This window comes from Paenibacillus liaoningensis (assembly GCF_059609455.1).
On sequence record NZ_JCAALU010000001.1, the window covers coordinates 519,044 to 576,714 of the forward strand.

Sequence of the window (57,671 nt, forward strand, 5' to 3'; positions counted from 1 at the left end):
ATTTTCCGACAACGGATTGGGTGCGAGTTTAGAGCGAGTTCAGAACGGACATAAAATATGATTCATAAGGAGCGTTAATGATGGCTAATGTACAAACGTTTAAGGCAACAGCGCATTTACAGGATGGGGTTAAAGTGAAAGCGACAGCGAGACAGTTCGAATTGACTATTGATGAGCCGAAGAGCCTTGGCGGGACAGATACGGGGATGAATCCTGTGGAAGCACTGCTTGCCTCATTAGGCGCATGCCAGTCTATTGTGGCCCGGGTGTATGCCCCTAAGTTTGATGTGAAGCTTGACGATTTCCAAGTTGAGGTTGAAGGCGATTTGGATCTCGATGGATTTTTCAATAAAAGCGAGGTTCGTCCGGGCTATTCCGACATTCGCTATACGTTCAAGATCAAAACAGATTCGCCCAAGGAAAAGGTAGACGCCTTCGTTCAATTTTTGGAGAGCAAATGCCCAGTGGGAGATACCCTTGCCAACCCGGTTCAGATGAAATTAGAGCAGATTATTATTGAAAATACAGAGACAGCTGCGCTGTAGGCTGTTTACACTATTATTGTAAAAAAATATAAGGCCCGTGGTCTCCTAGGAGATGACGGGCTTTATCTAGGTTGTGTGTGCAAGTCGGAGCCACTCGCTGCTGCTTGCCTACAGCTTATTTCAAACCAAGCTCGGCTGATGACTCAAGGTTTGTGAAACGCAGTATGCGATAGCGGCTGGAAACACTGTGGCTGGCAGTACGGTTGCTGAGAGTACTGTTTCTGGGAGTACGGTTGCTGTGCGTGCTGTTGTTGGAGTACTGTGGCTGAGAGCACGCAGCTCTGGAAGCACTCTCCTTTTTTGAAGGACTCAGATTCCGCTATTCTGGCTTTTGCTCCGATTTCTGGCCGCATGCGGACAGGAAATCCGCTATTGACCTCCTCAACCCGTGAAAATGGCTAATAGCTGCGCATTAGCTGCTCCTGAGTCCGCAGCCTGTGCCATAACCGTGATTCTGCTGAAATAGCGGCTGCTGTGTCCGCCAGACCTGTCTTTGTGCAGGGAGTAAACACCTGAAGCGAAGAGCATGAATCTACCTCATGTCTTTGTTTAAGGTCTAATTGCTGATGAAAAATATGACTTTAATAGTATAATCAATAGTATACGTATATTCATTGAAACAACAAATGGAGCCCTTCAATGCTTTCCTTGCAATTTGAAGAAGATGTGAGTACAATCGCTTTTTTCGTTGTCTATATTACACTTATAATCAATCATACAGCCTGGGGCGCTATTAGGTTTGGTGTTATTGTATTTACTTTAATTATGTCTAATTTATGGAACTGATTTTTGAATGAATGAATGGAAAGGAGCTTAATGATGGACAGCAACCAAACGACGTTTGAAACGATCGACGAATATATCGCCGGCTTCCCGCAAGAAATCCAAGAGCTGCTGCAGGCGATGCGGAAGGTCATTAAAGAGGCAGCGCCGGAAGCGACGGAGAAAATCAGCTACCAGATGCCGACATTTGAGCTGCATGGCAACTTGGTACATTTTGCGGCGTTTAAAAAGCATATCGGATTTTATCCCGCTCCAAGAGGCATTGCAGCCTTCAAAGAGGAATTGTCCGTTTATAAAGGGGCAAAGGGCTCGGTTCAGTTTCCGCTGGACAAGCCGCTGCCTTATGAATTGATCAGCAGAATTGTCGCATTTAGAGTGGCTGAAAATACGAAAAAAGCACAAGAAAAGTTGAACAAGAAAAAATAAAAGGCATAACGCCGATAAGGAGTGAGAAATTAACGAGATGGATATTTCTCAGCAGCTACAGGACATTCATGACATTGAACAATCGCTACAGCTTGCTTTTCCAGCAGCGTATAAGGCATTTATGACAACGGATGAGGTTCAGTCCGCTAATCCTAATACAGAATACAACCTCGTCGATTTTAACGGCTATACCGCTTGGGGCATTCGGTTTATTAAGCTGGATGCTTCCTATCCTGAAAATCTTGAAGCGATAGCCGAGGTTGTCCTTCAGCCGCGCAAATTAATTCCATTCGCATGGAGCATCAGCAGCGGAGACTGGCTTATTTTTGATTATCGCGAGTCGAATGAGAACCCTAGCCTTCTATATATTGATCATGAAATGGCTCTTTGTTTAGAGGATGCGGAATCGGAGGCGCAAAGCGAGAATACAACGGTTGAAGAGATGATGGAAGGTAATCTATCCGTTTTATGCGAAAATTTCGAGATGTTTCATGCAGCTTTAAAGCTCGCGACAGACGAGATAGACGAGACGGACGATGTAGATGCGATAGACTCGATAGATGAGACAGTCGATGAAGATGAGGAGGGGGATCATGTACCCATCCCTGAAAAATAAACTGGAGCAGACTTCTGCAATAAAATGGTTTGCAGGCAGAAGCTTATTTTTTTGATAGGACGGCTTGGGACGGAGAAAACGAGGGCGAGGTCATGCGCGAGGACTACCACGGTGGGGATGTCGAAGTGTATGCGCAATCGTTCGCCCAGTTTCTAGAGAAGCTAATCGACGAGCGTTCATAACCTTTTTGTAACAGCAGCTATTAGTTTTTAAAAAATAAGCGGAGTATAAGTTTCCCTCTTATACTCCGCTTATTTTTCACCGCGAAACGTTAGCTTTACCGCCAGAGGACGGCGACAGCCGTTTACGCTTGTTCAGCGAAGGATTGTCCGTTGGCAGCGAGCGCTTCCCGGATGATCCTTATTGCTTTAGGCCCGACCCCGTGCAGCTTCAGCACCTCCGCCTCGGTGAGTTTTGTGAATTGCTCCAGCTGCACGTATCCGGCAGCGGTGAGCGCGCGTGTTGCTGGCTTTCCGACATTGGGCAAATCGCCCGCCTGGTCTTGATCAGGCTTCTGATTAGATGCATCCACGTTTATCCCTCCTTCTAAATGTAGGCTTTCCTTGATACTTATCATTCGGGAAAGCCTTTATTATTTCCTTCCTTCCGATAGACACTTCGCATGATTTCACATCAACCATTGTGTGTGAGAATTATTATCACTTATAATAGGAGGACAAGAACAATCGATGGGGATCGACATGGGTGCATATTAGCAGCATGAGGAAAGGAAGGATAGGGCACTTTGAATCAGAGTGAGCATATATTGCTGTGGAACCAAGCCTCCATCCGCGTGATGGACGTGCGGCATACGATTATGGAGCGAGGGGAGGAGCTGCGTTCTTATCGACTGCCGGCGAGCGCTTTTTTGTATACGACTCGTGGTCATGCTGAAGTGCGGCTGGATGGCAAGACGGTGCTGGTGGAGCGTTTTCATATGCTGCATGGCGGGAAGGGCATGTGTCTGGACATTGTGCCGGATGATTGGTTGGAATACTACTTGATTTTGTACAAAGCGGTGTTGCCACTGCCGAGCCGTCAGGAACTGGTTCAGTTAATGGAGCAGCATAATCCGTTTCAACTGCAATATAGCTTTGTTTCCCGCCAGCCTATTGCTTTGCTCGATAAAATCCAGCGCATGGAGCGGGAATGGCAGCATCCGAACGTGCTGGATCAACTATATATTAAGACGATGTTCTACCAATTCATTCATGAATTATTTCAGCAGCTATCCATTCAAGATATTCATGTGCAAAAAGCGGACTACGTCTCGCAAGCCATTCGCTACATGCAGGAGCATTACGCGAAGCGTATTGCGCTCGGCGAGCTTGCCGAGCTGCTGGATTGCAGCGTCAGCTATTTGTCCCGCAAGTTCAAGCAGACGATTGGACAAAGCCCAATCGACTATTTAATTGCGCTGCGCATCAGCAAAGCGAAGGAGCTTCTGCTTGGAACGGAGGCGACGCTGCAGGAAATTGCCGAAAGCGTCGGCTTTCCGGATGACAGCTATTTTAATCGCCTATTCAAAAAACATACCGGCATGTCGCTGGGGCAATACAAAGCGAAGGTTCAAAATAATCCTGTATCCGGTTCAAGATATGCCCTTGTCCCGCGAAGGCTCAAACGGTATAGTGAGTATGGTTATGAAAATCATTCTCACTACAAGGAAGAGGGGCCTTTATTTATGTACAGAGAATCAAGAATATCGATGATGGCAGCTGTGCTTATTTGCTTCACACTGCTGCTTAGCGCCTGCGGAGCAGGTACACCAAGCACGAACGCGACGACGAATCCAAGCTCCGCATCGCCAAGCAGCAATGCGGCAGCTGCTTCGCCAGCCGCTACCGATACGGCTACAGCGGACGCTTCCCGCGTCATCAAGCATGCGATGGGCGAAGTGACTTTGACAGGGACGCCGGAGCGCGTCGTCATTTTGACGAATGAAGGAACAGAGGCGCTGCTTGCGGTAGGCATTAAGCCAGTTGGCGCGGTTCAATCATGGGTTGGTGACCCATGGTACGAGCATATTAAAGATGAAATGGTGGATGTGACGGTTGTAGGCGACGAATTGCAGCCGAACATTGAGCTGATTGCCAGCCTGAAGCCGGATTTAATTATTGGCAACAAGGTGCGGCAGGAGAAAATTTATGAGCAGCTGAACCAGATTGCACCAACTGTATTTGCCGAGGATCTGGCTGGCGATTGGAAAATTAACTTCAAGCTGTATATGCAAGCGGTGAATAAACAGGATGAAGGCGACAAAGCGATGGCGGATTTCGATAAGCGCGTCGCGGAGGTAAAAGCGAAAATTGGCGATAAAGCGGCAACAAAAGTATCCGTGGCCCGCTTCTCGGCTTCCCAAGTACGTATTTATCAGAAGCAGACGTTCTCCGGTGTGCTTTTAGATCAGCTAGGCTTTGCTCGTCCAGAATCACAGGATGTGGATTCCTTTATTGAAGTGATGTCCAAAGAAAGCATTCCTAAGATGGACGGAGACGTATTGTTCTACTTTGTAACAGAAGCGGCAGGAAAGACGGATGCGGCTAAAGTAGTGGAAGAATGGATGAATGATCCGCTGTTCAAAAACCTTGATGTTGCGAAAAATAACAAAGTCGTTCAAGTAGATGAGGCGATTTGGAATACAGCCGGAGGCTACAAGGCGGCCAATCTGCTGCTGGATGAAATTGTTAAATATTTCGACATTCAATAAAGAGACTGAAATAAATGTGCAGGCTGACGTCATTTTTATTGGCGTCGGCTTCTTTTATTGAGGAAGGAGAGAAGTGATGTCTAAGTGGATGGAGAGACCAGGCAGCAAGCTTGCTGTTCTAGCAGCAGGAGTCGTTATTTTGCTTATTTGCATGCTTGCGAGCGTATTGTTCGGGCTCCAGCAATTTGGTTTAAAAGATTTGTGGCTCGCCTACAGCCAGTTCGATGGCTCGAATGAGCATCTGATTTTGACCCATACCCGCATGCCCCGAGCGCTTATTGCGGCTGTAGTAGGAGCGAGCCTGGCGGTGGCTGGCGCCATTATGCAGGTGCTGACGCGCAATCCGCTTGCGTCGCCGTCGATTTTCGGCATTAATTCCGGTGCGGTGCTGTTTATCGTCGTCGGGCTGGCTTTGGTCGGCTCGTCGCTGACGATGAGTCATATGATTGGGCTTGCTTTTATCGGGGCGGCAGTCACGGCTGTATTCGTCTATGCGCTCGGCATGCAGGGAAGAGGAGGCTTTGAGCCGATTCGGCTCACCTTGGCAGGAGCTTGTGTAGCGGCATTTGCGAGATCGGTTACCTCTGGCCTTATTTTAATCAATAAGCAGTCGCTCGAATCGGCGTTGTTCTGGATGATCGGCTCCGTGTCAGGGAGGGAGCTGAACCATCTCGTGATGGTGCTGCCGTACATAATCGCCGGGCTGCTGCTCGCGTTCCTGCTCTCGGGCTCCTTGAATGTAATGGCACTCGGAGACGATAATGCGAAGGGACTGGGGCAGCGTCTCATGCTAATCCGCCTTCTATGTACGGCAGCTGTCGTGCTGCTTGCGGGAAGTGCCGTTTCTGCCGCGGGGCCGATTGCTTTCATCGGGCTGGTTATTCCTCATTTATGCCGGGCGCTGGTCGGAAATGATCACCGCTGGCTGCTTCCCTACTGCGCAGTGGCAGGGGCTTTGCTGCTGGTGGCGGCCGATCTGCTGTCCCGATTCGTGCTCCTGCCGAAGGAGGTTCCAGTAGGCGTTGCAACGGCGCTTATTGGCGTGCCGTTCCTGATTCATGTGGCGAGGAGGAAGAAATATGCCTAAGCAGCGCACAGGGAAAAATATTTTAATCCTGCTTACGTTAAGCATCGTGCTCGTTGGTTTAAGTATTTTATGCTTAGCTATGGGGAGCGTCGCTATTCCGGTTAAAGAAGTGCTGCTGTCGCTGCTGGGCCGCAATACGGAGGACAGTGATTTAATTATTATGCAGTTCCGTTTGCCACGTATTATAGCCGCCTTGCTAATTGGCGCAGCGTTAGCGGTAGCAGGCTCCTTGCTGCAAGGCGTCATCCGCAATTCGCTGGCATCGCCGGATTTGCTTGGCGTAACGGGCGGCGCGTCTGTCGCGGTCGTTGGTTTTATGACCTTGTTCACCGGCTACAGCATCCACTTCGTTCCGGTCATTGCGATTTTGGGCGCTTTTGTCGCAGCGACGCTCAATTACGGCTTGGCCTGGAAAAAAGGCGTCTCCACGCTGCGGCTCGTGCTGATCGGCATTGGCATATCGACGGCGATGAGCGCCCTTACGATGTTTCTGCTCATAAGCGGTCCCGCTTATTTGGCGGCGCAGGTGCTGAACTGGATGACGGGCAGCATTTACGGCACGAATTGGTCGTACATTAAAGCGCTATGGCCGTGGGTCGTTGTGTTTATTCCATTGGCGCTGCTTTTTGCCAAGGAATTGAATGTGCAGTCGTTAGGCGAGGACGTCGCGCGCGGCTTGGGAAGCCGGCTTCAGCTAAGCCGCTTGCTGCTGCTGTTCTTTAGTGTGGCCCTTGCCGGAGCGGCCGTCGGCATTGCCGGAACGATTTCTTTTATCGGGCTGCTTGCGCCTCATATGGCTAGAAGGGTAGCAGGCCATTCGTATACAATGATCATCCCGGTGTCTGCGCTATTGGGCGCAATTGTTTTGCTGCTTGCCGATTTAGCAGGGCGAATGCTGTTTATGCCGCTGGATATTCCCGCTGGTGTGTTTACGGCAGGAGTCGGGGCTCCGTTTTTTATGTATTTGCTGTTTAAACGCAAGGCTGGTGTTTAGGATTGTGAATGATAGCTAATCATTTTGCGGGCGCAGAGTCCGCTAATCTAGTAAAGCGTCAAATGCCTCTCTGCTATTACTATAGTGGGCATTTGGCGTTTTTTATATCAGCTTAACCAGCTATTGACAATGCAAGGGTTTATCTGTACCATTTTGATTGACATGAATGTCAATTGAAAAAGAGGAGTTCGTGATGTCGCCACGTACGAAAGAACAAAATGAAGAAATTCGCAAGCAGCGGTCGCGAGAAATTTTGCAGGCTGCCATCGTTGTGTATGCGGAGAAAGGTTACGCCGCCTCCGAAATCGGTGAAATTGCTGAACGGGCTGGCTTGGCGCGCGGTCTGGTGTACCATTATTTTAAAAATAAGCAGAACTTGTTTCAAAAGCTTTACACGCACATGATGGACAGGACGGAGCAGTTTACGAAGTCTCATTTCGGGCAAGCGGGTTCAGCATTTGATTTGTTTGAAGGGTACGCTCGAATCGTGTGCAAGCAAGTTTTGGAAGAGCCTGCTGTTTCGCATTTTTATATGCGGATTAGTATGGATGTGTCATATATATTTCCCGCCGAATCCTTTTCCCCGTTCGAATGGGTGAAAAGCTTCATGCAGCCTATGGAGCAGGCCATTGTGAGGGGCATTAGTGAACAAACCATTCGCTCTGGCAATGCCAGCCTTCTGGCCATGCAGTTTTGGGGTGCGATATCACAGGGAATGAGCTATTTAGAAAAGCGGCAGCAGGAGCTCGTAACGCAAGGGGCTGCACAGTCGGAAGTGCTAAAGCAGCTAGAAATGGTGCTTGAGCAAGTTATTGAATCGGCCTTGGCGGTTATTAAACCAAGCTGATTTTTTTTGCTTTTTTCATTGACACTGATGATAGTCTAAAAAGGAGTGGTAATTAGATGGCGTTAGCCGTAATGAGCAAACAGGATTTTGATACCTTGAATGATGAAAGGCTGGGCTGGGCTTGCAGCAAGCACATTCTTCTGCAAATTCGCGGCAAAGATAGACAGGCGAAAACCGAGGCGATGGCCGGGCTCAATGAGAGCCAGCGGGCGTTATGCATGTTCCGAGTGTTTTACGATCATGCCAAAAACTCGGTCAGCGAATATTATGGATGGGTTTCTCAACTGCTTGCCGAACCAGGCTATTGGTCAGGTGTGACCAGCGGGCTGCAATTTTTTGGCGACAGCTCTATGCTGCGCTTGCTTGAGGAGACGAAGGAGATTTTCGAGGAGAGAAGAGTGAGGCTCGGCTTGCAGTGGAGCGATGCGGTTTTGAAAGATTTGGAGCATGATCATGACCTTATGGCAGCGGCCAGCCGATTATTTTCACATTTAAATGAAATTGCACCGCTGAGCCTGAAGCTCATCCGTACGTACATTCGGTCGAACCCGCAGCAGTTTGTACAATGGGAGAACGGTGAGCTTTAGGCAGCACGGTGGTGATGGGAAACGGTCAGCAGCTTGTATGGAAAAATAGCGATGTTTAGGGCAGAAGCTTGCGCCAGTACGCCCAAGCCTTCATATAATCGTCCCAATCATGCGGATGAACGCGTGAGCAGCTTGCGCTTCCCACCAACGGAAAAACTTGATAGGATAATTATAAAGCTCTGATGGTGAGGGCGGCTAGCTTCAGACGGCAGGAGATGAGCGGATATGATTACTTTGCAATGTACGAAAAAGCTTGAAAGCGAGCTTGGGATGATGGATTTTGTGGAAGTGCCGACGGCGGGAGATCGGCTATTTGGCTGGCATGCCCATCTATTTTTGCTGAATCGCCGGAAATGCGTGTTGATTATGAATAATGAGACCAGATATAATTTTGTGCTGAATGGCTTGAAAAAGCAGGATTTCAAACGGTTCCATGAGCTTGTAATCGAGAGCATCGCTGAAAATTTGCTTGCTGATAAGGCGGACAAGCAGGTGATAGAAAGCTATATGCAAAGTGCTGATTCGGTCAGCTTTACGAAAACGAGTGACCGCAGCATCATTAGTCAAATCAATGACATGATCCTGATCATCAAGCATATGCACCAGTATCAAATGGATGAAACGGGAGAAATACCTGCCCAGTGGTTCAACAAATTGAACCGCAGAATTAACAAAGTGCCTATGTTGAAATTGCCCCTGCTTTATTCGGGTGAAACGATGCTGGCGGTGTTGGATAGTCGGAAGCTGTAGGTTGTTAGTTAGCAGCGGAATCTATAAAGCTCTGATGGTAAGGATCACTAAGACTAATAGGTGAAAAAGATGGGATGAATCCCCTTTTTAGACAAGAAAGGTACAGACCCTCTGCTGTTGAGGAAACTGTACCTTTCTTGTCTGTGTAATCAACACTCAAGTCTATTAGGTGGTTGAAACGAGTGGTTTTTCTTTATGCTCCTCTACCCACAAAGGATAATATTCATTCTCCCACTTCGTTCCGTCATAGTATTCAACTTCTTTTACGCATGCGATAAATGTTATTGCATCTCTATCTTTGGAAAATCCACCCGTTAGCTGCCAACCTGTATTTGCCCCGAAGGTTTTTCCAGGCTGCACATTCTCCTCAGCATTCCCTTCCTTTAGGAAGTCGGGAGAAAGCCAGCCTGTTTTAACGGGATAATTATTTTTATCAAATCCCATCCATCCTACAACATATTTTTTAACGACTTTATTTGTGTTATTTTTGACAACGATGGACACATAGGCATCATCTATCCAGTCAGTTATGATTCCGGTGCTCACGACAGTCACCTCTTGCTTCGCTTCTAATTCAATCATTTTTCTTTTAAGCTCAGCTGCGACCTTTTCTGCATGTTGTTTTTTGTATACTTGTTGTTTAGCTACTAATTCAGACTGATTAGGTATAATCGCTAATGCCCCGGCCAGAACAGCATTGGCTTTATCAAATTGCTGATCAGCTGCGAGCTTTTCTGCCTCGGTTAAAATAGTAACGATATAGTCGGCCGAAGTATCTTTAATTAATTGTTGAGCTTGTGAATAGATCGCTTCATCGGCTTCAGTTACTTTGTTTAATTCGACTATAGCTTCTTTTACACTTTTATTTTTCAAGTACTCGTTTCCCATTTTGAAGGCAGTTCGTGAGTCGTTTATTTTATCTATTTCACTTTGGGCTGAATTGGCTTCTGATTTCAAAATAGTCGTTTTCTTTATGACTTCAAGCTGTTCCGTTGCTGCATCATAGTCTGTTTTTTTATTTGCAAAATCTGTTTGTATCACTTCAATGCTGGATTTGATGTAGTTCTCTATCTCAGATTCTTTTTTGATATCGCCTTTAATTCTTTCCTTATAAATAAGATTAGCCTCTTCATAGTTGGAATCTTCAATTGCATTTTTAAAGGAGGCTACAGGTCGATTATTTAGAAAAATGAACGTCGATCCTAAAATAATTAAAACACCTACTACACCGCCTATTATCATTTTATTCTTTTTACTGAGCAGCTTGCTCGGAGTAGATTGGGATATCTTTGCTCCACAGTGGTTACAAAACAGGCTATCATTTGAAAGAGCATTATTACATTTTTTGCAAAACATTGATATCCCCCTAAATGATCTTCTCTTTTTAATAAACTATGTTTACATATTGGCTTGTTTTTAAAATTATATTTTCATTATTAATAGGTCGAAAGTTTCAGGTAAATGATACCATCTCAAAACAAATAAAACAATCATATATTGCATTTTGTTGAATTGTGTCTTATCGTGTGAAATAGTAGGATAAAAGTCGGTGGATGATGAAATGAAATATTACAAGATAATAGGAGATGTAAGGATGAGGAAGAAGATTTTTTTCATATGTTTAACTGTATTGATTTGTTTAAGTTTAACTGCGGGATGTGAGACTAAAGCGGATAAGCAGCTAAATCAACTTTATGGACAGGCAAATGATTTTTTAGATAAAGGAGATTTGAACGGCGCGATAAATATATTTAATCAAATGTTAGCGATAGAACAAAATACGATGATTAGTCAAAAATTAGAAGACACGGTAGCTGAGCAATTAGCAGTGGATAAAACGAAACAATTATTTAGTGAATTCACAAGAATTAAGAATAACATTGATAATACATCTAGTTCAGATGAGATAATGGATCTAATTAATCCTGCTAGCTCGGTGATATTGGACTTTGAAAAGCTTGATACAAGCAAAGATTCAGAAATAGCTAAGTTCGTCATGCAATTCAAGGAGAACCCGATGTTAGAGCTTTTTAAAACGGATTATTTGAGCGGGAAAACGATACAAACGGGGCAATATGATAATCGTATTCTGATTAATAGCAAACAGCTTCGAGTTAGAGTGATAATGGGCAAATTATTAGAAACAGAGCTCCCTCAAAAATATAAGTTTTAAATGGAAGTTTTTCTTTAAATGAATGGGATAAGGAAAGGGAGGCTATTAGAGATGAGAAAGAGCGAAGGCAGAATATTATTGACATGGGTATTGGGCGTTATTTTACTTTTCAACATAATTGGAATTCAGACGGTGCAAGCCGCGCAGGTTGTTCAACATCCATGGGAAGTTGTGGTTCCTGAAAAAATTAAGAAAACAGTCGATGCCGGGCTTAAAGAGTTGTACAAGAAGGATTATAATAAGCTTACGAAAGCTCAGATCAAAACCTTTAATCAACTAATGGCGCTGGATCGGAAAATGCTATATAACGCCATAGCCCTGTCTGCGATTAAAGAGCCAGATAAGGCAAGTGATTTTTTCTCTCGTTATTTGAAAAAAGAGATACCCGCTTTTATTGACTCGACAGGTGCAAGTAAAGGGATAAATAGCTCGTTAAAGCATGAGGCTGCTTATACAATCACTTATGAGGCGATGACAGCTGACCAAGTTGCTTTTCTAGGGGAAGAGCTGAAAATGAACAAAAATACATTTGTTAAGTTGACTATTCTTGACATACTGACTAAGAAGCAATTTAAATCTGCTCTCCCCTATTTTTTATACAGTGTATTAAATGAAAAAACACAAAGTGTAAGATTTACCGCGATTAGCAGTTCGTTTGATCTTGGAGATGTATACGTAGATTTGCTGCCCGATATTGTAGCGGTTTATCCTAAAATAGTTGGAATTAATACAATTCGTGTTTATCTGAATAATGTAGCGACACCATATGGCTCATCCGAGGAATATATGAAGGGCTATCTTAAAAGAATAGACATCTGGTTTCAATATTTGATTTTCCATTTGGACGAACCAGCCGCTGCAAAGTATTGGAAGGGCCTGAATAACATGGGCACTTTCGGGAGCTATGAAAAACTGAAAATCAAGTATAAGGATAACCCTGAAGTATCTAAGCAAATCGATAAGGTCTATGGTAAAACGTCTTCAATCGATAATTCTAGTTCATCTCATCAAGGAGATACAGCGACAGAATATACGGATACGAAGGAGCACTGGGCGGCAGACACGATTGCTTGGGCTAGCGAGCGGGGAATTGCCAGCGGTTTCTCTGACGGGACCTTTAAGCCAGACAAGCTTGTGACAGAAGCTGATTTTCTGTCAATGATTTTTAAACTGTATCCATCCATTACAGTCGCATTGGAAAAGGATAAAGTCAACAACACTTATAATGGCGGTGTATGGAGTGATCGATATTACAGCTATGCGGCGGCTTACAATTTGGGATATAAGGAAAGCATTAAAAATATTGCTTTACGAGATCGGCTCATTACACGCTCCCAAATTGCACAAATTATTGCAGGTCTGAGCGGCAAAAACTATGCAAATGATGCAGATGCTATTCAATATGTATTGAATATGCAATATTCGAAAGGTAAAACAGCAGCCACCGTTTCGGGGTATGCAGGGGAAGAACAAATTTCCCGGGCCGAAGCGTTGCAATTTCTTAGAGATTTAACGACAGAGGGTTTTGCGACCTTCAAGGCTCGTCCAAGCACGTTAACGGAAATGTCGGCTAATGAAAGGAAGGGAGCCTATCCTGATAAAACGGTAAAAGCTAAATATAAGCAGGATGGAACGATCGTCGTGACGGGGGTATTCGCAGAAGCAGCGGGCAAAACGATAAAAGTACAGGTGGACAGTGCAAAGCCAAATGTGAAAAAGCTCGCCGCTTATACGGTCACTTTAGATAACGCGGGCAATTTCCAATTACAGACAGAGGGGCTCCAGCAGGTAGAAGCCGTTTCGATATTTATGTATGCCAAAGAAGGCTATACGTATTCGATTTCAGTCGCATTTAATAGTGCTTTTGTGAATGAGTATAAGTAAATATGGTTTACTAGTAAGCAGCAGCCTACTAGCTTTATACAGAAGGCCACTCTTTAAGGGGTGGCCCTTTTTGTATAAAAGGATATAAAATTATCTATTTTTAACAAAATTTACATGGTAATGAAGGAATATGTTGGATGTTGTCGAATGTGTGTTCTATGACTATTCACCCTGTCTTGGGTGATGAATAGGTATTTAAATCTAGTTCAGGAGGCGCTTTGGTGTATATTGCACATATTCGAGAGAAAGACGGCAAAATTCAAACGGTCAAAGAGCATCTGATCGAAGTAAAGGAAGGCTGCGAGCAGCTTGGAGGCAAGATTGGAGCTAGCCATTTGGCGGGACTAGCTGGTTGGCTTCATGACCTAGGTAAAAATACGACTGCTTTTAAAAATTATATCCAGCTTGCAGTAGCAGCGGCGAATGGTGAGGATACGAGGGCGCCGAAAAGAGGCTCTGTCGATCATTCGACCGCAGGCGGCAGACTGGTCTATCGCAGGTACCACAAGAAAAGCACGAAAAATACGGACAAGATGGCGGCAGAATGGATCGCCAACTGCATTATTTCCCATCATCAAGGGCTGCGGGATTTTATTGATCCGGGCAAAACATCGCCATTCCTAAAAAGAGTGGATGAAAAGAAGGAAGCAGACATTGAGCAGGGTTATGAGCAAGCCAATGCGGTGTTCTTTGAACAGCATACCGAGGCTGAGCTGGATGCGTATTTTGCCAAGGCAGCAGCCGAGCTTGAACAGCTTATAGCAGTTATGCAGCAATATAAACTGCCGAGAATCACCTGTTCACTGCTGATCAAGTACATTTTTAGCTGCTTAATTGATGCGGACCGGAACAATTCACGGCAGTTTGAAGAGGAGGAAGCAGCGGAAGCAGCTGAGGATCATGCTCCATTTTTCAAGAGAAGCTACGAGGCTTTAATGAAAAAGCTGGACGAAATGAACGAAGCGGAGGACGCCGACCATCCGATTAACCGCCTGAGACGGGAAATGTCGCTGCAATGTGAAGCTTTTGCGCTTCGTCCGTCAGGTATTTACACGCTGTCCATTCCTACAGGGGGCGGGAAGACGCTGGCGAGCTTGCGTTACGCGCTAAAGCATGCGATAGAGACAGAAAAGCAGCGCATTATCTATATCGTGCCGTATACAACGATTATTGAACAGAATGCGCAGGAGATCCGGGACATTTTGCAGGAAAACGATATGATTTTGGAGCATCATTCGAATGTCATTGAGGAGTTTGATCCGCCTGAAAAAGTGGAGGAAGCCGAAGCCTATGAGGTGCGGCGCAAGAAAATTAAGCTGGCGAAAGATACGTGGGATCGCCCGATTATTTTTACAACGATGGTCCAGTTTCTGAATACGTTTTATGCGAAGGGAACGCGGAATGTTCGGAGGCTGCATCAGCTTTCGAATGCGGTCATTATTTTTGATGAGGTGCAGTCTGTACCAATTAAATGTATATCGTTGTTTAATGCGGCGCTGAATTTTCTGCATGCCTTTGGGCGCTCCAGCCTGCTGCTTTGCACGGCGACTCAGCCTGCTCTGGAGGGAGTGAAGCATCGCCTGCATTTGAAGGAAGATGCTGAAATGATCAAAAATCTGGACGAAGTAGGTCGGAGCTTTAAGCGTGTGGAGGTTGTGGATCGAACGACTCCGAGCGGCTGGAAAGCAGAAGAACTGGCGGATTTTGTGCTGGATAGAATGGGTGAGGTCGACAGCACGCTAGTGATATTGAATACGAAGTCGGCTGTACGCAAGCTGTTCGCTGAGCTGAAAAGACGTAAGAGGTCAGGTGACTGTGATGCAAGGCTGTTTCATCTCAGCACAAATATGTGTGCGGCCCATCGCAAGGATGCGCTTAAAGAGCTGAGGAAAGCACTCGCTTCGAAAGGAGTGGAACGGGTCATTTGCGTAAGCACGCAGCTTATTGAAGCAGGCGTCGACATCAGCTTTGAATGTGTTGTTCGCTCCCTTGCTGGTCTTGACTCCATTGCGCAAGCAGCAGGCAGATGCAATCGGCATGGGAAGGACGCCATTCAGAATGTTTATATTATTAAGTCAGCGGATGAGGTTCTGACGCATTTGAAGGAAATTAGTATTGGGGCGGGAGAAACACAGCGGATATTAAATGAAATGAAGGCTGAGCCAGAGCGTTACGGAGGGGAGCTGCTTTCGAAGGCGGCGATGCAGGCTTATTTTAGCTACTACTATGCCTTGATAGAAGATGACATGCAGTACCATGTACAGAAGCTCGATCAAAATATTTTTGAATTGCTGGAACAAAACAAAAATTATGCTACCGGTTACAAAGGGAAGCACGGGAAGCTTCCTGAATTAATCAGCTTTTCGGCGTTGGCTACGGCGGAGCAATATTTTGAAGTGATTAGCAATACGGCGAGAACAGTGCTTGTTCCTTATAACGAAGAAGCCAGAGAGTTGATTCTTGACTTGAACGGCGATCTGAGGGCAGGTGAGCTTGGCGAGTTGCTGCGTAAGCTTCAGCCGTATGTCGTCAATATTTACGAGAGGGAGTTCAGGGAGCTTGAGAAAAATGGTGATATTCAGCCCCTATTGCATGGAGAGGTGCTGGCTTTAAGTGAAACGGCTTATTCTAAGCAGTTTGGTGTGGAGATAGATGGTTATGGAGAAATGTCGCTAGCGATTTTTTAGTAAAAAGAGAAAAACCCACCTATAGTATGGGCGGGCTCTCATATAAACCTATATTATTTTCAATCCACGCTTTTCAGCGACAAACCGAGTTTATCACATGTGGCTAACTCAGGCAATTTTATAATTAAAGAATTAGGCTCATATAGAACAAACAAATGATGAGCATGGAGCTGCCTAGTGATGCTAATAGATATTAACTCCGTTATTAATCGCAAAACGTTGGAAAACAGATGTTTGCCAATGTGTGCTGTGATTTTCTATAGGATTGATTAAAAAAGCAATGAACAGATATCAGGTAGTACTTTGGAAGCTAGGGCTCGTCAGAGTCCTTGGTTTCCTTAACATTGGTTCCTCACATTTCATCAAACCGTGGGAGCGTTATCTGCAGGGTAGCCATTGATGAGAAGCACGAATATTAACTGAGCTTTGGGAGTGATTTTTAAAATACTTGCATTTTCTTGGAATGTATATTATTTTGAAGGTGTAAGTTTCTATATTATAAACCTATATTAGAAGATTTGATGGAGTGAGGGGAGATCGAAACTGAAATTTGGGCTTTTCGCGAGAAACTAAAGATAGTGTTAGAAACCGCCTTTATTATGAAGACTAGTTATTTGGTTATTGTTTTGCTACTGGGCATAGCGTAGGTGTTATTAAGGCGTGGAGGGGTGATTACAATCAGGCTAATGGTGGACTGATTAAAGAGAATACGAAACTTCGGAGAGCGCTATCTCAGGCAATCTAAACAACCAATTGCAAGAATATAGTTCTGTCATTCTTAGAGGGCAGCTTGGAGACGATTAATTTTCAGAAACCCTTACTAAACAATGGATATACAACGCGGTGTGAGAGGCTTGTACCAGATAGTTATAATCAAGCCCTTCACAAAGCGGTGAATTTCACCATACATGTAATCGACACTTGTTTTATAACTAGCGGAAAGGAGGACAACCATGCGTAATCAAATCGAGTTTGAGGTATTTGGTAGCTACGCGCTGTTTACAGACCCGTTGACCAAAATCGGGGGAGAGAAGTTCAGCTATCAGGTGCCGACTTATCAAGCGCTGAAAGGGATTGTCGAATCTGTTTACTGGAAACCGACGTTGATCTGGTATATCGATGAGGTTCGTATCATGAACGTCATTCAGACGGAGTCCAAGGGCATGCGTCCGATTGAATATAATGGCGGGAATACGCTTGCCTATTATACCTACCTGAAGGATGTGAGCTATAAGGTTCGCGCTCATTTTGAATTTAATCCTTATCGGGAAGACCTTGTCTATGACCGCAATGAGCATAAGCATCACAACATAGCCAAACGCTCGGTTCAGGCAGGGGGGCGCAGGGATATTTTTCTCGGGACGCGTGAATGTCAGGGTTATGTAGAGCCTTGCGCTTTTGAAGAAGGAACAGGCTTCTATGATGACGTGCCGGAAATGGATTTCGGCAATATGGTGCATGGCATCAGCTATCCTGACGAAACGGGCAGGGAGGAACGAGAAACGCGGCTGTGGCGAGCCAAAATGTATAATGGCGTCATATCATTCATTCGGCCAGAAGATTGTACGTTGACCCGCAAGACGGGAGAAGGCGAGGTCAAGGCATTCGGTCCTGAAAATATGGAGTCGGTAGACTCGCTGCATGAACAGCTGTTTGCAGGGGAGGAGAGGACATGAGCTGGCTCGCTAATTTGAGCAGGACGTATGACAATCATGCGGAGTCTATTGGGCAGTTTGAGAAGAAAAGGAATGGGCGCGAATATGCCCTCATTCCGATCTCGCATACGACTCAGAGCGCCCATATTGAGGTGATCCTGAATGGGCAGGGAGAATTTTTGAAAGCCGAAGTCATTGTCAAGGAAGAAGCAAGTACGATTATCCCTTGCACAGAGGCCGCTGCCAGCCGGACAAGCGCACCTGTTCCGTATCCGCTGTTCGATAAGCTGGTGTACGTTGCGGGCGACTATGCAAGTTATGTAGGTGAAGTGAAAGGTACGCCACATGCAGACTATATGGAGCAACTTCGTACTTGGTGTACATCTCCTTATACCCATCGGAAGGTGGAGAGCGTCTATCGGTATTTGGAAAAAGGGACGCTGATAGCAGATTTAGTTGAATATGAAGTGCTGCATGTTAATGCTGGAGGCAAGCTGCTTGACAAGTGGAGCTCGGATATGGAAGAGAGCGGCAAAGAGAAGCCGGATATTTTTAAAGTTATTGCCTCTGAGCAAAGCTCCGCTTTCGTAAGGTTTGCGGTGCAGATTCCGGGAGATACCGAGCCGAGGCTTTGGCGAGATCGTGCGGTTCAGCAAGCTTTTATCCAATTTTATGACCAGCAGCTGGCGGAGACGGACTTATGTTATGTGACGGGAAAGCAGCTCCCTTATGCAGACAAGCATGCTTCACGTATCCGTAATTCGGGGGATAAAACGAAGCTGATTTCAGCCAATGATACGAGCGGTTTCACGTTTCGCGGACGTTTTCGTACAAGCCATGATGCGGCCTCCGTCAGCTATGAGGTTTCGCAAAAGGCACATAATGCATTGAAATGGCTCATTGAGCGGCAGTCCTTTCATCTGGATGGAAGAGTTTTTCTCGTCTGGGGGCCTGAGCGGCTTGAAATGCCAGATCCGCTGGGTGATATATTCAGTTATCTGAATGAGGAAGACGAGGAAGAAGCGGCTGGAGATGCGGCTCACAAGGAATACGCGAATGAAGTGCGGAAGGCGCTGGGCGGCTACCGCTATGATGGTGACTATAAATCCAATGTCCTTATTATGATTCTGGATGCCGCAACGCCAGGGCGGTTGTCTATTGTGTATTACCGAGATTTGAACAAGGAGCTGTTTATGGACAGATTGCTGAAATGGCATGAATCCTGCTTCTGGCGGCATCAGTACAAGAAAAATGCGCAGAACAAGTACGTTGCTTTTACCGGCGCTCCGGCTACGCGCGATATTGCTTTTGCTGCTTATGGACCACGGGCGAGCGATAAGGTTGTCAAAGGACTGCTGGAGCGGATGCTGCCCTGTATCGTAGACGGACGCCCCATTCCAATAGATATTGTGCGCAGCGCCATTAGCCGTGCGTCCAATCCTGTAGGGATGGACATGTGGGAGTGGGAGAAGACGCTGAGCATCGCCTGCGCGTTGGTCAATAAAACGAATGAGGAGAGGAGCTTTCAAGTGAGCCTAAACAAAGAATTGGACGACCGGAGCTACTTGTTTGGAAGATTGCTTGCTATTGCCGATGTATTGGAGCGCAGAGCGCTAGGCAGGGAGGAGAAGCGGGCTACAAATGCGGTGCGGTATATGAATACGTTTGCCCAGCGCCCGGGTCGCACATGGAGTGTCATTCAGTCGAATCTTCAGCCTTATCAGGCACGGATGGGAACGGACGCATGGTATCTCAACAGCTTGCTGGATGAGGTTGGAGCGAAGCTAAAACCGGAGGAGTTTACAGATAGCCCGCTTAGCGGACTGTATTTGCTCGGATTTTATAGCCAGCGTCACGATTTATATACGAGCAAGAAGAACAAGGAAAGCGAAGCCGGGAATGGGCAGGATGGCGAGCAGGCAGATGATTCTGAGCTGGAAAATGATCACGAGACTAACGAATAGGGAGAGATTTAAATGAGCGTACTTGACCATAAAATTGATTTTGCCGTTATTTTATCCGTCCGAAATGCCAATCCGAATGGCGATCCCTTGAATGGCAATCGTCCAAGACAAACATATGAAGGGAATGGCGAGATTTCTGATGTGTGCCTAAAGCGCAAAATACGTAACAGGCTGCAGGACATGGGTGAATCGATTCTCGTACAGTCGGATGAGCGCCGTGACGACGGGCATCGTAGCATTAAAGACCGTGTAGATGCGAATGCGGATATTCAGGAGTATGCCAAGGGTAAAAAACAAAACAATGAGCTTTACGCGCAGGCAGCCTGCAAGGCATGGATTGATGTGCGGAGCTTCGGGCAGGTGTTTGCTTTTAGCGGTACCGATGTTTCTGTTGGTATTCGTGGCCCAGTATCTATTCATACTGCTGTCAGCGTTGAGCCAATCTCTATTTCCAGCATGCAAATTACGAAAAGCGTCAATTCGGTGACGGGCAAGGACCCGAACAAGAAGGGTTCGGACACTATGGGGATGAAGCATAGAGTGGATTTTGGCGTCTACGTCATCTACGGCAGCATCAATACACAATTGGCGGAGAAAACGGGCTTCACTAAGGACGATGCGGAGAAGATTAGACAAGCACTTATTTCTCTTTTTGAAAATGACACCTCATCCGCGCGCCCGGACGGCAGTATGGAAGTTCATAATCTTTTCTGGTGGAAGCACCAGTCCAAGCTTGGACAATACTCCTCAGCGAAGGTACATCGCTCCTTGGAAATTCAACTGAAAGAAGGAGTAGCTGAAGGGAAATCAATTGACGACTACACTTGGACGATTCAGCCTCTTGAAGGCTTGGAGCCCCAAAGATATGTGGGACAATAACGAAGAAGATTTTTTAATGCTTTCTGGCATTCAGCATTTCAACTTTTGCCGGAGGCAATGGGCGCTTATCCATATTGAGCAGCAATGGGAAGAGAATGTACGTACCGTTGAAGGTGCGCATTTGCACCGCAAAGCCGACCAGCCGATGCTGCGGGAGAAGCGTGGGGACAAGCTGATTGTCCGCGCGCTTCCCGTACAATCACGGAGGCTGGGTATTTCCGGCATATGCGATGTAGTTGAGTTCGTTCGAGATAGCTCAGGTGTTCCACTGGCGGGAGAGGAAGGCTTATACCTTCCGTACCCCGTGGAATACAAACGCGGCAAGCCGAAGCGGAATGATTCCGACCGCTCGCAACTAGTAGCCCAGCTCATTTGTCTGGAAGAGATGCTAATGTGCGAGCTGTCAATGGGCTATCTCTATTATGATGAAATCAAGCATCGGGTTGAGGTGCCGGTCACTGAAGGCGACAAAGAGAGGGTCAAGCAAAGTCTGGACGAGATGCGCCACTACTATGAGCGGAACCATACGCCGAAGGCGAAGACGGGGCCGCATTGTCAGAGCTGCTCTTTGAATATCGTTTGTTTGCCGGAAATGCTGGAGCGAAAACCCGTTTCAAGCTTTATCGAAAGCAGGTTATACGAATGAAAAAGCTGCTGAACACGCTGTTTGTGACGATGCCAGATACGTATTTATCACTCGATGGCGAAAATATTGTTATTAAGCGTGACGACGAAATTGCCGGACGCTATCCGCTGCATAATTTAGAGGGAGTCTGTACCTTCGGTTATGCGGGAGTCAGCCCAGCTCTTATGGGGAAATGCGCAGAAAATAACATCGGACTGACCTTTATGACCCGCAATGGGCGTTTTTTGGCACGGATAGTCGGTGAGAATAAAGGAAATGTTGTACTTCGCAAAGAGCAGTATCGCATTTCCGATGATGAGCGCCGAAGCACTATTTTTGCCAGAAATATGATTTTGGGAAAAGTGTATAACAGCAAGTGGGTTGTTGAACGTGCTTTGCGGGACCATGCCCTTCGTTTGGACACCGAGCGGATGAAGCAGGTGAGTGCTTCGCTATCGGAGTCGATGAAGCTTATTCGCAGTGTGGAGCAGCTGGATATTTTGCGCGGGCTAGAGGGAATGGCTGCTGTGCAATACAACTCAGTGTTTGACCAGTTGATATTGCAGCAAAAAGAGCAGTTTTTCTTCCATGGGCGAAATAAGCGTCCACCGTTGGATAATGTGAATGCATTGCTTTCGTTCACCTACTCGCTGCTTGCGAAAGATGTGACAGCTGCGCTGGAGTCCGTAGGACTGGATGCTTACGTCGGCTTTCTGCATCGGGATCGTCCGGGGCGGGCTTCGCTTGCGCTGGATATGATGGAGGAGCTGCGGAGCGTATATGCTGACCGAATGGTGTTGTACCTGATCAACAAGAAGGTCGTTAACGGCAGCGGCTTCGTGAAAAAAGAAAATGGCGCCGTCATCATGGACGATGACACGAGGAAAACGGTGCTCAAGGCGTGGCAGGAACGCAAGCAAGAGAAGATTATGCATCCCTATTTGAACGAAAAGATAGCCTGGGGGCTCGTTCCTTACGCTCAGGCCCTATTGCTTGCGAGGCATATTCGTGGTGATTTGGACGAATATCCGCCATTTTTCTGGAAGTAGGTGATCATATGCTCGTATTAATTACGTATGATGTGAGTACATCAAGCAAGGAAGGGCGTAGAAGGCTCTCCCGAGTGGCAAAAACCTGTCTAAATTACGGTCAAAGGGTGCAAAACTCCGTATTTGAATGCATTGTAGATGCGACTAAGTTTCGCCAACTGAAGTATGAATTGGAGGAGCTAATCGATAAGCAGACGGACAGCCTGCGCTTCTACAATTTGGGTGATAATCACAAAAGCAAGGTTGAGCACATTGGTGCAAAAGAAGCTTATGATATGGAAGCACCGCTTATTCTATAAGTGAAAAAATTTTTGCGGATTCATGGTGCGAATGTGAAGCTCACATAAAAACCCTAGGGGATTCGCACCTCAGAAATTGTAGAAAATTGTCGAATATGAGTCACTTCAAGAAAAGTCAAGGTTTGACTCAGATTTTTTTGGTATTATATTTATTGAAAAATGGGGTGATTGATGCCATGATGGGATCAATCACTTGTATTTTCGCTGTCGCACTCCGTACGGAGTGCGTGGATTGAAACGAGGTGCTCAATCATGGCTCCAGGAGTTATTATTGTCGCACTCCGTACGGAGTGCGTGGATTGAAACGACCATGTTGTAAGTATCGTATAATTGACCACCGTCGCACTCCGTACGGAGTGCGTGGATTGAAACCATTTTGCACAATGACGACATGCAAATAAAGCTCGCGTCGCACTCCGTACGGAGTGCGTGGATTGAAACTCCGATCCAGCGCCGCTTGCCCCGGCAGTAAAAGCCGTCGCACTCCGTACGGAGTGCGTGGATTGAAACTCCATTGCTCCGTCAAAATCCTAATCTGGTTGGCCCGTCGCACTCCGTACGGAGTGCGTGGATTGAAACACCGATCCGTCAGCCGATGAGCATATCCATTAAGGTCGCACTCCGTACGGAGTGCGTGGATTGAAACTGGGAGGGCTATACACCAATGATCGAATGGAAAAAAGTCGCACTCCGTACGGAGTGCGTGGATTGAAACAAATGCAATAAGTGTCAGGATACGGGGACTATTGTCGCACTCCGTACGGAGTGCGTGGATTGAAACATAATACTCAACCTCTTTTACCAGGCTGATTATTGGTCGCACTCCGTACGGAGTGCGTGGATTGAAACTCAACGAAGGCTGTTATGGCCTCTTTTAACGCGTCCGTCGCACTCCGTACGGAGTGCGTGGATTGAAACACCAATTCTTACGATGGCTGGAGCACCCAATATAAGTCGCACTCCGTACGGAGTGCGTGGATTGAAACTTCAAACAAACCTAAGTGAGCAAAAAATTCTGCGGTCGCACTCCGTACGGAGTGCGTGGATTGAAACCTTTGAGGATTTGATCACGCATTGAAAGTTTGCCGTCGCACTCCGTACGGAGTACGTGGATTGAAACAGGCTGCCATCATCAGGCGAGGTTGACCCAGTTACCGTCGCACTCCGTACGGAGTGCGTGGATTGAAACGGAAGAACCAGCCGAGAAATGTATGCCGGGCGTAGGTCGCACTCCGTACGGAGTGCGTGGATTGAAACGACAGCGGTAAAGCGGGCGACAGCGCGGAGCAGGCGCGTCGCACTCCGTATGGAGTGCGTGGATTGAAACGCGAATGGATAATCCGCAGCCAACCGGAGCAGCCGTCGCACTCCATACGGAGTGCGTGGATTGAAACTCCCTAAAGGTTAATCCGCGAACTGACGTTCTATGTCGCACTCTGTATGGAGTGCATGGATTAAAATTTTGAATTAGAGGTAGATGCGACCTTTCAAAAAAAGTCGCACTCCGTATTGTAGAAGAACAGTAAGTGTCACGGACTCAAGGTAAGATTAAAAATCAACTTAAGAGGTCATATGAAATACGCAGGACCTCGAGTAGCACAGCCTAATTTTTAGCAGTAAGACAGCGGAAAATTTCATGATAGCACGGGCCTAACGCTAGAATTTAGCGTTAGGCTTTTTTTGTTTTCAAGCTCCTTTTAGCTGGTGTTTGGAGATAGGCATAAGCAAATTTACTTATAAAAACAGTTAAATCTTTGTTATAAAACACAAAATTACAATAAAATATTGCTGTATTAGTTCCTACTATTTTGAATTGAAATTACTAGAATTGTATTAACTTTCCTGTATCAGGCGCCGATAATGATAGAAATAAAATATAGTAAACATATACAAATTACCATCTGAGAGGGAGAAACAAACGAATGGGTGACCAAGTGCTGAATTATGGAGATATTCGAATGACCTCTTATGAGCTTGTCCGTCTGCATGAACTGGAAGTCGTCAAAAGCGTCAATGACCATGCTTATTTAAGGTTTTCAGGCGTGATTCATGAAGAGAAGAAGGATAGCTATGTCAATCAGACTACGGCCCAGACACCGGTGAAGGTGCTGCTGAAGGACAAGGAAACGGGAAAGGACGAGGTGCTGTTCAGCGGCTTTGTGCTTGATGTGGAGGTTAAGGCGGTTCGCGGCATTTATTACATCGAGGTAAAAGCGGTCTCTTATACGTATTTGCTGGACGTGAAGCGGAATAAACGCTCTTTTCAAAACCCGAAGCTAACTTATAGCGGACTGGTGGACGCCGTCATTTCTCATTATTCCAAAGCGGATTGTATAGATGCAGCCAGCCAAGGCAAAGCGATTCAAACGATTGTGATGCAGTATGAGGAGACAGATTGGCAGTTTCTGAAGCGTATCGCTTCACGGTTTTATACGGTGCTTGTTGCTGCGGCTGAAATGAGCGCGCCATGCTTCTTTCTGGGACTGCCAGAGGGTCAGGACAAGGGCAAGCTTGTGGCCAAGCATTATACCGCGAAAAAACGGGTTTCGGAGTATCAATATGCAGTAGAAAATGATGTGCCCGGCATTGATGATCAGGACTACACCGTGTATGAGGTAGAAAGCGAACGGCTGCTGGTGCCCGGCAACGAGGTGCTTTTCAAAGCCAGAAAGCTTGTTGTAGGGCGTGCAGTATCCTGTATGAAAAATAGTATTCTCACCCACACCTATCAGCTGTTCCCGAGGAAAGGCCTTCGGCAAAAGAAGGAATACAATCAAGCGATCATTGGCGCTTCCATTCAAGCGACGGTCGTCAAAATTAATAAGGATACGGTTCGCGCCAAGCTGGATATGGACGATCAGGAGGACCCGAATACGGATTATTGGTTCCCCTATTCCACGATTTATGCATCCGAGGGCAACACCGGCTGGTACTGCATGCCGGAAGAGAACGACAACATTCGCATTTATTTTCCCAGCAGCAAGGAAGAAGAAGGCTATGCAATCAGCTCGGTCAAACGGGGAGCGACCTCTGATGCCAAGTCATCAAGCGGTTCATCAGGTTCAATAGGTTCAATAGGTTCAGCAGGAGCAAGTGGATCAACAGGGACAGCGGCAGCTTCACGGGCTGTTGCACCAGCTGCCTCCGCTTCTGGCGGGGCCAAGGACGATGGCTCGGATTGGATGTCCAATTCGGATCGCAAAAGCTTTCGCACGAAGTACGGAAAAGAAATTGTGTTGGAGCCGCATCAGATCGTCATTCAGGCAGGCGGCATGTCGATCGTCATCAGCGATGCGCAGGGCATCCAAATTACGAGCGATCAAAACATTAGCATAAATGCAGGCGGCAGCATGATGATGAAGGCTAAAAACATTCAGCTGTCAGCGGGCAAAATCGAGCTGAGCGGCAAAGCGAATACGATTACGCTGGGCGACAGCCTCGTCAAGGTTGACGGCGAAGAAATCAAAATGAATTAGAAGGGCGCATATGGCGATGAATAAACAGCAGGTGATCCAGCATTTTACCGAGCATCATGGCATGCCGGCGTTCGAACAGCAGATTGTGGAGCTGGAGCATTATTTTTTGCAAAATAAAGCAGGGCTGGTGGACGGTTTGATCGCTTCCTTCCGTCAGATGTGCGGACATCTGCACCTTCTCCAGCAGAATGGGCGGAAGGGGCCGATTGCTTTTATTCACTATTCGATGCTTCGCACCTCCGTTTTGGATCAGTCGTTCACTTACAAGATGGAAGGCTACTCGGAAAAATGGTACGGCGACCCCTCACCTTTCTTTCATGCTTATGATACAAGCTGGCTGTATCAAGATATCCCTATTATCCGGCAGGTACTGGACAGGGCGCGCAAAACGTATATGAATCAGATTAGGGCAGGCGAGGTAGAGCGGATGGTGCTTAGGCAGCTTGAGGTGCTTCATCCTTTTGTTGTCGCTATTGCACGTATCGCTATGCCGCTAGCGATTCAGCTGCCTGAATATAAGGCGCTCATAAAGGCGCCTGTGCTGCGTGTGAGAGTTGGCGAATATATGGATTTCAGCGAGGATGTTTATGTGGAGCATCAGGAGCCGCGCGATGAGCGGGATATTCGAAATCGTCTGGAACAAGACCAGGGGCAAGGGCATAGACAGGGGCAAGGGCAAGGCGGCATTCAGCCTTATGACAGCTTGCGGGGGCTGGATTTGAAGGGCGTAAAGTGTAAAGCAGCTGATTTGCGATATGTGGATTTCAGTGATAGCGAGCTGACCGATAGCGGGTTTCAGAGCTGTGCCCTTATTGGCTCGAGATGGCAGGCTTGCTCCGCCGCAGGGGCGGATTTTCGGCACTCCTTACTAACGGATGCCGACTTTCGGCATGCCGATTTGCGCGGAGCCCTCTTCGAGCATTGCAGCGGGCAGCCGTTTAAAGAGGGGCTTCACCGCTTCCCTGGACTGCTTGGCGTACAGTTTGATGGTGCGAATTTGGCAGGGGCGAGCTTTGTTGGCGCAAGGCTGGGGCGGTCGAGCTTTGAAGGCGCCAATCTGGAGTTGGCTGTTTTTTCTGCGAAAGATCAGCAGCTTTTCCCGCTATCTGAGCAGCAAAGGAAGGTCATTCAATGGGTATAAGCGGGTGCAGGCGCAGTTGGAAGGGGGAGCGCAATGAGTGAGTATTTTATTTTAAAGGAAGATCAGCAGCTGGATGGTACCTTTAAGCCGCCTAGATTTGACAATGGCAAGCCTTTTGCACAGCTGCCTGCGATTTCCGTAGTGGATGTGGCGGCTCAAGGAGATGTCGAGGTGCTGGACTGGCTGGAGCGGCCAATCCGCATGGTATCTGACAAGATAAAAACGATTGCCATTAAATATAACGCCCGGATTGCTTTCAAAAGAGTGTATTTCATGAACCGGGAGCAGCAGTTCCAGCCGCTTTATTGGGCTATGCAGGTTCCGCCCATCGACGCGCTATCGGTTCAAAGCAGCTTTCATCCAGATCAGACGATAAAGCGGCTGGTGCTCGCGCGGAGCAAAATAGCAGGCCATCATATGTTTACCCTTGCGGGAGTGAGAGAGCCTTATCTCGTCCTCAGCTTGGCGGCGGCGGAGAGCTTGCTGCGCCGGGAGGCGACGGGGGTTACGCTTAACCGGGTCGAGGTAGATGAGGAGGGGCCGCATGAAGCGTTATATGGATGAACAAATATTGGATACGTGGATCAGGAAGCCTCATGCAGATACAGCGGACCGCGAGCCGCAATGGGTAGTTGAAGGCGAAGGGAGCTTTATCAGAATAGACGGACAACCATATCGCATGCAGGAGCTGTGGCTGCTGGATGGGCGCGTAAGCTTAATGCTGCCTTCCTCGCTATCGGCAATGCAAGAGTCGGGATCACTCAAAGCGCAAGTGGAGGCCAAGCAGCAGCGAAAGCATGAGCAGTGGTCATTTACCGATGAGACGAAGAGCATTGTATGTACGCTCAGTTGGTTAAAGCATGAGCTGCAGCGGCCTTACCTCGAGGGATTTGCACAAGCGATGGTCGTGAAAATCAAGCAAATGCGCCCAGAGCTGCTGCTAACGGGCGGCGGCATGCTTAAGCCGGAGGCACATGAAATCGCCTTCTACGAATGCCTTCTTCCAGAAGGAGAGAAGTCCGTTTATCAGGTTGTAGGGATGACCGTGATTGGCGGGAGAGTGCTGATGAGCAGCTTTCAATTTCCGCTGCGTGAGGTAGAGCTGTGGCAGCAGCTGGCCCATGCAGCTATTTCTACACTTAAGCTGGCGGAATCATTCTAAATTGCTGAGGAAAATGCGAGGAGGGGTAGGACATGTTTTTTACGATGCTGCTGCAAGCGCTGATGAGCGGCATGCTGGAGGGCGAGCATTTTTATGTCGTCAGAGGGGCCGTATTAAAATGCAGCGAAGGTTCTGATCCGGGCGTGCTTAATTTGCCGACCTCCCATGGCGTCTATATTAAAGATCAGCCTGTTCTGCATGTAATGGATGCCGTTCCGATCGACAACATCAGCCATTTTGGCTTTTGCAAAAAAACGGGCGGTGTCTGCGAGCCGCTGACCTGCGGACCATGGACGGATGGCAAGAAGGATGTGCTTATTGACGAGCAGCCTGCACTGCTTAGTCAATCACAATTAATGTGCTCCACAGGAGGCACCATTACGATCGATCAGGATGGGCAGCTGTAGCCATTAAAGGGCGCTGAGGGGGATGATGATGAAGGAAAAGGAAGTGGAGGAAACGGCGGCGGCAGATTACAAGGATCTGCGCTTCGTGTGGCCCTATGGCAAGCTGCGGCTAGAGCAGCTGGAAATCATTCATGCATTTGGGGAGCACGGAAAATTAATCGTAACGGGTACGGTAGCAGAGGAAAAGGAAGATGAAATTATCACCCATGCTTCGGCAAATGATCATATTGGGGTGTACCGGGTACTCAAGGATGGCAGGAAGCAGCCGCTTTTTCTCGGACAGCTGCATCATGTCGAGCTGCATGCCGCAAGGGATGGGGTTCGTGTGCAGCTTGAAGTCTTGTCCCATACCTATGATTTTGATACGCGCAGGAAGAAACGTTCTTTCCAAAGCACAGATTGTACATATAATGGGATTGTATGGTCTATTGTACGCGAGTATGGGCGTGGAGACGTTATTGATACGGCGTTTGGGAAGAAAAAGACGGGCAAATTTATCATGCAATATGAGGAGACGGATTGGGAATTTCTGAGGCGCTTGGCATCTCATGTCGGGGCGGAGCTGGTACCGGATATTGCGGCGCATAAACAGCAGTTCTGGATCGGCATTCCGGATGGCAAGGCTCCAATTGAGCTGGAGAGCCATCCCTATGAGATTAAGCGGGAATTAGCGCCTTATTTGGAATGGGAAATGAATCATGAGTCTGGCGGGCTAGAGCAGCATTATACCTCGTATCGGTTTGAGTGGGGGAAGCTGCTCCAGCTTGGCGATGAGGTGAAGCATAACCATGTCACCTATTTCATTACGAAGCGGCATGGATGTCTGAAGCAGGGGCTGCTTCAGTGGAGCTATGAATGTGCGCTGCCAGAAGGCTTGAAGAAGCGGAAGCTGCATAATCTGGGGATCATTGGAGCTTCTATCAATGGCAGCATCATCGACGTGGAGCGCAATCAGGTCAAGCTTCATCTGGAGATGGATAGCAAGCAGGATGCGGGAGAAGCGCAGTGGTTCCCGTATTCAGCGGAAGGGAATCAGGTGCTGTACATGCTGCCGGAGAAGGGGGCGGCGGTTAAGCTCTATTTTCCAAGCGCAGACGAGGATGAGGCGATTGTGACCCACGCGGTGCGGATGAAAGCGGAAGGGGCGCAGGCGGAGAAAAGCCACAAGACGATGGCCGATCCGGGCGTCAAGTCATTCGGCAATCCGCAGGGCAAGGCCTTCAGCCTGGGGGACAGCGAGTTGCATATGACCGCGCAAGAGGGAGCGCTGTTCATTTCACTGAACAAGTATACGGGTGTGACGCTGAACAGCTCGACGGCTGTACAGATTCAAGCTGCTGGCTCTCTAAGTCTGAGCGGCGGTTCCATTGAAGTAAGCGGTGAAGAAAGTCTATACATTCAGACCGCAACAGAGTCAATCGACTTAGGGGAAGAAGTGAATGTAAAGGGAAGCGAGATTGAGCTAAAGGCAAGTGTGACGCAAACGTATGAGCGAATATTAAGCCCCTTCGAGCAGCAGGTGCAAGAAAAGGGAATCCAGCGAGTGGCGACTGAGCGGATGAAGGAAAACCAAAAGGCGCAGGGGGAAGGTGAAAAAAAAGCGCTGAAGAATGCAGCGTTGGAGCTTTGGGATTTGGTAGTAGATGCAGCGGATATTCTCATTGACTCGGATACCGTATACGAGTGGGTGAGCGGCAAGGAGGCAGCACCGTTAGAGGAACGTAATGATCTAATGAAAGGATATTTACAGGCAGTAAATTACACACTGGAAACGGTAACGCTGCAGAAATCGGGAGAAGAAATCTGGGGCGATCTATCTTCCACTGCCACAAGCTTTGTACAGCCGATAGCGGACATGCCTACTTCTAATCCAATCATGTTTAATCCAGCCTTTAAGTTAGTCCCGACAAGCATGGCGATGAACCCAACCGAATGGCTCTTTCAAACGAAAGAAGAGAGCGAGGAAAGCGGTCAGAAAACGGTGGAAGGCTACATGCGCATTGTGGATACGGCAACTGTTGTTTATGGTGCAGCGGGAGCGACGAAGTCCCTTGCTAAAGGGGTAGGCAAAGGCGCTAAGAACGGGCATGCGGATGGAGGAGATGGCCCGGAGGGGAAGAAGGAGAAAGATGGTGAAGGGAAGCCGCTTCTCACAAATCAAATGGATGAAGCAGCCGCGGCCGCATCGAAGGACGGCAAGCTGAAAACGAACGCGTCAACGCTTGAAAAGCTATTGGATGAGCTGGAAAAGGAAGGTATACTGGTAGAAAAACTGCGTAATGCTGTGCTGGATATGCTGCCTTTCCGCGTAGTTGTGAGGCAAACGCCAGATGGTTCAATGTTCTGGCAGATGATGAACAAGACGGAATATAGACAGATGACGCGGATGGATGGCGATGGTGGCGGTAAGCATGGTTCTGAGGGGACGGGTAAACCGAAATCAGAAACGGAAACTAAACAAAAGGAAAGAGAAGAATACGAAAGGAAGGAAAGAGAGGACCGAGAAAAAGAAGAATCAGATACTGAGGGGACAGGTAAACTAAGCGTTACAGAACCCACACTTCCTCCAGGGGGGGAACCTAAAGGCAAGTATGAAAAGCCGGACCCTAATGATCCTCGGCCGAAAGAACTACAAAATGAAGCAGCAAATCTTTTAGCTAGCAAAGGCTATGACATTGAGATGCTACCTGATACAAAGGGTGGAAACGGTTATGGAATAAAAAAAACATCGAGTCCAGACTTTTTAATAGATGGCAAAGCATTTGATTGCTATTCACCCAAAGCTAATACACCTGTAAGGAATATTTGGGATACTGTAAAAGGAAAAACTGAGAAACAAGCAAGTCGAATTGTTATTAATTTGGATGATTTTTTAGGATCAGTTGATGATGTAGCTAAGCAATTTAAAGAATATAAGATAGACACACTAGAAGAATTACTAATAATTAAAAATGGGAAAGTAATCAGACTTTATCCATAGAATTGGAGGAGGAATATATGTTTTATTTGTTCTTCTTGGTTGGAGATTATGATTTTAATTATCTAAAACAAACAGTTACTGAAATATTGTGTAATGGCGAGATAATAACTGACTCAAATGTAGAACTTGAGGTGATAACTGATGGATTTAACGTAAGTATTACAGAAGGCGGAGATGGTGTGAAATTTCGAAGTGAGGATTATGAATTGAATTTCAAATATAAGATGTGGTTTGATATCTATAGTGATCATTCTAACGGAATAAATGAATTAATGAAATTTATAGGAAGTATTATGATTAGATTGGATGGCGAGTGCTTATTGGAATCGAATGGAGATACCCCTATAATGATAAGAAGAGATAATATGGTTGTTGTTGATGATAAGGGGTTGTCAGGGACTGAAAAGTTCCCATTTCATGAATTGAGATTAGAGTATCAAGAAAGTAGCATTAATTAGCCTTGTATAACACTAATATTCCCCCAATAAGTTTTTTGTACAATAATATGTGAATAGTATAACCTGAACAATTATAAAGCGTTACATGAAACAGGTCATTTATGGTCAGTAATCACCATGATTGACCTGTTTTTTTGTTTTCCTCTAAGGGGACGGGTAAAGTTATAGGAAATAGGGCAGTATTGGACAAAATGTCATCCATGTCTGCCATGTATAAATCTAATTTGGCATATGATTGTTCTGAGATCGCAGAGGATTTAGCTCAAGCTGCCGGAGGTAAGGGGGAAATTTTCACAATAAAACCCTTAGAAAAATTCGGGACTATAAAAGTTGAAGAGTACGGGGAGATGAAAATCTTTATTTATCATACTGTATACTCAGATGGTAAGTATATTTATGATCCCCGTCTTAGCGATAAGCCTATACCAATCAAGGATTATATGGATAATATAAGCAAAGGTAGTGACGGACAGATTTTAGTAATTAAGCAGACATTAAAGTGAGGGCGAAAAAATGACATTGAAAAGTATATATTTAATGGAAAAAGAAGAAGTGGAGTTACAAGATTTAATGGCGTATACTCTCGCTAAATTAGGTTCATTTGAATGGTACAGAACGTCAATGTATACCCCTAGTAATATTTATGATGCTCCTGCAGGTTTTTACTTTAGATTTCACGAAAATAACGAAATGTATGAGTTATTAGGTAATTGTATCGAAACTTATCACGGTAAACTTAATTGGTGCATTCATCCAAGTCATAACACAAGACACAAAAACTATATTATTGAGCCAATTATGATTTACGAAGTAAAATTGAAAAAAGAATATTTGGAAAACTATAATTTAAGAGAAATTCTTAAAGAGAGTTACGAAAGTTTATGTGAACAGGCAATTAATGATATTCCTCTTTTATGTAATCACATTGAAGACTGGTTTCGATTAGAAAAGAAACGACCTTATCTACCGACACTTCCTCAATAGAATTAAATGTTTGTTTTCGATGAAGAATTAGCAGGTGATATCAATTAGTGAGACGGATTGTCAAGCCAAATCCGACAACTCAATAATAAAAGTTTCATGCACGGTTTTCCATCCGAGACAATTTCGAGGACGATCACACTAATTCCTCTTCCGAAGCGTCTTCGAAATCATAGGCTTTGGGATAGAACTCTCGCAGTAGCCCGTTCGCATTTTCATTGGTGCCTCAATTCCAGGATAAATAAGGGGCGGCAAAATATAGGATAGCATTGACTTCATATGCGTATATTATCTCTAATTTTTAAAAAATATCGCTGGGGCTAACTAGTGCCGAATAAACCTATAATTCATCCAATAATAATTATAACCCAAGCAACAAAATGGCATTGCACTGAAGTGCCTGGGAAAATGCAATTAGTGCCTTTTGTTATTCACAATATCACAACTCATAATGGCGGTAGGTCTAATGGTATGTGAGCATATGCGCCGAGATAAGTGAGGAAACGATTATGCAGATGAAAGCAAAGTCAATTATTTATCCATTACCTTCAGATCAGCTATTATCAAAAGAAGAAGGTTTCTGGAGGGTACAATTACCATCAGATTATAAAGAGTTTATTAAAATATATAATGGGGGCAGTCCAGAAAAACGGTCTTTTAGTTGTAATGGTCATAATTATTTAGTCACTAGATTTCTTTGCATTCTGGAGGACCCAACAAAAAATGAATATGGAATATTTGATATTGATGCTACAAAATCTCAGCTTGATGAAAGATTAGTTGACGATGAAGACTTAATAGGAGTTGCATTATTACCAGTTGCTGTACTGTTTTCTGGTGACTTTCTATGTTTGGATTTTCGTGAGTCTAGAAATAGTCCTGATGTTTGTGTGTGGGATCATGAAAATTCTGGAGAATTTGACCTAGTAAGTTACCATGTTGCAGATAGCTTTAAAGAGTTTTTGGCAATGTTAGCCGAATAAAAATGAGTAATGCTCTGACTCCTTACTCATATTCATATAAGCTTATTTACAATTCCAACAATAGCTAACAAACCAAAAACTAAAAAAATCGGTGGACTTTTAAAAAGCTTATTCCAACTTGAATCATGAGTTAGGAATGAGCTTTTTTATTGCTGAAAAATAAAATTCACACTGATTATGAGCAGAAGTACGATTGAAGTAAGAATCACAAAAGCAAGGTGGAGCACATTGGTGCAAAAGAAGCCTATGATATGGAAGAACCGTTTATTCTATAAGCGAAAAATTTTTGCGGATACATGGTGCGAATGTGAAGCTCACATAAAAACCCTAGGGGATTCGCACCTCAAATATTGTAGAAAATTGTCGAATCCGAGTCATTTCAAGAAAAGTCAAGATTTGACCTAGATTTTTTTGGTCTTATATTTATTGAAAAAAGAGGTGATTGATGCCATGATGGGATTAATTACTTGTATTTTCGCTGTCGCACTCCGTATGGAGTGCGTGGATTGAAACATAGCACTGTGTCCACCGATGTTGTAAAATCACCGTCGCACTCCGTATGGAGTGCGTGGATTGAAACATTTCAGCGGCATGTTCAGCCTTCCACTTTTCTGTCGCACTCCGTATGGAGTGCGTGGATTGAAACATCTGCCCACCTCCATACACAATCTCTATGACCTGTCGCACTCCGTATGGAGTGCGTGGATTGAAACTTCCGAGGCTTCTAAAGCAACAGCCGCAGCATCTCGTCGCACTCCGTATGGAGTGCGTGGATTGAAACTAGTGGCTGACATGTCTAAGCTGCTTAAGCAAAAGTCGCACTCCGTATGGAGTGCGTGGATTGAAACAACGCGCAAAAAGCATCGCTCGAAAGTAATTACAAGTCGCACTCCGTATGGAGTGCGTGGATTGAAACGCCTCCATGTCATACTGGTCTAGGTTATACGTCTCGTCGCACTCCGTATGGAGTGCGTGGATTGAAACACAAAAGCCCTGCGATCTATTTCGCGGACTATAAAGTCGCACTCCGTATGGAGTGCGTGGATTGAAACGCTTGGACGGTGGACGGAAATTCCAGCTGGTTACGGTCGCACTCCGTATGGAGTGCGTGGATTGAAACTTTATCAATAATCTCCCGAACCCATGATTCGGACAGGTCGCACTCCGTATGGAGTGCGTGGATTGAAACACAAAATTCGAACTCTATTTCTTACACCGAGAAGGTCGCACTCCGTATGGAGTGCGTGGATTGAAACAGCAGCAGCAACCCAACCTTTATGGACGCGGACTGGTCGCACTCCGTATGGAGTGCGTGGATTGAAACAGTTCCTTGACCAAATCCTTGACGCCGTCTTTTAATGGTCGCACTCCGTATGGAGTGCGTGGATTGAAACCGTTAATTGTCGCTTTCACGGTTACTCTCCCCCAAGTCGCACTGTTGTTAGACTAAAAAGTAGACACGTAGAACCGAGAATCGGATAAAATAGACCTATCCAAATTCGAGGTGAACGAAGTGACAAAGAAACATTATGATCAAGCCTTTAAAAGACAAGTCGTCCAGATGATTCAAGAAGAGGGAAAAACGGCCCCTCAAGTGGCAGAGGAATTAGGGCTGCACGTCAATACCGTGTATCGGTGGGTATCTGAAATCAAACAAGATGGCGGACAAGCCTTTCCTGGCAGTGGTCAATTGAAAGAAGAGGACAAGGCCCTCAAGGCGTTACAAAAGCAAATCCGTGACTTGCAAGAAGAAAATGACATTCTAAAAAAGGCCATGCACTACTTTGCAAAAGACCGGCGCTGATCTATGCCTTCATCCACAATCACCGCTTCCATTGCCGTGTCGCAAAGCTATGTGCTGCTATGGGCGTTTCCAGAAGCGGTTATTACAAATGGACCACACGTAAAGTCAGCAAACGAGAGAAAAGCCGTAAAAAGCTGGTACAGCGTATTCGGCGAATCTTTCTAGATTCTCGTAGGCTTTATGGAAGCCCGAAGGTTACACAAATGCTACATAAACAGGGCAGGAAAATCTCGGAGAAGACTGTCGCTCGAATGATGAAGGAGCAGGGTCTGAAATCCCGAACCATTAAAAAATATAAAGCGACAACGAACTCCAAACACAACCTACCTGTCGCCGAAAATGTACTCAATCGCCAATTCAGACCCGAGGCACCCAATCAAACTTGGGTGACCGACATCACCTACATTGCCACGGATGAAGGATGGCTCTATTTGGCGAGCGTCATGGACTTGTATAGCCGCAAAATTGTGGGCTTTCAAATGAGTGATCGGATGACCAAAGAATTAGTCCTTCAGGCGCTTGATCGGGCGCATCAGCAGCAGCGCCCAACGGGTGAAGTGCTGCATCACTCTGATCGAGGAAGTCAGTATGCTTCTCATGACTACCAAGCCCGTCTAAAAACCTACAATATGAAGGCCAGTATGAGTCGCAAAGGCAACTGCTATGACAATGCTTGTATCGAAGCGTTCCATAGCGTTCTTAAAAAGGAGCTCATTTATTTGGAGCGCTTCAAAACGCGGGAGCAAGCACGTAAACGCATCTTTGAATACATCCTCTGCTTCTACAATGCCAAACGCATTCACTCGACCATCGGGTATCTCACTCCCAATGAATGCGAACGCAGGTACCGAAAGGCAGCTTAAAAATCTCGGTTTCTTGTGTCTACTCTATTGACAGAGATACACACTCCGTATGGAGTGCGTGGATTGAAACGTCTGTTAGCGTGTCTAGCGCCCCATCAATGTCTGTCGCACTCCGTATGGAGTGCGTGGATTGAAACAACGTGACTATGTAGTCGACGATGATGAATTTAAGTCGCACTCCGTATGGAGTGCGTGGATTGAAACATGGTCATTGCTTTGATAATGGCTTATACGTGCGTCGCACTCCGTATGGAGTGCGTGGATTGAAACACCGCCCGTCACGGCCGCACGGTACGGCTCTGGAAGTCGCACTCCGTATGGAGTGCGTGGATTGAAACTCCCCCCTCATCACACATGGCCATTGGCCACTCAGTCGCACTCCGTATGGAGTGCGTGGATTGAAACGATTTATTGAACGCGATGACAAAATCTCTCTATCGTCGCACTCCGTATGGAGTGCGTGGATTGAAACATAGCGAGAAGCTTGTTTTGGAACGTAGCTCATTGTCGCACTCCGTATGGAGTGCGTGGATTGAAACTGTACTTACTGGCTCACCGCAAGCAAGTACCTCTGCGTCGCACTCCGTATGGAGTGCGTGGATTGAAACTTACCTGATGAATGTAAGTGCCAATGAACCATTTGTCGCACTCCGAACGAAATACGTGAATTGATACGCCTCCCGAACGACTACAAATCCGAGTTACTAAGCGCACATTCATTTAAATTGAAAAAAACAGGCTGCTTCCGCGTCGTATCATCCACGCGGAAGCAGCCTATTTATACTAAAAGCCTCTACTTATTCCACCGTCATCGTCTTCTTCAAAAGCTCCTTCATCATCTGAGCAGCCTTCACCTTGACGCTGAGGCAAGGTGAAATTTCCACGGAGTAGCGACCGCGTTGCAGCTCTTCGCGCAGCTCAGTGGCGGTGCGGCATTCCCGCTCCAGCACGTTCCATACGCTGCCGAACTGGAGCGGCTGATGGGAGTCGCTGCCCGCGCAGGCGGGCAAGCCGATTTCAGCCGCAAGCTGGCGAACCTGATCGGCCATGGCGGGGCCATATTGATACAAGTCCTTCGCGTTAATGTCCAACGCGTGAAGCCGCAGAAGCTGCTCAGGCGCATACTGCGTGAGCGGATTGCTCTCCCGCATCGGATGCGCGCCAATCCGCAGCACAGGAGCATTCTCCGTACGATCCATCAGCTCGGAAAAGGGGATAAAGATTACTTTTTCTGCATAAGTCTCCAATTTCTGGCGCAATTCCCGCAGGTACAAGCGATTGCCTATGATTAAAATATGCCCGCGCTCCGCAACATCTACCTCCATGCCCGTAAACACCTTCAGGCCATTCACATCATAATAGTCGTCCTGATAGGCGAAGGCTGCGTCAAGCTGATCCAGCATATCGGTATAATTCAGCGTGTTAAAATGCTCGGTCAACGCTATGGCGTTTAGACCATTTTCAATCGCTTCAGCCGTCATGGCGGCAAAATAGTCGAGCGAAAAATGTGTTTTTTTCGATAGCTTGCCGTGGGTGTGCAAATCAAGATTCATCATATAGCTGAGGTCTCCGTTTCCGTTTCGATAGTCAATTTTATAGTGAAAAATGCTGTCCTGCTACCGCCAGCACAATCATATAGCAGAGGGAGCAGCCGAGAAATACAAAGTCCAATGGGCGAATGCGCAAATAGGTGAGCTTCAGCTTCTTCGCGTCCGGGCTGACTAAGGAATAAGTAAAGCCGCGCACCTCCAGCGCTTCAACCGTTGTGCGGGTGCGCTTCGCCGTATTCAGTATGAGCGGATAAAAGGCACGGACGCTAATCGTCGCCAAGTAGACGAGGGAGCGCCAGCCGAAAATCCCTTTCCGCTGCGGCGAGCGTCCGCGAAGGCGGAAGGAATGAATAATGTTGTGATATTCCTCGATTAGAATCGGCAGCATTCGGTAGCCATACGATACGCCGAAGCTGAACTGCGCCGGCATGCCTAGACTGAGCAGCGCATCGCTCAGCTTCTCGGGGTCCATGCTGGAGAAAACAGCAATGCTGGCGAGTGAAATGAGCAATATTTTCAGCGTGAGTGTCATGAGGGGCCAGAAGCTGGCGAGACTTCCGCCGAAGAGCAGCGAACCGAGCAGAATGTAGCTGATTTCGCTGACGAGCCCAATGCCCATAATGATGAGGACGAGCGGGCTGACCTTGGAGGACAAGGTGAGCGCGACGATTGGCACGAGCAGCCCCAGCAGAATGAATTTGTTATGAATGAACCATGGCGCTATAGCGAAAAAAGAATACCAGATGATGAGAATCCTCGGGTCGAAGCGCGATAAAAAAGTAGATTGGCGGCCGAAGGCGGTGCGCATCAGCTCGATTTTGATTTGCTCGACGCTGAGCTTGTCGATCAAATTTTGTTTAATGGCTTCCACTCGTGATGGCCTCCTCTCTAGGCAGCTGCTCTGATGTGTCCGCAGATGCAGCCCCAGTCAGGCGGCAAAGCAATTCGTCAACGGACAGACACGGCGGCTCCAGGCCGAGCCGATCGCTGAGCAGCGTAATTTGCGGCGGAATGAGTCCGGCCTGCTCCAATACGTGAAGCTCGCGGAACAAGGAACGCGTATCTGTATCCAGCAGCACCTGGCCGTTATGCATCACGATGACGCGATTCGCCCATTCGGCAACAAGCTGCATATCGTGGGTGGCGATCAGCGTCGCTTTGACCTGATCCTCCAGCTCGGCAAGCATGGCGGTCATTTCGCGCCGGCTTGAAGCATCGAGACTTGCCGTCGGCTCATCGAGCAGCATCACCGTAGGACGCATCGCGAGGCCAATCGCAAGGGTAGCTCGCCGCTGCTGCCCGCCGCTTAACAATCTGCCATCGCGATCCTGAAGCTCGGTGAGCCGCAGCCGCTCCAGCACTTCATCGGTAAAGGCTGAATATCCCGCTTTATTTCGGGCTTTCGGGAAAAACTCCACATCCTTGCGCACCGAATCCTCAATAAACATTTCCTCCGGATGCTGATAGATGAAGGAGACGAATTCAGACAGCTGCTCGGGCGAATGGCGCTTCGTTAAGCGGCCGCAAACGGTGAGCTCGCCCTTATTGGGACGGCGGATGCCGGAAATAAGCTTAAGCAGTGTCGATTTGCCCGCTCCATTGTTGCCGACGAGCGCAATTCGCTCGCCCTCGTAAATCGAAAGATTCAGATCGCGAACAACAGGATGCAGCGCACGCGTTATTGTTTTGTAGCCGTAGGATACATGCTCGAAGCGAATCAACTCTTGCGGTGACGCCGCATCCGAAGCCTTTGCCCGCGCTGAGCTTGAATTGTCGGAATGACTAAGAGCTTGCGATTGCTGCTTTGCTATAAACCCAGCCTGCCTAGCAGACGGAAAAGCGGCTTGCAGCTGAATATCTTTTTTGCCAACAGCCACTGCTTCCGCATCATTCTGAAAATAAACCTCCGCATCCGCCAGCGTAATTGGATATAGCGGAGCTGCTGCCGTTGCTGCCGCTGTTTGCCCGCGCCGGGCTTCCCAATTTCGCACCGCCAAGGTGAACTGCGGCGGCAAAATATTCAGCGCTGCCAATTCATCGACGCGGGACAGCGCCTCCTGTACAGGCTTGATCCAGCGGATGGTGCCGCTATCCATCAATACGACTTTATCGCAATAATCGGCAATAAATTCAGTATGATGCTCAATGACGATGATCGTTTTACCGTATTGCTTGTTGAGCATGGCGAGCTTATCATAAATCAGTTTGGCATGATAAGGATCAAGCTGGGCGACGGGCTCGTCCACGATGATCACATCGGGATCAAGAGCGAGCGCGCCTGCCAGCGCAGTCATATGCTTCTGCCCGCCGCTAAGCTGCCAAATCCATTGGTCGCGCAAAGGCTCAAGACCGAGCATAGCGAGCGCCCTTTCCCCGCGCTGGCGATAGTCCGCATAGCCGTAATTAAGCGGTGCAAAGCAGGCTTCATCGTACACAGTCGGACGCACGAGCTGATTTTCAAAATCCTGAAAGACGTAAGTCACCTTCCGCGAAAGGGAGGACACCGTTTCGTTTGCGGCATCCATGCCAGCTACCCGAATCGATCCGCTCAAATCGCCAACATAATAATTAGGAATAAGGCCGTTCAAGCATTTGCAGAGCGTCGATTTGCCGCTCCCATTCGTCCCAGCGATGGCGATAAATTCTCCAGGCTGAATCGTCAGCTTTATATCGTACAAAGCCATTCCCTCAGCACCAGGATATTGAAAGCAAACGTCGTTCATTTCAATAATAGGAGCTGTAGCCGCAGCGGCAGCAGCTCGTGAGGTCATCGTTGCGGCATTATGATGCTGTAGGTTGCTCAAAGCTTCATATCCCCCGGCTTCTGGGCGGTTTTCGCTTTGGAGCGCATCGCATATGCAACGGTTACAAGCAGGACGAGCGCTGCGGCACCGATGCTCACCCACATATAGCCGCTGCCATATTGCTCAATAAATTCCGGCTCCCAGACGGCGAAGTTCATATCTGACTCGGCCAGAAATTCGGCAACGACCGCAAGGAAGAAAAAGCAAATGCCCGTAATAAGCAAGCGCGGCGTCATCAGCTGTCCAAGCGAGAGCGGAACCCGGCTGTCGCGCGGCTTCATGCCGAGCAGCGGCTCGATTTTTCCATAGAGTCTTGGTACGAGAAACAGCGTTGGCAGCAGGGAGAAGAAGATGCCGGTAATGACCATGGCGTTCAGGAAGCTAAGGCCCTCAATGAGCAAAATGCTTTCTGGAAGCCCCGGGACCGCTTCAAATTCTTCAATCCCAAACCATACTTTACCGACATCGACAATCGTGCCGAGCATTTGGTCAATGCCTACTGCAACGAAGGAAGCTAGAGCAAGCTGCTTGCGATTGCGGGGATCGCTGACTAGCAGTCCGGCAACATACATGGCGAGCGAGAACTCAATGAATTTTTCCAGCTCCCCGAGTCCGCCGAATTGCCCGAGCAGCAGCTCTCCGAAAATAATCTCGCCGAAGGAAGCGCCAAGCGCGGCATACAGCGGGTTGAACAAAATACATAAAGTGAGCGGAATGAAGGCAAAATATTCGACCTTGATTTCAATCGGCCCAAGCTTGAGCTCGGGGATAAGCTCGGAGAACATATTGGAAATGCCGTAAAGCGACATAGCCAGTATGAACACCATAAGCTTCTGGGATTGCGTCAATTCGTAACGGCGTTTAAGCGCGGATGTCACGTTTAATTCCTCCTAAGCAAAATGGGATTGAGGCGAAATTCGCTTCGCCTGCCTCAGTGCAGCAGCGAACTCTTTTTCAATATATAGAGGAACTGTTAACGCATCATCAACGAATTATTTCGTTTGTGTAAAATAATTTTCATAAATTAATTTGTGATAAAAAACTTTCATAAAGCTGCAGCGAATGCTATACTGCTGATGAAAGCCTGCTTTTGAGGCACAGGCACAGGATCAGGCACAGGCACAGGGAGGGCACATCATGGTACCGATTAATATCAAAATGGATTTGGACAAAATGTCAAAAAGCCAGCAGGCGATAGCCAATTATGTAGCGGGCGCGCTTGCGCAAATTCCCTATTGCACGGAGGAGGACATTGCGCAGGCGGTTGGGGTCAGTACGGCGACCGTTTCGCGTTTTTGGGCTACGATTGGTTTTGCCAATTTGAAGGCCTTCAAGAAGTATTTGCTGCAAAATGAACATGCTACCCCTGCTCATAAAATGAAGCAGATTTTAAATAAGGTCGATTCGGAAGCGGCCGATGTTGTGGGCGAAATATTAGACATAGCTGCAAATAATGTTGCGGTCACGAAGCAGCGGGTGGAGCGGGCAGCGTTTCATCAGACGGTGGAGGCCATTCATGCTGCGCGTAAAGTTTATATTTTTGGCTCGGGGGCGGCGGTCTGTCTCGTTGCGCTTCTGCAATTCCGCCTGAATCGGATCGGCGTGCAGGTGGTGGCGATGGAGGCTAGCGGCAGCGAGCTGTTTGAAACGTTGTCTCACGCGGGGGAAGAGGATGTCGTGCTGATGTTTGGCTTTGTCAGGCGGTCGCCGGAGCTGACGGTTATTTTGGAGCAGGGCAAGGCGGCGGGTTATCGAACGGTGTTGGTCACGGATTTGCTCGTCTCGGATATGCTGGAGCAGAGTGATATTGTGCTGCAATTGGATCGGGGGGAGCTGGAGGGCTTTCATTCGATGACGGCTCCCGTTGCATTAGTGGATGCTTTGACGGTAGCTGTGACGAAGCGGCAGGGCCAGCAGGCGCTTAATCAGCTGGATCGGCTCCATGCGCTGCGCAAGCGCTATGCTGCGCAGCTTCCGAAGTAGGGGACTACTAGCAAGCCGCGTGTTGGTATAGCTGTCTTTTTCTACGAGGGGTTTTGATCCGTATTCTCTTTATTGTCTTTGTTATTAAAACAGGCTTTCCTGCGGCGATAGACGATGTGGGCTAGATTCAGAATACCCGTCACGATGGCTAAAATAGAGGGGAGTATTTGAAGAAAGGTCGGCAAGGTGGCTCCGTTGCCAACGGGGCCTGTTTTCGGCTGCAAGGCTTCCCAATAGCCAAAAAGTATAGCGGTAAAACCGACAAAAATTAAAAATAGCGACAGCACAAGAACTAATTTTTCGTTTCTCATCGCAATTTCCCCCCGGGTACAAGGATCAGCCTGCAAAAGCGCGCAGCAGCCTTTTATATACTCCTTACTACGAAAACACACCCTAAAATGTTACAATTTACAAAGAAGCTGTCTTTTAGACACTTATGCACGCATGGGTAAATGTGGATTTTTAAGGAAAGGCTGAATCATAATGAATCAAATTGACTATGAGGCTTTTTATAATGAGGTTGGAGCGAGCAATGGCTGGGATTTCAGCAGGCTGAAGTGTATGTCGGAGGAAGCGAAGTGGGACTTGTATCGGGAGGTCGTCAAGCTTAGCCGAAAAACCGATCTTCTGCTCGATATTGGTACAGGCGGCGGGGAAGCTATTTTATCAATTGCGGACTGTGCCCTGCTGCTGGTGGGCATTGATTTATCTACAGGCATGGTCGACACCGCAATGAAAAATATTACGAAGTCCGGGCGCAGCAACGTTCGCGTCCTGCCAATGAATGCGGACAAGCTGGATTTTCCAGACCGCTTCTTTCATATCGTTTCCTGCAGGCATTCAGCCTTTAATGCGCAGGAGGTAGCTCGTGTGCTGGAGAACGGCGGTACATTTCTGACGCAGCAAGTGAGCGAGAACGATAAGCTTAATCTCAAGCAGGCGTTTGGAAGAGGGCAAGCCTATGGGGAGATGCCAGGCTCGCTCAAGGAGCGGTATATATTGGAGCTGACGGAAGCTGGCTTTACGAAGATTGAGGTTATGGAGTGGAACGTCGCGGAGTTTTATGAGACGGCGGCGGATTTGATTTTTCTGCTTAAGCATACGCCGATTATTCCGAATTTTGGGCGGCAGCCGGAAGATTTTGGGCGATTAGAAGCGTTCATTAGGGACAATAAGTCGGAAAGAGGCATCAAGACGAACGCAGAGCGGTTTATGATTAAAGCACAAAAGTAGAAGCAGGGGGCACAAAGGTGAGAGAACAGCAGTTGATCAACAGTCAGAAAAGGCCGATTACGATAAGCAACATCGTTCAGGACTTGCGAAGATTAGGCGTTCGAGAAGGCGATTCCGTACTGGTGCATGCCTCCTTGTCGCGCTTGGGCTGGGTATGCGGCGGGCCGCAGGCTATGGTGCAGGCGCTTATGCAGGCAGTTGGGGATGAAGGCACATTAATTATGCCTGCGCAAAGCGGAGATTGGAGCGATCCCGCCGAATGGGGCAATCCGCCGGTTCCAGAGGAGTGGTATGAGACGATTTATCGGGAGCTTCCGGCTTTCGATCCAGCTTTGTCGCCAACGCGGGGAATGGGGCGAATTGCCGAGCTGTTTCGCACGTTTCCGGCTACGGTGCGTTCAGCGCATCCGCAGGTTTCTTTTTGCGCCAATGGCAAGTATGCGGAGCTTATTACATCTGAGCATATGCTAAGTCCGCAATTTGGCATGGCGTCACCACTTGGGAAGCTGTACGGCTTGGGCGCCAAGGTGCTGATGCTTGGGACGGGGTATGAATCCTGCACAAGCTTTCATCTGGCTGAAGCGATGAGTGAGCGTCTTCCGACGAAACAGCTGGGAACCGCTATTTATGAAGGGGACGAGCGAGTATGGAAATGGTTTACGGATTTCGCCTATGATTCGGCAGATTTTGCACAGATTGGGCAGTGCTACGACTATGAAGGCTCCGTGCAAAAAGGCGCGGTAGGCAGCGCCGAGTGCCGGCTTTTTGATCTGAAAGAGGCAGTTGATTTTGCCAAGCAGTGGCTGATGATCCATCGTGCGATGGAGTGAAAAAAGGTTATGCCGATGCAGGTGCGAATCGGAAGCTCCCATAAAAACCCTAGGGGATTCGCACCTCAAAATTTGTCGAATCATGACGGAAATGAAGGGCTTTGGGAAAAGTCAATACTTTGTTTAGACTTTGTTCGTATGGATGATCTTGAAAATATATACAATTGATGCCATGATGGAATCAATTGTTTGTATTTTCGCTGTCGCACTCCGTATGGAGTGCGTGGATTGAAACAATTTTTACAAACAATATTTTTTCGTGCATATACGTCGCACTCCGTATGGAGTGCGTGGATTGAAACCGATAACGAAAATTCCATAAGCATCACCCCCAATCGTCGCACTCCGTATGGAGTGCGTGGATTGAAACGCCTTTAGTTCGGAACCTATCATTTTGACGACTGCGTCGCACTCCGTATGGAGTGCGTGGATTGAAACCATGCTCATTGGCACGTACGGGCGATTTTTGACGTCGCACTCCGTATGGAGTGCGTGGATTGAAACATCTTCAAGAATAAATCTTAAACCTCTTCGGAGGTGTCGCACTCCGTATGGAGTGCGTGGATTGAAACAGCGACCGATAAAAAATCTCGTATGGCCGCATCGTCGTCGCACTCCGTATGGAGTGCGTGGATTGAAACGGCAGTTATTGAGGCAGCTGAGGCAGCAGGAGAGGTCGCACTCCGTATGGAGTGCGTGGATTGAAACAATTCGTGGAGGGCGTAGTAAGCAAGGGTTGCTTGTCGCACTCCGTATGGAGTGCGTGGATTGAAACGTAGGCCTCAGTACGACAACGCAATCGACGCTTGGAGTCGCACTCCGTATGGAGTGCGTGGATTGAAACAGCAAAGTGATTGAGGACCGGGTTATCTTGGGCGAGTCGCACTCCGTATGGAGTGCGTGGATTGAAACTCGCAGTGGAACACTGTTCTGAAGATGGCCTATAAGGTCGCACTCCGTATGGAGTGCGTGGATTGAAACAACTTGTAACTTGCCGTTATCAATACGCATCCGATCGTCGCACTCCGTATGGAGTGCGTGGATTGAAACAAGGCCAGTTCGAGCGGGGGGATGGGCGGCACGCTGGTCGCACTCCGTATGGAGTGCGTGGATTGAAACTTTCTTGGCGGCGGTCAGACTGCTAAAGAGGTTAGTCGCACTCCGTATGGAGTGCGTGGATTGAAACGACTCCTATACCTGGCTAACTTAATCTGCATGTCAGTCGCACTCCGTATGGAGTGCGTGGATTGAAACCGGCAGGCGGCGGCCCTGACATCGTCGAGGAGCATGTCGCTCTCCGTATGGAGTGCGTGGATTGAAACGTCTTGCGACTCAGGTCAAGCTCTTGCCAAAGAACGGTCGGACTCCGTACGGAGTCCGTGGATTGAAACTTCTTTGCCAAACCCCTATACCTGTTAACGACAGTCGCACTCCGTACGGAGTGCGTGGATTGAAACTGAATCGATGCTGCGGACTTGGGCAGATAGTTCGCGTCGCACTCCGTACGGAGTGCGTGGATTGAAACAGTCTGCCAGTAACGGAAAATCCGTTATCGCGGCGGTCGCACTCCGTATGGAGTGTGTGGATTGAAACGTGCTATATCCCGTATCGCCTTCGTACAATGGCGCGTCGCACTCTGTACGGAGCCGTGGATTGAAACGACACAGCCCAGCCAAGCACCGGGTCGTTTTCGTGTTGCACTCCGTACGGAGTGCGTGGATAGAAACTCTGTAGGAGCTATAGGGGTTATCCCTACAGCCCGTCGCAATCCTTACAGAGTGCGCAATTTTAAACCATAACAATCACAAGTAACCAAGGAGGACCCCTATGAAATTTTGCACAAGAGAATGGTATGAACTCATGCAGATTGCTTCATTTCTTATTTTTCCGGAAACGGAGGAGCAGTGGGAGGAGGAGCTGGCCTACTATCGTTCAGAAGGTGTAGACTACTTGGGGATGCAGCGAGACTCGTTGGAGGAGAAAAAAGAACATCTATTAAAATACCTTCCTGAACCGTTCCATCCTTACATTCACGACGGAACGTTGAATACGATTTACCCGCCTCCTGAATTGAAGGAAATGGCGAAGCAGTGGAAGCAGGACTATGATGATCGTATGCGTAAATTGGCGGAGACCTATAACAGCTATTATAAATCAATTAAAAACGAGCTTCCGCCCAATGCGGTCAAGCTATTCGAAAATACGCTTCACGATGCCAAAGTCATTTCCTACGATCGGCCCGATGAAGCAACGTTCATTCTAAACTTGGACTGTCGCGGCTGTTATCATTATTTTACGGATATAAAAATCACATTTCACGGAGTCAAGCAGCTGGAGCTTCCTGATCTCCCTGAAAATACATGGTGGCTCTATGATGAAATGTATACGATTGACGGGGGTTTCGAGCTTAGAGTCCTATTTGATTCATTGGATGCACTCATTATTGCCGCTGCCGATGTGGAGATTGAAATATTAGGAGAGCCGCAAAGCTGATTTGCAAGAGGATGTATGTATTCCGACACTCTACAAGGATAGTGAGCATATAAGTTCTTTGAGAATGCCGGAATAGCCGGTAACAGAGTAGTAAGTTTTCGAAGCCCCAAGAGACGGATCGGGTTATTTGATGGAGTGCTTCATCGATAAAGGGTTTGCCGCAGAATTGTGGTCACAAATTCGGTTTTTCCGTCACAGTAGCTGTCAATGTCATGGCGATGCTGTTCAGCCAGCTTATCCTTTAACGAACCATATTCCCTCCGGGCTGCTTCATTGGAGCGGAGATAGTCACGAAAAGCAATATGCTCCAGATAACCTTTGCCGTCTTTGGGACATACATAAAGATGATATTTCATAAAGTTGTCTGCAAACGTCCGTTTGAAAGCTTCCCGCCCTTCAATTCCTAAATTGCCTTGATGCTCGAAGCCCTCTTTGGCCAGACGCTCTACAATGGCTTGCAGCACGCTGTAATCTTCCACCACCACATCAAGATCAATGATCGGTTTCGCCGGCAGCCCTTCTACAGACGTGCTTCCTACATGCTCGATGCGCAAAATCAGATCGCCAATATATCCTTCAATCATGCTCTTGATTTGCTGGAATTGCTCCTTCCACATTGGGTCGTAAGGAACAACTTCAACCACTTTTGTTCTTTCCGCCATTAGGAACGAACACCCCTTCACACTGTAATAGTTGCTTTCCAACATTATACACCATCATGTTTAGCGTGCCCTGTTCAACTCAGGAACCGTATAAACATAAAGGAGTAACGAATATGAAAACGATATATCTAGTCCGTCATTGCCAAGCAGAAGGCCAAGAGCCTGACGCACCATTAACAGCAGCTGGAATAGAGCAAGCGCAGCAATTGGCTGCTTTCTTAGCGAAAAAGCGGATAGAAGGCATCATTTCCAGCCCTTTTGAGCGGGCGTACCGCACCATCTCTCCATTAGCTGACGCCACTGGCCTGACTATAAAGCTGGATGAGCGGTTAACCGAGCGAGTTTTATTAGGTCAAAATCATCCAGACTGGCGCGAAATGCTTCGTCAAACCTATGAGGACATGGATTTATGCTACGAGGGTGGGGAATCCAGCCGTACCGCTACAAATCGGGCCGTTCAAGTCGTTACCGAGGTGCTGAATAGCAGCTGGAAAAATACCGTAATCGTCTCACACGGCAACCTCATTTCGCTGCTGCTCAAGCATCTGGATCAGGCAGTCGGATTTGAGGAATGGGAAGCCTTATCCAATCCCGACGTGTACGAGCTTTCCTTCACCGATGCGGCTTCCAGCTTCAAGCGAATTTGGATGCCCTGACAACGCATAGCGTTAAAAGCCAAAAATCCCTTGAGCACATACAAGCGCTCAAGGGATTTTCTCGTTAAAGCGGGTGATAACAGCTTTGCTAAATGCAGCGTGCGGCCGCCCTTATTTTTTCGCGTAAAAGCTTACCGTTCCCGTGCTCTCATCCGCGCTGACAAACAAGCTGCGTCCTTGTACGCGGTGAATGCCTTCCGGCGATTCTCCGGCCGTTGGAATCAAGCCGAGGTAGACAGGGCTGGCAGCATTAGCGATATCGAAAAATAAAATTGCATCCGCGCGTTCCGACGCTACTGCGGCAAGGGCTGTTCCGTCGACTGTCGCGACGGTCAGATTTTCGACCTCGCTGCCTTTGTTCGGGCTGCGGTCATCGGGATACAAGCCGACTTTAGCTGTCGCCTCGTCAATCAGGTTAGCGCTGTCGTATACCCGCTTGCCCTCCAAATCCCATACTGCGATGTTGCGGCCGCCGGCCTTCACGCCGTCTTTAAATTCATTTTTGCCCAAGTCGCCTTCATTGGCGGTCAGCACGTATTTGCCATCTGGCGAAAACGCAATGCCATCCGGCTCATAACGGGCGGTCAAATCCTGCGTAAACCGCACATTCCCATCGTCCTCTAAATCGGCTTTGTGCTGCGTCGTACCGAGCGAGAAAATCCGAAGGAGCTTTTTCGTTTTTAAATCGACAATCGCGATGGCGTTGTTTTCCTGCATCGTAACCGCTGCGGTTGCGCTATCCGAGCTGATTGCCACATATTCCGGCTGCGGATCATGCGGATAAATCGCTCCCTCTACATCGTCCAAAGGAGTAGCAATATCCACAACCTCGCCCTTCAGCGGGTCGCCGCCTGCAAAAGTAACAATCATTATGCTGCCAGGGCGCTTCGCATTTTTAAAATCGATTTCATCCGCAGCTTTATCAATCTCCTCATCCTCAATCGCGATCACGGCATTCAGCCCGTCCGGCGAAAGCGCGATGGAATCAGGGCCGATGCCAAGCTCATATGTTTTTACGGTTTTGTAGGTAGCCAAATCGACTACGGCAAGCAGCCCTTTGTTCGCTTTGTTCACATCATCGCCCGTACGGATGACTGCCAATCCATAGCTGCCGTCCTTGGATACGGTGACGCTGGTCACTTCCGCATCTGCAGAAAGGTCATGGAAGCTGACGGTTTTCAGCACGCTCACTTTGTTAATGTCCGCGATGTCCAGCACAGAAATGCTGCCATTGTCCGCTTCAGTAACGAGCAGGCGCTTGCCGTCTGGCGTAGAAGCGGCGATTTCGGCTTTTTCGCTTGGCATTTGGAAGGAGGAGGCAAGCTCAAAGCCGGTTTTATTTTGCTGCTGAACGAGCTGCGCCTTCAGGCTGTCCAGCGCTTTTTTGGAAACATAGGTTGTGCTTTTCGTTAAAAGAGAAGGGCTTCCAATTTCAGTTGCGGCACCGTTAATCGTTGCGGAAGAAGAGCCGATCGGGAACGATGCTTTTAAACCGCTTACCGTAATTTCAGCGCTGCGGCTAGCGGCGTCCCATGTTACTTCGCCTTGCATATTTTCGATCGCTTGGCGCAGCTTCACATAATCGCCAGCGGGCGCATCAGCAGCGAGAGCGGCAGGGGCGAAAGCGCCCGTCCCGGCAGCGAGCATCGTCGCGACTGACATCATTTGAACAAGTTGCTTAACCGTTTTCATAAGCTTACAAATCCCCTTTATCCTTTTTTTAAGATCGTATGTAGAATCGTTCTAAGTATATAAATAGATTGTTAAAGGCAGATCAAGGGACGGAGCTAGTTTTGTAAAAACAGCGAAAAAGCAGCTTCCAAATAAGGGAAGCAACGATATAATAGAATCCGCCTGTCTGGTTTTCACGGCTGCTGCTGGCAGCGCTAATGGATATTTATGAGGCGTGGCATCAGCAATTAAAGCAGCACAACGAACCCTTTTATTTAAAAATATGGCTGTATGATCCGAGTTTCATATCCTCGCAGGTGGTTACGGCGATTGGCGAGCAGCTGCATTATTATGATCACGCATTTGAGCAAAATACGATGATGCAGGCTAAAGCAGACGAACGTCTCGCTAAGCTTCCTGTGCTGCACAAAATCAAGGACGTGGAGCATTTTGCCTGGCAGCTCCATATAGATGCCGAATTTCATTATGAGTCCGAGCTAGACGATGATCTGGCATCAGGATTTCGAACGGAGCGGGAAGTTAAGCGTATCAAGAGCAGAGCTTATAATGTGGAGAAGCAGCAATGGGCTGGGCAACCAGATACGCTATACAAGCTGAAAGCTGGTGACGTATGGGTAGGAGAAAGGCGGGTATGGACAGGCGATGAATCCGAAGGATAATCAAGAGAAACATCAAGAAGACCAACTAGAAGACCATCAAGAGCAACAGGCGAACGAGGCAATTCTATTAGCTGCCGAGCAGTTCGTCAGGCAGAAGCTGGAGCGAGAGTACACGGGACACGATTGGCAGCATATTCGCCGGGTTACACAGATGGCAAAGGCGATTGCCCGCGAGGAGCAGGCGGATTTGTTCCTGTGTGAGCTGGCTGCGCTGCTGCATGATATCGCGGATGTTAAGCTGAACACTAGCGAAGCCGCAGGCTTGCAGAAAGTTCGAAGCTGGCTGGAGCACAACAACGTCCATCCACAGGACGCCGCACATGTAATGGAAATCATATCGACGATGTCCTTCAAGGGCGGCGGAGGCAAGGCGATGAGCACGCTGGAGGGCGAGATTGTGCAGGACGCCGACCGGCTCGATGCGATTGGCGCCATTGGCATTGCGCGAACGTTTGCTTATGCGGGCGCGAAGGGCCATCTGCTGCATGATCCGAATGTGCGGCCCCGCACGGAAATGACGGAGGCGGAATACCGGAGCGGCGAAGCGACGGCGGTGCACCATTTTTACGAGAAATTGCTTAAGCTGAAGGATTTAATGAACACTTCCTATGGGAAAAAGCTTGCCGAAAAGCGGCATCAGTTCATGCTAGCCTATTTGGAGCAGTTTTATGCCGAATGGGATAGCCAGTGCTAACCATAAGTTGACATTACAAATTCATATATGGTATATAAAAATTAGGATTAGCACTCAGGCGTGAAGAGTGCTAAACTAGACTTAGCCTTACGCAGCCTAATAATGATGATTATTGAAGGGAGATTTATTCGTGGCCAAGAAACAGTTTAAAGCGGAATCGAAGAGATTGCTGGAAATGATGATTAACTCCATCTATACGCAGAAGGAAATCTTTTTGCGCGAGCTGATCTCCAATGCTAGTGATGCAATTGATAAAATCTACTACAAAGCATTATCCGATGATCAATTGGTATTCAATCAGGCGGATTATTATATTAAAGTAACGGCGGATCAAGAGGCGCGCACGCTGACGATTGCCGATACAGGTATCGGAATGACCAAGGAGGACCTGGAGAACAATCTCGGCATTATTGCGAAGAGCGGATCGCTGGCCTTCAAGAACGAAAATGAAGCGAAGGACGGCCATAACATCATCGGCCAATTCGGCGTTGGTTTTTATGCAGCGTTTATGGTGGCGGACGTTGTAACGGTAACGAGCCGTGCCCTCGGCAGCGAGGAAGCGTTCAAATGGAAATCCGAAGGCGCAGACGGCTACACGATTGTGCCGGCTACGAAGGATACCGTCGGAACCGAAATCGTGCTGAAAATCAAAGACAATGCGGAAGAAGTCAGCTACGACGAGTTTTTGGAGCAATATCGCCTGCGTGCAATCATTAAGAAATATTCCGATTTCATTCGCTATCCAATCAAGATGGATGTTGCCGGACAACGTCCGAAAGAAGACAGCGAAGGCGAATTCGAAGAGTATTCTGAAGAGCAGACGATTAACAGCATGGTGCCGATCTGGCGCAAAAATAAAAACGAGTTGACGCAGGAAGACTACGACAACTTCTATATGGAGAAGCGCTATGGCTTCGACAAGCCGCTTAAGCATATCCACATCAGTGCAGACGGCGCGGTTGTATACAACGCGATTCTCTACATTCCAGAGCATACGCCGTTCGATTATTACACGAAGGAATTTGAGAAAGGCCTTGAGCTGTACTCCAATGGCGTACTCATTATGGACAAGTGCTCCGATCTGCTGCCGGATTATTTTGGCTTCGTGAAAGGGATGGTTGACTCCGAGGATTTGTCGCTGAACATTTCCCGCGAGCTGCTCCAGCATGACCGCCAGCTGAGCCTCATTGCCAAAAACATCAAAAACAAAATTAAAAGCCAGCTTGTGAGCCTGCTCAAAGACGAGCGCGACAGCTATGAGAAGTTCTACAAAGCTTTCGGCAGACAGCTGAAATTTGGCGTCTACAACGATTACGGCGCAAACAAGGATACGCTGCAGGACTTGCTGCTGTTCAGCTCCTCCAAGGAGAAAAAGCTCGTATCGCTCGATGAGTACGTAGAGCGCATGCCGGAAGATCAGAAGTACATTTATTATGCTTCGGGCGCATCCATTGATCGCATTGAGAAGCTGCCGCAAACGGAAATGGTATTGGACAAAGGGTACGAAATTTTGTACTTCACGGATGATATCGACGAATTTGCGATTAAAGTGATTTTGAAATACAAGGATAAAGAATTTAAATCCGTTTCGAGCGGCGATCTTGGCATTGAAGCGGATCCGAGCGAGGAAACGACAGAGGCGGAAGCGACTGACAACAAGGATCTGTTTGAGAAAATGCAAACGATTCTCGAAGGCAAAGTATCCGGTGTTCGCGCTTCGAAGCGCTTGAAATCGCACCCGGTATGCCTGTCCTCCGAAGGTGAAGTGTCGATCGAGATGGAGAAAATTCTCCAAGCGATGCCGGACAGCCAAAATGTGAAAGCGGACAAAGTACTCGAAATCAACGTCAACCACGAGATTTTGCAGTCGCTCAAAACCGCTTTCGCCAGCGATGAAAAGAAGCTCGGCCTGTACACGAACCTGCTGTACAACCAAGCGCTGCTCATTGAAGGTTTGCCAATTCAAGACCCGGTTGAATTTACGAACGCAATGTGCAAAATCATGGTGTAACAGCCATAAGCATGCTTAAGAGGGCTTTCCCTAGAGCAGCGTTAAGCTGCTTTAGAGAAGGCCCTCTTTTTTATAGATGCGTTCTGTATATTTGGTGATGGCTTCATCGTAGTCGGGATATGCATACCCAAAGCTTGCTGCCACGGTTTTAGAGTATTTTCTAAACAGCTCATAGCAGGTGAATAGAGACTGCCACATGTTGGGGTAGCTATTTTCAGCATAAGTAGAAAGCAGCGCTTCCCAATCCTCTTCTGAAAGGTAACGGTTAATAAATGTAAAGTTTTTCCCCACGCTAAAGGAATAGCCTTGCTCTTTGCCAATTTGCCAAGCCATCATTCGCAGTAAATTAGGACGGGCAATTTCGCTTAAATGATCAATCGCGAATAGAATTTCTTCCCTCGCCAGGCCTTTTACAACGTAAGTAGAAACCATCCAAAATTCATTGCAGCAATCGTCAAATTCTTTTGCGGTTGGCGGCTTCGTCCAATATTGACGGTCAGTTGGGAGCACTTCATTTTGCACAAGCGACTGTTTATCAAGCAGCACCTCGACTAAACCGTCGCTATTCGTAAAATAATCTTCTATCTCGTCGATTGGAATTAGCGTCAGGTCGAGCTTATGCCCATCTTCAAAAATAATGAGATAGGAAAACCAATTGCCTAATTCGGGCGGGAATAGCTCCATATCCTCAGGCTTCTGCATCATAATCCGTTTTCCGAAGCTGTTCAGCCAATCCTCATTTTCCTTGAAAGCCTCCATATCGGTCACAAAATAGGAAACATCAAAATCCTGAAATAGATCAGGGACGATGTTTTTGTTGGTGCGTGAGCCTTCGAGCGTTGCAAGTACAATTCTCGAATCATTGGCAGCAAAATCGATAAGCAGCTTCATCATTTCCTGTTCGCTTCTCAATGGTAGAATACTCCCATCTAAATTTGTCGTTCCATTTGTTATATAATTTTTAAAAAATAAAACTCTATTTTTATTATAGCTTACAGTTGCTTAGGCTACAGCCCGCCAAAAAAGGAATCACCTGCAATCACAATAGAACCGTTGCCTATTCTCAAGTATTCCGTTATAGTTAAACTAATTTCATACGAAATGCGGGTGCTGGATAAAGTCTGGCTGAGATAGGGAACTTGTTTTCCTGACCGTTAATCTGATCCAGGTAATGCTGGCGTAGAGAACATAACGAAACCTAGCCATTCGTGTATTCTCGAATGGTTTTTTTGTATTTCTCCGCAGAAAAACGCGGTTTTGTCTAGGGCGGTGTTTTGGACGAGCTGCGAGCATTGCTTTCCTTCAGGAAAGGGGAGAAAGTAGATGACAGAAGCGTGGATTGAAGCATTGCAGCAGCAGGTGGATGAGCGCCAGGATGAGCTGTTCGCACTGTTAGCCGAGCTGGTGGCGTATCCAACCGTCAGCCCTCCGGCACGCAATACGCTGGAAGCCCAGCAGTTTTTGGAGAAGCAGCTGCAAGCGAGCGGTTTTGCAACTGAGCTGTGGGAGGTTTACCCGGGCGATCCGAACGTGACAGCGGTAAAACGGGGCACCGATAGCGAGCATTATCGCAGCCTGCTGCTCAATGGGCATATGGATGTTGCCGAGGTGGGCGACAGCGGCGGCTGGAAGCATGATCCGTTCAAGCTGGTGCTGAAGGATGGACGCGCCTATGGGCGTGGAACCGCCGATATGAAAGGCGGGCTTGCGGCATTGCTGTTTGCAAGCAAGCTGCTGACCGAAGCGGGTGTGGAGCTGAAGGGGGATTTGCTGTTCCAAGCCGTTATTGGCGAGGAAGCGGGTGAGGCAGGTACTCGCGCTTGTATGGAGCGCGGCTGCGAAGCGGATTTCGCCATCGTCGCCGATACGAGCGGGCTGGCGATTCAAGGACAGGGCGGCGTTATAACCGGCTGGGTCACCTTGCAAAGCCCGGAGACGTTCCATGATGGCATGCGTTCGCGCATGATCCATGCCGGAGGCGGCGTTCAAGGAGCCAGCACGATTGAGAAAATGGCAAAGCTGATTGCCGGGCTTCAAGATTTGGAGCGCCACTGGGCCGTGAGCAAATCTTATGAAGGTTTTCCTCCCGGCTCCAATACGATTAATCCTGCGGTCATTGAAGGCGGGCGCCATGCCGCTTTTATCGCGGACCGCTGTTCGCTTTGGATTACGGTTCATTTTTACCCGAATGAAGATTATGAAACGATAGCGTCCGAGATTGAAGAGCATTTGCTTGGCGTGGCGCAGGGCGATCCGTGGATGCGCCACAATCCGCCAACCTTCCGCTGGGGAGGGCGCTCGATGATCGAGGAGCGCGGCGAAATTTTCCCTTCGCAGGAGCTGAACCGTCAGTGGTCGGGGCTGAAGGTGCTGGAGCAAAGCCATCAGCAAGTGCTTGGAGTGCTGCCTGCGGTTGGCATGAGTCCAAGCGTAACCGATGCGGGCTGGATCGGCAGGGAAGGCATTCCGACGGTCATTTATGGTCCAGGGCAGCTGGAGCATGCCCATGCGGTAGACGAGAGTATCGACATCAACGAGCTCATTTATTATACAAAAGTAATACTCGGCTTCATCGTCGACTGGTGCAACCGCCCGAAAGCGGAAGCGGAGAGCAGCGTGTAGTGAGTAGCGTGTAGTGAGTAGAGAGTAGTGAGTAATGAGTAGCGTGCAGTGAGTAGAGAGTAGAGAGTAGAGAGTAGAGAGTAGAGAGTAGAGAGTAGTGAGTAGTGAGTAGTGAGTAGTGAGTAGTATGCAGCATTTAGTGTGTAGTGTTCATTATGTAGGTTGTAGTTGTCGAGCGGACAGAGAAGCCGTTAATTTGTGAAAAACAACGATTTTGCCTTGCTCGCGGACTCAGATGCAGTTATTGGCTGCAAAAAGCCTATATAGTCCCCGTTTTTCATGGAATAGCGGATTTCCTGTCCGCGAACAAGAATAAAGTGGCCAAATCGCTGAAATAGCGGATCTCCTGTCCGCGGAGACGTCAAAATCGGCTAAATCGACCAAATCGCGGATATAGCGGAACGTCAGTCCTCGAACATAAGTCGAATTAATGAGAGTAAGGTTAAAGTAGCAGTTTTTATTGTAGTCAATGTATTTGAATAAACGAGATGAGCATATAAGAGAGAGCGAATCACTCTCTGTTAAATAAAAAGCCGGATGAAAAAGGACTTCGCTGCGTGAAAGGTTTGAGCTGGAGAAGCGCAGCGATCGGAGGCCAAGCTTTTACGCAGCGCAGCATCCTTATTCATCCGGCGCCCGGAGGACATGATGAGCAAATTTAGCGATAGATTATATCAGGCAAGCCGCGAAGTATGGCAGAAAAGCCACGAGCATCCGTTTCTCGTGGAAATGCGGGAAGGAACGCTGGATCCGCAGCGCTTCATCTATTATCTCAAGCAGGATTACGTCTATTTAATCGACTATGCAAAGCTGTTCGCCTACGGCAGTATAAAAGCTGGCGATATGGCAACAATGGTCAAATTCGCCGGGCTGTATCATTCCACGCTGCATGTGGAAATGGAGCTGCACCGCCAGTATGCCGACCGTTTTGGCGTGACGCGCGAGCAGCTTGAGGGCACGCAGCCTG

51 protein-coding genes, 1 pseudogene and 4 CRISPR repeat arrays (2 of these 56 running past the window's edge) are annotated in these 57,671 nt (G+C 47.6%); of the genes and pseudogenes, 41 read left to right on the plus strand and 11 right to left on the minus strand.

Annotation, left to right across the window (positions count from 1 at the left end):
- The 4 genes from AC6B99_RS02140 to AC6B99_RS02155 all read left to right on the plus strand — a co-directional run.
- Positions 1-32, plus strand: the 3' portion of a protein-coding gene (locus tag AC6B99_RS02140) for a cysteine peptidase family C39 domain-containing protein (protein ID WP_494880085.1). Its footprint begins 1,000 nt before the window's first position; only the last 32 of its 1,032 coding nucleotides appear in the window; its start codon lies off the left edge, out of view; it ends in the stop codon at positions 30-32.
- Positions 33-80: 48 nt separating this feature from the next.
- Positions 81-545 carry an OsmC family protein gene (locus AC6B99_RS02145; protein WP_494880086.1) on the plus strand — a complete coding sequence of 155 codons (465 nt, stop codon included), beginning with the start codon at positions 81-83 and terminating at the stop codon, positions 543-545.
- Positions 546-1,364: 819 nt separating this feature from the next.
- Positions 1,365-1,754 (plus strand): iron chaperone, encoded by a 390-nt coding sequence (locus AC6B99_RS02150; RefSeq protein WP_056034635.1) that lies wholly within the window; start codon positions 1,365-1,367, stop codon positions 1,752-1,754.
- 37 nt (positions 1,755-1,791) lie between these two features.
- The gene (locus tag AC6B99_RS02155) at positions 1,792-2,370 is read left to right on the plus strand and encodes an SMI1/KNR4 family protein (protein WP_496662634.1); all 579 of its coding nucleotides are present in this window, start codon (positions 1,792-1,794) and stop codon (positions 2,368-2,370) included.
- Between the two features lie 304 nt (positions 2,371-2,674).
- Here the strand turns inward: AC6B99_RS02155 and AC6B99_RS02160 are convergent, their stop codons facing one another.
- Positions 2,675-2,902 (minus strand): helix-hairpin-helix domain-containing protein, encoded by a 228-nt coding sequence (locus tag AC6B99_RS02160; RefSeq protein ID WP_235533136.1) that lies wholly within the window; start codon positions 2,900-2,902, stop codon positions 2,675-2,677.
- A 213-nt stretch (positions 2,903-3,115) separates the two neighbouring features.
- Here AC6B99_RS02160 and AC6B99_RS02165 point away from each other — a divergent pair, with 213 nt between their 5' ends.
- From AC6B99_RS02165 to AC6B99_RS02190, 6 genes are all read left to right on the plus strand, one after another.
- Positions 3,116-5,080, plus strand: coding sequence for an ABC transporter substrate-binding protein (locus tag AC6B99_RS02165; protein WP_496662635.1), 1,965 nt, complete (start codon positions 3,116-3,118; stop codon positions 5,078-5,080).
- A gap of 76 nt (positions 5,081-5,156) precedes the next feature.
- A complete protein-coding gene (locus tag AC6B99_RS02170) occupies positions 5,157-6,167 on the plus strand; it encodes a FecCD family ABC transporter permease (RefSeq protein WP_496662636.1) in 1,011 nt (336 codons plus the stop codon).
- Positions 6,160-7,161 carry a FecCD family ABC transporter permease gene (locus AC6B99_RS02175; protein ID WP_496662637.1) on the plus strand — a complete coding sequence of 334 codons (1,002 nt, stop codon included), beginning with the start codon at positions 6,160-6,162 and terminating at the stop codon, positions 7,159-7,161. The genes AC6B99_RS02170 and AC6B99_RS02175 overlap by 8 nt, the downstream gene beginning before the upstream one ends.
- A 193-nt stretch (positions 7,162-7,354) precedes the next feature.
- Entirely contained in the window at positions 7,355-8,008 is a 654-nt protein-coding gene (locus tag AC6B99_RS02180; RefSeq protein WP_494859118.1) for a TetR family transcriptional regulator, read from the plus strand.
- Between the two features lie 56 nt (positions 8,009-8,064).
- On the plus strand, positions 8,065-8,595 hold the full coding sequence (locus tag AC6B99_RS02185; RefSeq protein WP_496662638.1) for a hypothetical protein: 531 nt from the start codon (positions 8,065-8,067) through the stop codon (positions 8,593-8,595).
- A 225-nt stretch (positions 8,596-8,820) separates the two neighbouring features.
- Positions 8,821-9,345 carry a DUF6933 domain-containing protein gene (locus AC6B99_RS02190; protein ID WP_496662639.1) on the plus strand — a complete coding sequence of 175 codons (525 nt, stop codon included), beginning with the start codon at positions 8,821-8,823 and terminating at the stop codon, positions 9,343-9,345.
- A 165-nt stretch (positions 9,346-9,510) separates the two neighbouring features.
- Here AC6B99_RS02190 and AC6B99_RS02195 read toward each other — a convergent pair whose 3' ends face one another.
- Complete coding sequence (locus AC6B99_RS02195; protein ID WP_496662640.1) at positions 9,511-10,701, minus strand: DUF5780 domain-containing protein; 1,191 nt, start codon at positions 10,699-10,701, stop codon at positions 9,511-9,513.
- A gap of 238 nt (positions 10,702-10,939) precedes the next feature.
- On the opposite strand from AC6B99_RS02195, the gene AC6B99_RS02200 reads away from it, so the two are divergent.
- The 18 genes from AC6B99_RS02200 (at position 10,940) to AC6B99_RS02285 (ending at position 33,168) form a co-directional block, all read left to right on the plus strand.
- Positions 10,940-11,518 (plus strand): hypothetical protein, encoded by a 579-nt coding sequence (locus AC6B99_RS02200; protein ID WP_496662641.1) that lies wholly within the window; start codon positions 10,940-10,942, stop codon positions 11,516-11,518.
- A gap of 51 nt (positions 11,519-11,569) precedes the next feature.
- Positions 11,570-13,402 carry an S-layer homology domain-containing protein gene (locus AC6B99_RS02205; protein WP_496662642.1) on the plus strand — a complete coding sequence of 611 codons (1,833 nt, stop codon included), beginning with the start codon at positions 11,570-11,572 and terminating at the stop codon, positions 13,400-13,402.
- A 221-nt stretch (positions 13,403-13,623) separates the two neighbouring features.
- On the plus strand, positions 13,624-16,089 hold the full coding sequence (cas3, locus tag AC6B99_RS02210) for a CRISPR-associated helicase Cas3' (RefSeq protein ID WP_496662643.1): 2,466 nt from the start codon (positions 13,624-13,626) through the stop codon (positions 16,087-16,089).
- Positions 16,090-17,042: 953 nt separating this feature from the next.
- A complete protein-coding gene (cas5c, locus tag AC6B99_RS02215) occupies positions 17,043-17,765 on the plus strand; it encodes a type I-C CRISPR-associated protein Cas5c (RefSeq protein ID WP_056034657.1) in 723 nt (240 codons plus the stop codon).
- The gene (cas8c, locus tag AC6B99_RS02220; RefSeq protein WP_494859126.1) at positions 17,762-19,708 is read left to right on the plus strand and encodes a type I-C CRISPR-associated protein Cas8c/Csd1; all 1,947 of its coding nucleotides are present in this window, start codon (positions 17,762-17,764) and stop codon (positions 19,706-19,708) included. Before cas5c ends, cas8c begins: the two co-directional genes overlap by 4 nt.
- 12 nt (positions 19,709-19,720) lie before the next feature.
- Complete coding sequence (gene cas7c / locus AC6B99_RS02225) at positions 19,721-20,587, plus strand: type I-C CRISPR-associated protein Cas7/Csd2 (RefSeq protein ID WP_496662644.1); 867 nt, start codon at positions 19,721-19,723, stop codon at positions 20,585-20,587.
- Positions 20,574-21,233: a CRISPR-associated protein Cas4 gene (gene cas4 / locus AC6B99_RS02230; protein ID WP_494880097.1), complete on the plus strand. Its 660-nt coding sequence runs from the start codon at positions 20,574-20,576 to the stop codon at positions 21,231-21,233. Before cas7c ends, cas4 begins: the two co-directional genes overlap by 14 nt.
- Positions 21,230-22,261 carry a type I-C CRISPR-associated endonuclease Cas1c gene (cas1c, locus tag AC6B99_RS02235; protein WP_496662645.1) on the plus strand — a complete coding sequence of 344 codons (1,032 nt, stop codon included), beginning with the start codon at positions 21,230-21,232 and terminating at the stop codon, positions 22,259-22,261. The genes cas4 and cas1c overlap by 4 nt, the downstream gene beginning before the upstream one ends.
- Positions 22,262-22,269: 8 nt before the next feature.
- Positions 22,270-22,560: a CRISPR-associated endonuclease Cas2 gene (gene cas2, locus AC6B99_RS02240; protein WP_056034675.1), complete on the plus strand. Its 291-nt coding sequence runs from the start codon at positions 22,270-22,272 to the stop codon at positions 22,558-22,560.
- Between the two features lie 206 nt (positions 22,561-22,766).
- Positions 22,767-24,021: direct repeats of the CRISPR family, unit length 33 nt; unit sequence GTCGCACTCCGTACGGAGTGCGTGGATTGAAAC.
- A gap of 461 nt (positions 24,022-24,482) precedes the next feature.
- Positions 24,483-26,036, plus strand: a complete 1,554-nt coding sequence (locus AC6B99_RS02245; RefSeq protein WP_494880099.1) for a hypothetical protein — start codon at positions 24,483-24,485, stop codon at positions 26,034-26,036.
- A gap of 10 nt (positions 26,037-26,046) precedes the next feature.
- Positions 26,047-27,177 (plus strand): pentapeptide repeat-containing protein, encoded by a 1,131-nt coding sequence (locus AC6B99_RS02250; RefSeq protein WP_496662646.1) that lies wholly within the window; start codon positions 26,047-26,049, stop codon positions 27,175-27,177.
- A 33-nt stretch (positions 27,178-27,210) separates the two neighbouring features.
- Entirely contained in the window at positions 27,211-27,741 is a 531-nt protein-coding gene (locus AC6B99_RS02255; RefSeq protein ID WP_494880101.1) for an imm11 family protein, read from the plus strand.
- The gene (locus AC6B99_RS02260; RefSeq protein WP_494880102.1) at positions 27,722-28,339 is read left to right on the plus strand and encodes a hypothetical protein; all 618 of its coding nucleotides are present in this window, start codon (positions 27,722-27,724) and stop codon (positions 28,337-28,339) included. Before AC6B99_RS02255 ends, AC6B99_RS02260 begins: the two co-directional genes overlap by 20 nt.
- Before the next feature lie 32 nt (positions 28,340-28,371).
- On the plus strand, positions 28,372-28,746 hold the full coding sequence (locus tag AC6B99_RS02265) for a PAAR-like protein (protein ID WP_494880103.1): 375 nt from the start codon (positions 28,372-28,374) through the stop codon (positions 28,744-28,746).
- Positions 28,747-28,768: 22 nt separating this feature from the next.
- Positions 28,769-31,726 (plus strand): CdiA C-terminal domain-containing protein, encoded by a 2,958-nt coding sequence (locus AC6B99_RS02270; RefSeq protein WP_496662647.1) that lies wholly within the window; start codon positions 28,769-28,771, stop codon positions 31,724-31,726.
- Between the two features lie 17 nt (positions 31,727-31,743).
- Positions 31,744-32,184, plus strand: coding sequence for a hypothetical protein (locus AC6B99_RS02275; protein WP_494880105.1), 441 nt, complete (start codon positions 31,744-31,746; stop codon positions 32,182-32,184).
- A gap of 182 nt (positions 32,185-32,366) precedes the next feature.
- Positions 32,367-32,687, plus strand: a complete 321-nt coding sequence (locus AC6B99_RS02280) for a hypothetical protein (protein ID WP_494880106.1) — start codon at positions 32,367-32,369, stop codon at positions 32,685-32,687.
- Positions 32,688-32,697: 10 nt separating this feature from the next.
- Positions 32,698-33,168, plus strand: coding sequence for a hypothetical protein (locus AC6B99_RS02285; RefSeq protein WP_494880107.1), 471 nt, complete (start codon positions 32,698-32,700; stop codon positions 33,166-33,168).
- A gap of 60 nt (positions 33,169-33,228) precedes the next feature.
- On the opposite strand, the pseudogene AC6B99_RS02290 reads toward AC6B99_RS02285, so the two are convergent.
- Positions 33,229-33,427 (minus strand): annotated as a pseudogene (locus tag AC6B99_RS02290) (IS30 family transposase); the annotation flags it as partial.
- 65 nt (positions 33,428-33,492) lie between these two features.
- On the opposite strand from AC6B99_RS02290, the gene AC6B99_RS02295 reads away from it, so the two are divergent.
- The 3 genes from AC6B99_RS02295 to AC6B99_RS02305 all read left to right on the plus strand — a co-directional run bounded on the left by AC6B99_RS02295 (position 33,493) and on the right by AC6B99_RS02305 (position 36,815).
- Entirely contained in the window at positions 33,493-33,642 is a 150-nt protein-coding gene (locus AC6B99_RS02295) for an HNH endonuclease (RefSeq protein WP_494880108.1), read from the plus strand.
- 32 nt (positions 33,643-33,674) lie between these two features.
- On the plus strand, positions 33,675-34,148 hold the full coding sequence (locus AC6B99_RS02300; protein WP_494880109.1) for an SMI1/KNR4 family protein: 474 nt from the start codon (positions 33,675-33,677) through the stop codon (positions 34,146-34,148).
- A gap of 480 nt (positions 34,149-34,628) precedes the next feature.
- A CRISPR array of direct repeats spans positions 34,629-35,543; the repeat unit is 33 nt; unit sequence GTCGCACTCCGTATGGAGTGCGTGGATTGAAAC.
- A 166-nt stretch (positions 35,544-35,709) separates the two neighbouring features.
- Positions 35,710-36,815, plus strand: a protein-coding gene (locus AC6B99_RS02305) for an IS3 family transposase (RefSeq protein WP_494862330.1) whose coding sequence is annotated in 2 segments (ribosomal slippage) — positions 35,710-35,920 and positions 35,920-36,815 — 1,107 coding nt in all. Because the reading frame shifts where the segments join, the coding sequence is not laid out codon by codon here.
- 37 nt (positions 36,816-36,852) lie between these two features.
- Positions 36,853-37,423: a CRISPR direct-repeat array (repeat unit 33 nt; unit sequence GTCGCACTCCGTATGGAGTGCGTGGATTGAAAC).
- 189 nt (positions 37,424-37,612) lie between these two features.
- On the opposite strand, the gene AC6B99_RS02310 is transcribed toward AC6B99_RS02305, so the two are convergent.
- Genes AC6B99_RS02310 through AC6B99_RS02325 form a run of 4 tightly spaced genes read right to left on the minus strand, consistent with a single transcriptional unit; the run spans position 37,613 to position 41,996 of the window.
- The gene (locus AC6B99_RS02310) at positions 37,613-38,371 is read right to left on the minus strand and encodes a PHP-associated domain-containing protein (RefSeq protein ID WP_496662648.1); all 759 of its coding nucleotides are present in this window, start codon (positions 38,369-38,371) and stop codon (positions 37,613-37,615) included.
- Between the two features lie 37 nt (positions 38,372-38,408).
- A complete protein-coding gene (locus AC6B99_RS02315; protein WP_496662649.1) occupies positions 38,409-39,236 on the minus strand; it encodes an energy-coupling factor transporter transmembrane component T family protein in 828 nt (275 codons plus the stop codon).
- Complete coding sequence (locus tag AC6B99_RS02320) at positions 39,223-41,169, minus strand: ABC transporter ATP-binding protein (RefSeq protein ID WP_496662650.1); 1,947 nt, start codon at positions 41,167-41,169, stop codon at positions 39,223-39,225. The genes AC6B99_RS02315 and AC6B99_RS02320 overlap by 14 nt, the downstream gene beginning before the upstream one ends.
- On the minus strand, positions 41,166-41,996 hold the full coding sequence (locus AC6B99_RS02325; RefSeq protein ID WP_496662694.1) for a DUF8171 family membrane protein: 831 nt from the start codon (positions 41,994-41,996) through the stop codon (positions 41,166-41,168). The genes AC6B99_RS02320 and AC6B99_RS02325 overlap by 4 nt, the downstream gene beginning before the upstream one ends.
- Before the next feature lie 310 nt (positions 41,997-42,306).
- Here AC6B99_RS02325 and AC6B99_RS02330 point away from each other — a divergent pair, with 310 nt between their 5' ends.
- Positions 42,307-43,152 carry a MurR/RpiR family transcriptional regulator gene (locus AC6B99_RS02330; protein WP_496662651.1) on the plus strand — a complete coding sequence of 282 codons (846 nt, stop codon included), beginning with the start codon at positions 42,307-42,309 and terminating at the stop codon, positions 43,150-43,152.
- 41 nt (positions 43,153-43,193) lie between these two features.
- Here the strand turns inward: AC6B99_RS02330 and AC6B99_RS02335 are convergent, their stop codons facing one another.
- A complete protein-coding gene (locus AC6B99_RS02335; protein WP_496662652.1) occupies positions 43,194-43,463 on the minus strand; it encodes a hypothetical protein in 270 nt (89 codons plus the stop codon).
- Positions 43,464-43,635: 172 nt separating this feature from the next.
- Here AC6B99_RS02335 and AC6B99_RS02340 point away from each other — a divergent pair, with 172 nt between their 5' ends.
- The 3 genes from AC6B99_RS02340 to AC6B99_RS02350 all read left to right on the plus strand — a co-directional run bounded on the left by AC6B99_RS02340 (position 43,636) and on the right by AC6B99_RS02350 (position 47,708).
- Positions 43,636-44,385 carry a class I SAM-dependent methyltransferase gene (locus AC6B99_RS02340; protein ID WP_496662653.1) on the plus strand — a complete coding sequence of 250 codons (750 nt, stop codon included), beginning with the start codon at positions 43,636-43,638 and terminating at the stop codon, positions 44,383-44,385.
- A gap of 17 nt (positions 44,386-44,402) precedes the next feature.
- Positions 44,403-45,215, plus strand: a complete 813-nt coding sequence (locus tag AC6B99_RS02345) for an AAC(3) family N-acetyltransferase (protein WP_496662654.1) — start codon at positions 44,403-44,405, stop codon at positions 45,213-45,215.
- A 202-nt stretch (positions 45,216-45,417) separates the two neighbouring features.
- Positions 45,418-46,808: a CRISPR direct-repeat array (repeat unit 33 nt; unit sequence GTCGCACTCCGTATGGAGTGCGTGGATTGAAAC).
- 234 nt (positions 46,809-47,042) lie between these two features.
- Positions 47,043-47,708 (plus strand): DUF4085 family protein, encoded by a 666-nt coding sequence (locus AC6B99_RS02350; protein WP_496662655.1) that lies wholly within the window; start codon positions 47,043-47,045, stop codon positions 47,706-47,708.
- A 140-nt stretch (positions 47,709-47,848) separates the two neighbouring features.
- Here the strand turns inward: AC6B99_RS02350 and AC6B99_RS02355 are convergent, their stop codons facing one another.
- Complete coding sequence (locus AC6B99_RS02355) at positions 47,849-48,370, minus strand: GrpB family protein (RefSeq protein ID WP_496662656.1); 522 nt, start codon at positions 48,368-48,370, stop codon at positions 47,849-47,851.
- Positions 48,371-48,483: 113 nt separating this feature from the next.
- On the opposite strand from AC6B99_RS02355, the gene AC6B99_RS02360 reads away from it, so the two are divergent.
- Entirely contained in the window at positions 48,484-49,026 is a 543-nt protein-coding gene (locus AC6B99_RS02360) for a histidine phosphatase family protein (RefSeq protein ID WP_494859150.1), read from the plus strand.
- Positions 49,027-49,137: 111 nt separating this feature from the next.
- Here AC6B99_RS02360 and AC6B99_RS02365 read toward each other — a convergent pair whose 3' ends face one another.
- A complete protein-coding gene (locus AC6B99_RS02365) occupies positions 49,138-50,718 on the minus strand; it encodes a choice-of-anchor I domain-containing protein (protein ID WP_496662657.1) in 1,581 nt (526 codons plus the stop codon).
- Positions 50,719-50,915: 197 nt separating this feature from the next.
- Here AC6B99_RS02365 and AC6B99_RS02370 point away from each other — a divergent pair, with 197 nt between their 5' ends.
- From AC6B99_RS02370 to htpG, 3 genes are all read left to right on the plus strand, one after another.
- Positions 50,916-51,377, plus strand: coding sequence for a hypothetical protein (locus tag AC6B99_RS02370; protein WP_496662658.1), 462 nt, complete (start codon positions 50,916-50,918; stop codon positions 51,375-51,377).
- Positions 51,361-52,071: an HD domain-containing protein gene (locus AC6B99_RS02375; protein ID WP_496662659.1), complete on the plus strand. Its 711-nt coding sequence runs from the start codon at positions 51,361-51,363 to the stop codon at positions 52,069-52,071. The genes AC6B99_RS02370 and AC6B99_RS02375 overlap by 17 nt, the downstream gene beginning before the upstream one ends.
- Positions 52,072-52,201: 130 nt before the next feature.
- Positions 52,202-54,082 carry a molecular chaperone HtpG gene (gene htpG, locus AC6B99_RS02380; RefSeq protein ID WP_496662660.1) on the plus strand — a complete coding sequence of 627 codons (1,881 nt, stop codon included), beginning with the start codon at positions 52,202-52,204 and terminating at the stop codon, positions 54,080-54,082.
- Positions 54,083-54,133: 51 nt separating this feature from the next.
- Here htpG and ant(6) read toward each other — a convergent pair whose 3' ends face one another.
- Positions 54,134-54,994 carry an aminoglycoside 6-adenylyltransferase gene (ant(6), locus tag AC6B99_RS02385; protein ID WP_496662661.1) on the minus strand — a complete coding sequence of 287 codons (861 nt, stop codon included), beginning with the start codon at positions 54,992-54,994 and terminating at the stop codon, positions 54,134-54,136.
- A gap of 411 nt (positions 54,995-55,405) precedes the next feature.
- Here ant(6) and AC6B99_RS02390 point away from each other — a divergent pair, with 411 nt between their 5' ends.
- Both AC6B99_RS02390 and tenA read left to right on the plus strand, forming a co-directional pair.
- The gene (locus tag AC6B99_RS02390) at positions 55,406-56,704 is read left to right on the plus strand and encodes an acetylornithine deacetylase (protein WP_496662662.1); all 1,299 of its coding nucleotides are present in this window, start codon (positions 55,406-55,408) and stop codon (positions 56,702-56,704) included.
- Positions 56,705-57,352: 648 nt separating this feature from the next.
- Positions 57,353-57,671: the 5' end (the start) of a thiaminase II gene (gene tenA / locus AC6B99_RS02395; RefSeq protein ID WP_496662695.1), read on the plus strand. 353 nt of this gene lie beyond the right edge of the window; only the first 319 of its 672 coding nucleotides appear in the window; the start codon lies at positions 57,353-57,355; the stop codon falls past the right edge of the window.

Coding starts and splice junctions, on each gene's coding strand:
- AC6B99_RS02145 (WP_494880086.1), top strand. CDS start 81: ATGGCTAATGTACAAACGTTTAAGGCAACAGCGCATTTACAGGATGGG.
- AC6B99_RS02150 (WP_056034635.1), top strand. CDS start 1,365: ATGGACAGCAACCAAACGACGTTTGAAACGATCGACGAATATATCGCC.
- AC6B99_RS02155 (WP_496662634.1), top strand. CDS start 1,792: ATGGATATTTCTCAGCAGCTACAGGACATTCATGACATTGAACAATCG.
- AC6B99_RS02170 (WP_496662636.1), top strand. CDS start 5,157: ATGTCTAAGTGGATGGAGAGACCAGGCAGCAAGCTTGCTGTTCTAGCA.
- AC6B99_RS02175 (WP_496662637.1), top strand. CDS start 6,160: ATGCCTAAGCAGCGCACAGGGAAAAATATTTTAATCCTGCTTACGTTA.
- AC6B99_RS02180 (WP_494859118.1), top strand. CDS start 7,355: ATGTCGCCACGTACGAAAGAACAAAATGAAGAAATTCGCAAGCAGCGG.
- AC6B99_RS02185 (WP_496662638.1), top strand. CDS start 8,065: ATGGCGTTAGCCGTAATGAGCAAACAGGATTTTGATACCTTGAATGAT.
- AC6B99_RS02190 (WP_496662639.1), top strand. CDS start 8,821: ATGATTACTTTGCAATGTACGAAAAAGCTTGAAAGCGAGCTTGGGATG.
- AC6B99_RS02195 (WP_496662640.1), bottom strand. CDS start 10,701: ATGTTTTGCAAAAAATGTAATAATGCTCTTTCAAATGATAGCCTGTTT.
- AC6B99_RS02200 (WP_496662641.1), top strand. CDS start 10,940: ATGAGGAAGAAGATTTTTTTCATATGTTTAACTGTATTGATTTGTTTA.
- AC6B99_RS02205 (WP_496662642.1), top strand. CDS start 11,570: ATGAGAAAGAGCGAAGGCAGAATATTATTGACATGGGTATTGGGCGTT.
- cas5c (WP_056034657.1), top strand. CDS start 17,043: ATGCGTAATCAAATCGAGTTTGAGGTATTTGGTAGCTACGCGCTGTTT.
- cas8c (WP_494859126.1), top strand. CDS start 17,762: ATGAGCTGGCTCGCTAATTTGAGCAGGACGTATGACAATCATGCGGAG.
- cas7c (WP_496662644.1), top strand. CDS start 19,721: ATGAGCGTACTTGACCATAAAATTGATTTTGCCGTTATTTTATCCGTC.
- cas4 (WP_494880097.1), top strand. CDS start 20,574: ATGTGGGACAATAACGAAGAAGATTTTTTAATGCTTTCTGGCATTCAG.
- cas1c (WP_496662645.1), top strand. CDS start 21,230: ATGAAAAAGCTGCTGAACACGCTGTTTGTGACGATGCCAGATACGTAT.
- cas2 (WP_056034675.1), top strand. CDS start 22,270: ATGCTCGTATTAATTACGTATGATGTGAGTACATCAAGCAAGGAAGGG.
- AC6B99_RS02245 (WP_494880099.1), top strand. CDS start 24,483: ATGGGTGACCAAGTGCTGAATTATGGAGATATTCGAATGACCTCTTAT.
- AC6B99_RS02250 (WP_496662646.1), top strand. CDS start 26,047: ATGGCGATGAATAAACAGCAGGTGATCCAGCATTTTACCGAGCATCAT.
- AC6B99_RS02255 (WP_494880101.1), top strand. CDS start 27,211: ATGAGTGAGTATTTTATTTTAAAGGAAGATCAGCAGCTGGATGGTACC.
- AC6B99_RS02260 (WP_494880102.1), top strand. CDS start 27,722: ATGAAGCGTTATATGGATGAACAAATATTGGATACGTGGATCAGGAAG.
- AC6B99_RS02265 (WP_494880103.1), top strand. CDS start 28,372: ATGTTTTTTACGATGCTGCTGCAAGCGCTGATGAGCGGCATGCTGGAG.
- AC6B99_RS02270 (WP_496662647.1), top strand. CDS start 28,769: ATGATGATGAAGGAAAAGGAAGTGGAGGAAACGGCGGCGGCAGATTAC.
- AC6B99_RS02275 (WP_494880105.1), top strand. CDS start 31,744: ATGTTTTATTTGTTCTTCTTGGTTGGAGATTATGATTTTAATTATCTA.
- AC6B99_RS02285 (WP_494880107.1), top strand. CDS start 32,698: ATGACATTGAAAAGTATATATTTAATGGAAAAAGAAGAAGTGGAGTTA.
- AC6B99_RS02300 (WP_494880109.1), top strand. CDS start 33,675: ATGCAGATGAAAGCAAAGTCAATTATTTATCCATTACCTTCAGATCAG.
- AC6B99_RS02310 (WP_496662648.1), bottom strand. CDS start 38,371: ATGATGAATCTTGATTTGCACACCCACGGCAAGCTATCGAAAAAAACA.
- AC6B99_RS02325 (WP_496662694.1), bottom strand. CDS start 41,996: ATGGTGTTCATACTGGCTATGTCGCTTTACGGCATTTCCAATATGTTC.
- AC6B99_RS02330 (WP_496662651.1), top strand. CDS start 42,307: ATGGTACCGATTAATATCAAAATGGATTTGGACAAAATGTCAAAAAGC.
- AC6B99_RS02335 (WP_496662652.1), bottom strand. CDS start 43,463: ATGAGAAACGAAAAATTAGTTCTTGTGCTGTCGCTATTTTTAATTTTT.
- AC6B99_RS02340 (WP_496662653.1), top strand. CDS start 43,636: ATGAATCAAATTGACTATGAGGCTTTTTATAATGAGGTTGGAGCGAGC.
- AC6B99_RS02350 (WP_496662655.1), top strand. CDS start 47,043: ATGAAATTTTGCACAAGAGAATGGTATGAACTCATGCAGATTGCTTCA.
- AC6B99_RS02355 (WP_496662656.1), bottom strand. CDS start 48,370: ATGGCGGAAAGAACAAAAGTGGTTGAAGTTGTTCCTTACGACCCAATG.
- AC6B99_RS02360 (WP_494859150.1), top strand. CDS start 48,484: ATGAAAACGATATATCTAGTCCGTCATTGCCAAGCAGAAGGCCAAGAG.
- AC6B99_RS02365 (WP_496662657.1), bottom strand. CDS start 50,718: ATGAAAACGGTTAAGCAACTTGTTCAAATGATGTCAGTCGCGACGATG.
- AC6B99_RS02370 (WP_496662658.1), top strand. CDS start 50,916: ATGGATATTTATGAGGCGTGGCATCAGCAATTAAAGCAGCACAACGAA.
- AC6B99_RS02375 (WP_496662659.1), top strand. CDS start 51,361: ATGAATCCGAAGGATAATCAAGAGAAACATCAAGAAGACCAACTAGAA.
- AC6B99_RS02390 (WP_496662662.1), top strand. CDS start 55,406: ATGACAGAAGCGTGGATTGAAGCATTGCAGCAGCAGGTGGATGAGCGC.